The 57,308-nt window shown below is 62.7% G+C and carries 52 protein-coding genes, 1 tRNA gene and 1 riboswitch (1 of these 54 cut by a window edge); of the genes, 27 read left to right on the top strand and 26 right to left on the bottom strand.

Going from position 1 to position 57,308, the window contains the following annotated elements:
* Both AYJ54_RS34095 and AYJ54_RS50905 read left to right on the top strand, forming a co-directional pair.
* A protein-coding gene (locus AYJ54_RS34095; protein ID WP_245329199.1) for an arylsulfatase crosses the window boundary here: on the top strand, positions 1–1,404 show its 3' portion. Its footprint begins 228 nt before the window's first position; 1,404 of the gene's 1,632 nt are visible here — the last part of the coding sequence; the start codon falls outside the window, past its left edge; it ends in the stop codon at positions 1,402–1,404.
* 352 nt (positions 1,405–1,756) lie between these two features.
* On the top strand, positions 1,757–1,933 hold the full coding sequence (locus AYJ54_RS50905) for a hypothetical protein (RefSeq protein WP_161491926.1): 177 nt from the start codon (positions 1,757–1,759) through the stop codon (positions 1,931–1,933).
* Positions 1,934–2,002: 69 nt separating this feature from the next.
* Here the strand turns inward: AYJ54_RS50905 and AYJ54_RS34090 are convergent, their stop codons facing one another.
* From AYJ54_RS34090 to AYJ54_RS34080, 3 genes are all read right to left on the bottom strand, one after another.
* Positions 2,003–2,383, bottom strand: coding sequence for a hypothetical protein (locus AYJ54_RS34090; protein WP_063706070.1), 381 nt, complete (start codon positions 2,381–2,383; stop codon positions 2,003–2,005).
* 335 nt (positions 2,384–2,718) lie between these two features.
* On the bottom strand, positions 2,719–2,946 hold the full coding sequence (locus AYJ54_RS34085; RefSeq protein ID WP_161491925.1) for a hypothetical protein: 228 nt from the start codon (positions 2,944–2,946) through the stop codon (positions 2,719–2,721).
* A 263-nt stretch (positions 2,947–3,209) separates the two neighbouring features.
* Positions 3,210–6,407 (bottom strand): ABC transporter substrate-binding protein, encoded by a 3,198-nt coding sequence (locus AYJ54_RS34080; RefSeq protein WP_082905979.1) that lies wholly within the window; start codon positions 6,405–6,407, stop codon positions 3,210–3,212.
* Positions 6,408–6,966: 559 nt separating this feature from the next.
* Between AYJ54_RS34080 and AYJ54_RS34075 the strand changes: the two genes are divergently transcribed.
* Together AYJ54_RS34075 and AYJ54_RS34070 are read left to right on the top strand one after the other, a co-directional pair.
* Positions 6,967–8,616: an arylsulfatase gene (locus tag AYJ54_RS34075; RefSeq protein WP_082905987.1), complete on the top strand. Its 1,650-nt coding sequence runs from the start codon at positions 6,967–6,969 to the stop codon at positions 8,614–8,616.
* A 241-nt stretch (positions 8,617–8,857) separates the two neighbouring features.
* On the top strand, positions 8,858–11,209 hold the full coding sequence (locus tag AYJ54_RS34070; protein WP_082905978.1) for a multiheme c-type cytochrome: 2,352 nt from the start codon (positions 8,858–8,860) through the stop codon (positions 11,207–11,209).
* Positions 11,210–11,231: 22 nt separating this feature from the next.
* Here AYJ54_RS34070 and AYJ54_RS34065 read toward each other — a convergent pair whose 3' ends face one another.
* From AYJ54_RS34065 to AYJ54_RS34035, 7 genes are all read right to left on the bottom strand, one after another.
* Positions 11,232–12,035, bottom strand: a complete 804-nt coding sequence (locus AYJ54_RS34065; protein ID WP_063706061.1) for an LssY C-terminal domain-containing protein — start codon at positions 12,033–12,035, stop codon at positions 11,232–11,234.
* Positions 12,036–12,185: 150 nt separating this feature from the next.
* Positions 12,186–13,193, bottom strand: coding sequence for a SphA family protein (locus AYJ54_RS34060; protein ID WP_063706059.1), 1,008 nt, complete (start codon positions 13,191–13,193; stop codon positions 12,186–12,188).
* A 1,223-nt stretch (positions 13,194–14,416) separates the two neighbouring features.
* Positions 14,417–16,864 carry a DEAD/DEAH box helicase gene (locus AYJ54_RS34055; protein WP_245329194.1) on the bottom strand — a complete coding sequence of 816 codons (2,448 nt, stop codon included), beginning with the start codon at positions 16,862–16,864 and terminating at the stop codon, positions 14,417–14,419.
* A gap of 180 nt (positions 16,865–17,044) precedes the next feature.
* Positions 17,045–18,286 (bottom strand): type II toxin-antitoxin system HipA family toxin, encoded by a 1,242-nt coding sequence (locus tag AYJ54_RS34050; RefSeq protein ID WP_063706056.1) that lies wholly within the window; start codon positions 18,284–18,286, stop codon positions 17,045–17,047.
* Positions 18,286–18,537: a helix-turn-helix domain-containing protein gene (locus tag AYJ54_RS34045; RefSeq protein WP_063706055.1), complete on the bottom strand. Its 252-nt coding sequence runs from the start codon at positions 18,535–18,537 to the stop codon at positions 18,286–18,288. The genes AYJ54_RS34050 and AYJ54_RS34045 overlap by 1 nt, the downstream gene beginning before the upstream one ends.
* A 462-nt stretch (positions 18,538–18,999) precedes the next feature.
* Positions 19,000–19,848: a ParB/RepB/Spo0J family partition protein gene (locus AYJ54_RS34040; protein WP_063706053.1), complete on the bottom strand. Its 849-nt coding sequence runs from the start codon at positions 19,846–19,848 to the stop codon at positions 19,000–19,002.
* Positions 19,849–20,412: 564 nt separating this feature from the next.
* Positions 20,413–20,487 (bottom strand) — tRNA-Gln (locus tag AYJ54_RS34035).
* Between the two features lie 265 nt (positions 20,488–20,752).
* Between AYJ54_RS34035 and AYJ54_RS34030 the strand changes: the two genes are divergently transcribed.
* The gene (locus tag AYJ54_RS34030) at positions 20,753–22,531 is read left to right on the top strand and encodes an acyl-CoA dehydrogenase family protein (protein ID WP_063706051.1); all 1,779 of its coding nucleotides are present in this window, start codon (positions 20,753–20,755) and stop codon (positions 22,529–22,531) included.
* 44 nt (positions 22,532–22,575) lie between these two features.
* Here AYJ54_RS34030 and AYJ54_RS34025 read toward each other — a convergent pair whose 3' ends face one another.
* Positions 22,576–23,832 (bottom strand): MFS transporter, encoded by a 1,257-nt coding sequence (locus AYJ54_RS34025; protein ID WP_063706049.1) that lies wholly within the window; start codon positions 23,830–23,832, stop codon positions 22,576–22,578.
* 312 nt (positions 23,833–24,144) lie between these two features.
* Between AYJ54_RS34025 and AYJ54_RS34020 the strand changes: the two genes are divergently transcribed.
* The 8 genes from AYJ54_RS34020 (at position 24,145) to AYJ54_RS33985 (ending at position 33,475) form a co-directional block, all read left to right on the top strand.
* Positions 24,145–24,903 (top strand): enoyl-CoA hydratase-related protein, encoded by a 759-nt coding sequence (locus AYJ54_RS34020; RefSeq protein ID WP_063706047.1) that lies wholly within the window; start codon positions 24,145–24,147, stop codon positions 24,901–24,903.
* 183 nt (positions 24,904–25,086) lie between these two features.
* The gene (locus tag AYJ54_RS34015) at positions 25,087–26,754 is read left to right on the top strand and encodes a bifunctional metallophosphatase/5'-nucleotidase (RefSeq protein ID WP_063706045.1); all 1,668 of its coding nucleotides are present in this window, start codon (positions 25,087–25,089) and stop codon (positions 26,752–26,754) included.
* A 133-nt stretch (positions 26,755–26,887) separates the two neighbouring features.
* A complete protein-coding gene (locus AYJ54_RS34010; protein ID WP_063706043.1) occupies positions 26,888–27,817 on the top strand; it encodes a histone deacetylase family protein in 930 nt (309 codons plus the stop codon).
* Positions 27,818–27,892: 75 nt separating this feature from the next.
* Positions 27,893–28,144, top strand: a complete 252-nt coding sequence (locus tag AYJ54_RS34005; RefSeq protein WP_008132970.1) for an exodeoxyribonuclease VII small subunit — start codon at positions 27,893–27,895, stop codon at positions 28,142–28,144.
* A 603-nt stretch (positions 28,145–28,747) separates the two neighbouring features.
* The gene (gene dxs, locus AYJ54_RS34000) at positions 28,748–30,676 is read left to right on the top strand and encodes a 1-deoxy-D-xylulose-5-phosphate synthase (RefSeq protein ID WP_063706125.1); all 1,929 of its coding nucleotides are present in this window, start codon (positions 28,748–28,750) and stop codon (positions 30,674–30,676) included.
* Between the two features lie 243 nt (positions 30,677–30,919).
* Positions 30,920–31,474 carry a nucleoside 2-deoxyribosyltransferase gene (locus AYJ54_RS33995; protein WP_063706123.1) on the top strand — a complete coding sequence of 185 codons (555 nt, stop codon included), beginning with the start codon at positions 30,920–30,922 and terminating at the stop codon, positions 31,472–31,474.
* 26 nt (positions 31,475–31,500) lie between these two features.
* A complete protein-coding gene (locus AYJ54_RS33990) occupies positions 31,501–32,235 on the top strand; it encodes a TlyA family RNA methyltransferase (protein WP_063706041.1) in 735 nt (244 codons plus the stop codon).
* The gene (locus tag AYJ54_RS33985; protein ID WP_063706039.1) at positions 32,228–33,475 is read left to right on the top strand and encodes a class I SAM-dependent RNA methyltransferase; all 1,248 of its coding nucleotides are present in this window, start codon (positions 32,228–32,230) and stop codon (positions 33,473–33,475) included. The genes AYJ54_RS33990 and AYJ54_RS33985 overlap by 8 nt, the downstream gene beginning before the upstream one ends.
* 4 nt (positions 33,476–33,479) lie before the next feature.
* Here AYJ54_RS33985 and AYJ54_RS33980 read toward each other — a convergent pair whose 3' ends face one another.
* Complete coding sequence (locus tag AYJ54_RS33980) at positions 33,480–34,082, bottom strand: outer membrane beta-barrel protein (RefSeq protein WP_063706037.1); 603 nt, start codon at positions 34,080–34,082, stop codon at positions 33,480–33,482.
* Positions 34,083–34,382: 300 nt separating this feature from the next.
* On the opposite strand from AYJ54_RS33980, the gene AYJ54_RS33975 reads away from it, so the two are divergent.
* Complete coding sequence (locus tag AYJ54_RS33975; protein ID WP_063706121.1) at positions 34,383–35,441, top strand: class I SAM-dependent methyltransferase; 1,059 nt, start codon at positions 34,383–34,385, stop codon at positions 35,439–35,441.
* Between the two features lie 6 nt (positions 35,442–35,447).
* On the opposite strand, the gene AYJ54_RS33970 is transcribed toward AYJ54_RS33975, so the two are convergent.
* Complete coding sequence (locus AYJ54_RS33970) at positions 35,448–35,900, bottom strand: GNAT family N-acetyltransferase (protein WP_063706035.1); 453 nt, start codon at positions 35,898–35,900, stop codon at positions 35,448–35,450.
* A gap of 45 nt (positions 35,901–35,945) precedes the next feature.
* Complete coding sequence (locus AYJ54_RS33965; protein WP_063706034.1) at positions 35,946–36,143, bottom strand: VOC family protein; 198 nt, start codon at positions 36,141–36,143, stop codon at positions 35,946–35,948.
* 33 nt (positions 36,144–36,176) lie between these two features.
* On the opposite strand from AYJ54_RS33965, the gene AYJ54_RS33960 reads away from it, so the two are divergent.
* From AYJ54_RS33960 to AYJ54_RS33950, 3 genes are read left to right on the top strand one after another with little or no spacing between them, the layout of a single operon-like run.
* On the top strand, positions 36,177–36,815 hold the full coding sequence (locus tag AYJ54_RS33960) for a carboxymuconolactone decarboxylase family protein (RefSeq protein WP_063706032.1): 639 nt from the start codon (positions 36,177–36,179) through the stop codon (positions 36,813–36,815).
* 19 nt (positions 36,816–36,834) lie between these two features.
* Positions 36,835–37,665 (top strand): nucleotidyltransferase domain-containing protein, encoded by an 831-nt coding sequence (locus AYJ54_RS33955; protein ID WP_063706030.1) that lies wholly within the window; start codon positions 36,835–36,837, stop codon positions 37,663–37,665.
* A 59-nt stretch (positions 37,666–37,724) separates the two neighbouring features.
* Complete coding sequence (locus tag AYJ54_RS33950; protein ID WP_063706028.1) at positions 37,725–38,507, top strand: enoyl-CoA hydratase/isomerase family protein; 783 nt, start codon at positions 37,725–37,727, stop codon at positions 38,505–38,507.
* 15 nt (positions 38,508–38,522) lie between these two features.
* Here AYJ54_RS33950 and AYJ54_RS33945 read toward each other — a convergent pair whose 3' ends face one another.
* Positions 38,523–39,155 (bottom strand): hypothetical protein, encoded by a 633-nt coding sequence (locus AYJ54_RS33945; RefSeq protein WP_063706026.1) that lies wholly within the window; start codon positions 39,153–39,155, stop codon positions 38,523–38,525.
* A gap of 177 nt (positions 39,156–39,332) precedes the next feature.
* Positions 39,333–40,184: a DUF1194 domain-containing protein gene (locus tag AYJ54_RS33940; protein ID WP_063706024.1), complete on the bottom strand. Its 852-nt coding sequence runs from the start codon at positions 40,182–40,184 to the stop codon at positions 39,333–39,335.
* A gap of 251 nt (positions 40,185–40,435) precedes the next feature.
* A riboswitch (Fluoride riboswitch) is annotated at positions 40,436–40,513 on the top strand.
* An 89-nt stretch (positions 40,514–40,602) separates the two neighbouring features.
* On the opposite strand from AYJ54_RS33940, the gene AYJ54_RS33935 reads away from it, so the two are divergent.
* Genes AYJ54_RS33935 through clpS form a run of 5 tightly spaced genes read left to right on the top strand, consistent with a single transcriptional unit; the run spans position 40,603 to position 43,398 of the window.
* Positions 40,603–41,829, top strand: a complete 1,227-nt coding sequence (locus AYJ54_RS33935) for an MFS transporter (RefSeq protein WP_136624103.1) — start codon at positions 40,603–40,605, stop codon at positions 41,827–41,829.
* A 48-nt stretch (positions 41,830–41,877) separates the two neighbouring features.
* Positions 41,878–42,267, top strand: coding sequence for a fluoride efflux transporter CrcB (gene crcB / locus AYJ54_RS33930; RefSeq protein WP_063706020.1), 390 nt, complete (start codon positions 41,878–41,880; stop codon positions 42,265–42,267).
* 6 nt (positions 42,268–42,273) lie between these two features.
* Entirely contained in the window at positions 42,274–42,702 is a 429-nt protein-coding gene (gene crcB, locus AYJ54_RS33925; protein WP_063706018.1) for a fluoride efflux transporter CrcB, read from the top strand.
* 2 nt (positions 42,703–42,704) lie between these two features.
* On the top strand, positions 42,705–43,046 hold the full coding sequence (locus AYJ54_RS33920) for a DUF190 domain-containing protein (RefSeq protein ID WP_063706016.1): 342 nt from the start codon (positions 42,705–42,707) through the stop codon (positions 43,044–43,046).
* 46 nt (positions 43,047–43,092) lie between these two features.
* A complete protein-coding gene (clpS, locus tag AYJ54_RS33915) occupies positions 43,093–43,398 on the top strand; it encodes an ATP-dependent Clp protease adapter ClpS (protein ID WP_063706014.1) in 306 nt (101 codons plus the stop codon).
* Between the two features lie 70 nt (positions 43,399–43,468).
* Here clpS and AYJ54_RS33910 read toward each other — a convergent pair whose 3' ends face one another.
* From AYJ54_RS33910 to fabI, 6 genes are all read right to left on the bottom strand, one after another.
* Entirely contained in the window at positions 43,469–44,650 is a 1,182-nt protein-coding gene (locus tag AYJ54_RS33910; protein WP_063706012.1) for a radical SAM protein, read from the bottom strand.
* A 464-nt stretch (positions 44,651–45,114) separates the two neighbouring features.
* Positions 45,115–45,864: a hypothetical protein gene (locus AYJ54_RS33905; RefSeq protein ID WP_063706010.1), complete on the bottom strand. Its 750-nt coding sequence runs from the start codon at positions 45,862–45,864 to the stop codon at positions 45,115–45,117.
* A 129-nt stretch (positions 45,865–45,993) separates the two neighbouring features.
* Positions 45,994–47,184, bottom strand: coding sequence for an adenylate/guanylate cyclase domain-containing protein (locus AYJ54_RS33900; RefSeq protein WP_063706009.1), 1,191 nt, complete (start codon positions 47,182–47,184; stop codon positions 45,994–45,996).
* A 256-nt stretch (positions 47,185–47,440) separates the two neighbouring features.
* Entirely contained in the window at positions 47,441–48,529 is a 1,089-nt protein-coding gene (aroC, locus tag AYJ54_RS33895; RefSeq protein ID WP_063706007.1) for a chorismate synthase, read from the bottom strand.
* A gap of 219 nt (positions 48,530–48,748) precedes the next feature.
* Positions 48,749–49,348 carry a histidine phosphatase family protein gene (locus tag AYJ54_RS33890; protein WP_063706005.1) on the bottom strand — a complete coding sequence of 200 codons (600 nt, stop codon included), beginning with the start codon at positions 49,346–49,348 and terminating at the stop codon, positions 48,749–48,751.
* A gap of 12 nt (positions 49,349–49,360) precedes the next feature.
* Complete coding sequence (gene fabI, locus AYJ54_RS33885) at positions 49,361–50,176, bottom strand: enoyl-ACP reductase FabI (protein ID WP_063706004.1); 816 nt, start codon at positions 50,174–50,176, stop codon at positions 49,361–49,363.
* A gap of 169 nt (positions 50,177–50,345) precedes the next feature.
* Here fabI and AYJ54_RS33880 point away from each other — a divergent pair, with 169 nt between their 5' ends.
* The gene (locus AYJ54_RS33880; protein ID WP_063706002.1) at positions 50,346–50,834 is read left to right on the top strand and encodes a sigma-70 family RNA polymerase sigma factor; all 489 of its coding nucleotides are present in this window, start codon (positions 50,346–50,348) and stop codon (positions 50,832–50,834) included.
* A 106-nt stretch (positions 50,835–50,940) separates the two neighbouring features.
* The gene (locus AYJ54_RS33875; protein WP_063706000.1) at positions 50,941–51,711 is read left to right on the top strand and encodes an anti-sigma factor family protein; all 771 of its coding nucleotides are present in this window, start codon (positions 50,941–50,943) and stop codon (positions 51,709–51,711) included.
* A gap of 320 nt (positions 51,712–52,031) precedes the next feature.
* On the opposite strand, the gene AYJ54_RS33870 is transcribed toward AYJ54_RS33875, so the two are convergent.
* Positions 52,032–52,997, bottom strand: a complete 966-nt coding sequence (locus AYJ54_RS33870) for a DnaJ C-terminal domain-containing protein (protein ID WP_063705998.1) — start codon at positions 52,995–52,997, stop codon at positions 52,032–52,034.
* 115 nt (positions 52,998–53,112) lie between these two features.
* On the bottom strand, positions 53,113–53,523 hold the full coding sequence (locus AYJ54_RS33865; RefSeq protein ID WP_063705996.1) for an RT0821/Lpp0805 family surface protein: 411 nt from the start codon (positions 53,521–53,523) through the stop codon (positions 53,113–53,115).
* 113 nt (positions 53,524–53,636) lie between these two features.
* On the opposite strand from AYJ54_RS33865, the gene pdxH reads away from it, so the two are divergent.
* The 3 genes from pdxH to AYJ54_RS33850 are packed head-to-tail and all read left to right on the top strand — an operon-like array spanning position 53,637 to position 55,835.
* Positions 53,637–54,278, top strand: a complete 642-nt coding sequence (gene pdxH, locus AYJ54_RS33860; RefSeq protein WP_063705994.1) for a pyridoxamine 5'-phosphate oxidase — start codon at positions 53,637–53,639, stop codon at positions 54,276–54,278.
* A 14-nt stretch (positions 54,279–54,292) separates the two neighbouring features.
* The gene (locus tag AYJ54_RS33855) at positions 54,293–55,045 is read left to right on the top strand and encodes an SDR family NAD(P)-dependent oxidoreductase (RefSeq protein ID WP_136624101.1); all 753 of its coding nucleotides are present in this window, start codon (positions 54,293–54,295) and stop codon (positions 55,043–55,045) included.
* A gap of 19 nt (positions 55,046–55,064) precedes the next feature.
* The gene (locus AYJ54_RS33850; RefSeq protein WP_063705991.1) at positions 55,065–55,835 is read left to right on the top strand and encodes a class I SAM-dependent methyltransferase; all 771 of its coding nucleotides are present in this window, start codon (positions 55,065–55,067) and stop codon (positions 55,833–55,835) included.
* A gap of 150 nt (positions 55,836–55,985) precedes the next feature.
* Here AYJ54_RS33850 and AYJ54_RS33845 read toward each other — a convergent pair whose 3' ends face one another.
* Positions 55,986–56,198, bottom strand: a complete 213-nt coding sequence (locus AYJ54_RS33845) for a hypothetical protein (protein ID WP_063705989.1) — start codon at positions 56,196–56,198, stop codon at positions 55,986–55,988.
* Between the two features lie 322 nt (positions 56,199–56,520).
* The coding region (locus tag AYJ54_RS33840) for a magnesium transporter CorA family protein (protein ID WP_245329193.1) at positions 56,521–57,308 on the bottom strand (788 nt) is incomplete at its 5' end.

Genomic DNA, 57,308 nt, shown 5'->3' with positions numbered 1-57,308 from the left:
ATCCGCACGGGGCTAACGACCGTCGGTCAGGCAGGTGCCGACGTCGGCATACCGGACCAAGCCGTCACACTCGCAACCGTGCTCAAGTCACTCGGCTACGCCACCGGACAGTTCGGCAAGAACCACCTCGGCGATCTCAATAAATATCTGCCGACGGTGCACGGCTTCGACGAGTTCTTCGGGTACCTGTATCACCTCGACGCGATGTCTGACCCCTACTGGTACTCGTTCCCAGCCAACCAGGACTACTACAACAAGTACGGCCCGCGCAGCCTGATCCACAGCTATGCGACGGACAAGGACGACCCCACCGAGATGCCGCGCTGGGGCAAGATCGGCAAGCAAAGGATCGTCGATGAGGGGCCGCTGCCGCCGTTTCCGGATATGACGAACGTGCCGAATATGCACGATCTGCCGTTCCTGAAGCCGAAGTACGACATGACCACCTTCGACGAGTTGTTGGTGAAAGCTTCCAGCGACTTCATGGACAAGGCCAAGCGCGACGGAAAACCTTTCTTCGTCTGGCACAACACGACGCGCATGCACGTCTGGACGTTCCTGTCGAAGAAATACAGCGCGATGCAGAACAACGAGACGAACTACGGGCTCGAGGAAGCCGGCATGGCCCAGATGGACGACAGCGTCGGCGCTCTGCTCAAGCATATCGACGACATCGGTGAAACCAACAACACCATCGTCATCTTCACGACGGACAATGGCGCCGAGGTATTCACCTGGCCGGATGGCGGCATGACCCCGTTCAAGGCCACCAAAGGGACTAGCTATGAAGGCGGCTTCCGCGTGCCCGCTATCATTCGCTGGCCGGGCCGCATCAAGCCGGGTTCGGTCGAAAATGGAATCTTCTCAGGGCTCGATTGGTTCCCGACACTGACCGCTGCGGCAGGAAACCCGAACGTTACCGACCAGCTTCTCAAGGGCGTGACGCTGGAAGGCCGCACCTACAAGAACCACCTCGACGGCTACAATCAAATGGATCTTCTGACGGGCAAGGGCCCCTCCGCTCGCCATGAGATCTTCTATTTTGCCGGCCCGCATCTCGGCGCGCTTCGCCACGATGACTTCAAGTTCCAGTTCTTCCAGCAGCCCTACGGGTGGCCAGGCGAGAAGGACACGACCGATATGCCGACCGTCATCAATATCCGCCAGGACCCGTTTGAGCGGACGCCGATAACCCGCGGCGAAAGCCTCAATAATGCCGGCGGCGGCTACATGAATGATTTCATGGGCCGCGAATTTTGGCGGTTCGTGATTGTGCAGCAGGAGGTCGCCAGATTGGCGCAAACGGCCATCGAGTACCCTCCGATGCAGGCGCCAGCGAGTTTCAACCTTGAAGCCGTAAAAAGAGAAGTTGAGGAGAAGATCAAGGCACATCAGGGCCAGTAGTCGGCCCGATCCTTCAACGCACGGGCGCTCTCCAGAGAGCGCCCGCGACTCGCAGCGAACTGGCCGGGACGGACCGCTTTCTGCCTCGATTTCGGGAATTGCGCCTCCGCATGGTCAGCGTTGCGAACGGGACATCAACTTGGCCTGGCATTTGGCCGACTCTTGAGGCGAGTGTGATCGTTGCGAGCACGGCGGGTTGACTCCGCGAACAATCTTCCTCCGAGGCAAGCAGCTGCAGGCGATGTTTCGCCCGTGCTGACTTGATGCAAAGAATTCATCCGGAGTTGCATAGCCTGTCCGGGACGCTTCGGTCGGCTTTCGGCAATCCGTATCCAGCAATTGGGAGGCGATCGTGGATTCTTGGTTGCAGTATCACACCAACCGTCGCGTGCTACTTTCGGCTCTCTCGCTGTTGCCCGCGCTGTCCGGACCGCTGCGGATGGTCCCGGCGCTGGCGCAGACGACCCCATCGGGCGGCCTATTGCCTTCGTGGAACGACGGTGCCGCGAAGCAGGCGATCCTCGACTAGGCCTCGGCAAGACAGACCACGCTCGGATAGGCTACGGCACTAGATGGCCAACCTGTGCGAGAGTTGGCGCTAGTTCTTGTTTCGAGCCTTGCTGGCACCCTTCAAGACCGGCGTTGGTGTTATTGTCGACGGATCGGTCATCTGCATGCATGTCAACATATCAACGTAGCTGGCACTGTCCGGGATTGTGGTGGCTTCCCGCTCGCAGCGATCGCGAATGGAAGCGGAATAGTTCGACCAGACAGCAGCAATCTGCTCCCGTGCGGCATTCTCGTCGTGCAGGCAATTCGCGACAGATTGAGGAAGAGTGAGGTCCATGGCCTTGTCCGTGGCCGCCGTTTCCTTGCAGGACCGCTCGACGTCGAAAATCGGTACACGGTCTCCGACAGGTATCACCACTGGACTTCCGAGTTGGCTTGCCAGCGCTATTGAGAAGAATGCGGAGATCATGGGGGCTCCTTATGTTGCTACTGCAACACGGGTTGGAAGCGTCCAGCGAGTTCGCTCCAGGCTTCGACAAACCCAGATGCAACGCCAAATTCAGACCGAGACCAAGCGGGTATTCGTCACATCCGCGGAAATGAATGCGCTTCTCTGGTCAGCGATGTGCCGCGGCGGGCGGCGTCGCCTGCCGATGGATCAGGCCAAGTAAATTCCCGTTTCGTAGGGCTGACTATGCAGAATCGGAAATTCCGAGCTGTGATTTGGGAGGCGGCAATACCGATGGAACGTGGTCATTGGAAATGACTGTTTCCATTCGAGCAGTAGGGCCGCCTCGCTGGGGATCATCCGCCTTGGCACTTCAGCTTGGCGAGGTCGACGTTGACGCTGCATTGCTCGGCGATCGTCTTGACTGCTCGCGTGAAATCGGGGTCGCGCAGAAGGTCCTGGTAGCTCATTCCGCGGACGGCCGCCCTGGAGGGTTGCGACAGATTCATGGCCAGCGCGAGTGCGTTCAGCGCGATCAGCGAGCAAAGCGACGTGATCAAGATAGTCCTGGTTCCGTGTGGCATTATCGATCTCCCGATATTTCACACCGCAACTGAGAGCCGCGGGGCGGGATGCCGCCGACACAGAAACTCCTGATCCCGTTCATTGTCTGCTCCATTTGACTGCCAGAGCAGCCAACTCTGCCCCGGGAGCGGGGCGCGCGCTATGCAGATTCGGCAGGATTATCGACTTTTGGCAGCTGGCCGCAGGGCTCGTCCGGCTTTTTTGTCGAAGAGATCTATATCCAGACTTGGACGATAGACGGTTTCCACTGGCCGCTGGCAGTTCAGGCCTGCGTCGTTGCGGAGCACATCGCCAGTAGTGATCTGGCCACTGGGTCTTGCGGAAACACCCGCAATATTTCCTCATAGCGTAGGGCGGCTTGATCGACTTCCCCGCGCTCGAAATAATCCGAGGCCGTCCGGGTCATGTCACACAGCCTTTCAATCCCAGCGGCCGCGGCCAATTCAGGATCGCTGCTGTTTCTGATTCCGAGCAACTCATAAATCATGAACTCGTGCTGGCGACCCTTGACCTGCACTTTCCTGATGGGTCTTGCGAGGATCTCGGACCCGACAGCCGCGACGACCTTGTCGCTGATGCAGATCGTGGTGCCGAAGGTCTTGTTAATACCCTCGAGCCGCGAGGCGACGTTGACCCCGTCGCCCATCACCGTGTAGCTCAGCCGCGCGCTTGAGCCGACATTGCCGACCAGTACGTTCGCGCAATGTAGGCCGATGCGCAGGTGCAACGGCGGCCGCCCTTGCGGGCCCCATTCGGCGTTGAGCTGTTGCATCCGCCGTGCGGCCCGCAACGAGCCACAACAGCCGCGCATCACATGGTCGTCGCGATGGGCCGGCGCTCCCCAGAACGCCATGATGCCGTCGCCGATGAACTTGTCGACGGTGCCGGACTCTTCCGCGATCGCCTGCGAGACGCTTTCAAAATAAACCGACAATTGAGCGAGAAGGTCGTTTGGCGCCATCCGCTCCGCGAGACTGGAAAAATCCTGCAGATCGGCAAACAGCACCGTCATGTAACGCGGCTCAACGCCGAGCGTCAGCGGCGTTCCGGTCTTGATCAGCTCGCGAACCACGTCCAGCGGCACGAACGACGAGAATGAGCGCAGCGAGGTCTCGAACAGCGACAATGCCGTTTGCAGCTCCTTGATCTCCCGGATGTTCGATGACGGCAGCGCCGCGTGCGAGAAGGTGAGGTCCTCAACTGAACGCAATTCTCGCGATACGCCTTCGATCGGTCGAGCCAGCCGCCGCGCGAAGAAGTAGATCAGCAGCAGCTCCATGCCGGTCAGGGCGGCGATCAGAAAGATCATCTTTCGGTTGGTTCGCTTGAGGGTGCCGACAAAGTCGTCGGTCGGCGTCAGGGTGATGATCTCCCACGGCTGTCCGAAACTACCGGGGAAGCGGGTGAAGGACGCGCTGATCTCCTCGCCATTTTGCGGCGAGCGAAAGAAGAAGTCGTCGCTGTTGGTCTCACCCTGCAGCCGATGGGCTTGGCGCACGTTATCGTCGGCGATGGTGTCGAGTTTGGAGAGTTCCAGCCGGCCGTTCTCAAATCGCACGCCCTTGCTCGGGTCGGGATGGGCGATGATGGTACCCTTGGTGGGATTGGCGATGACCGTGGTGCTGTGGGGGCTCGCACGATGGCTGGTGAGAAACCGCGATAGCACGTCGAGAGTGATGTTGGCGGACGCACAGCCGATGAACGCTCCGTCCTTGACGATCGGAACTCGGACGGAGATGACCGGATATCCAGTATCTGGATTGACCGACGGTTCCTCTACAATGAGGGCGCGCGCGTCCTTCGCGGCCTGGTACCCCCGCAGAGTCCTGACATCCATGATCTGCTCGACATCGTAACTGCCGACCATATGCGGCCATGCATCAAAGAACGTGCGATGCCGAACCCGTCGCGGTGAACCCGAGAAGCTGTCGATATAGCTGGAATGCCAGTTCGCCGACGATGGGATCTTGGGATCGGAGCGCCTGCGGTCGTCGTCGATACGGGTCACGACGCGGTGATAGCCGTCTTCGAAGCTGACATAGGCCGCATCGATCTGCCGCGCAGAGGTAAGCGCCTGGTAGAGCAGATCTCGGCTCTCCTCCTTTCTAAAAACGTCCGGGCCCTCTGCGGCGACCGCCGCGAGCAGGCTGAGCGTGGCCGCAACCGGATTGATCAGATTTTCGGCGTCCTCGATGCTGGCCAGCTTGGTCTTGGCTACGACATCGTTCAGGGTCGCGTTGATCGCAGCGGCGTTCTGCCGATAGTTGTAGACCAGGATGAAGATCAGCACGGGAATGCTGAGAAGGACGAACAGCCCCGACATCACGGCGCTGAGCCGCATCGTGCGGAAGACGCGTGCATTCCGGCGGTAGAGGATCCAGCCTAGCGTGGACACAAGAATCGCCGCCAGCAGGCCCTGCAGCAGCAGCTCTTGCAGCCGCTCGCGCCATCCTGTGTCGTCGGACACGTAGATCAGCCCCTCGGGCAGCTTCGCCTCGCTCAACATGCCGAGGTCGACGTAAGCGTTGGCGATGGTCGTCCAGCGCTCGATACTCTGGTCGCCGATCGGGTTGAGATGTGGCCGGATCAGCGGTTCCGTCCGCGCCGCTTCGAACAGCAGAGCCTTCTGACTTTTTTGCGTCGGGTACTTGCGTCGGATCAAGTCGGCGATCTCGTCCTTGTGGGCGACCGCGTACTCCCAGCCTTTCAAGCTTGCGGCGCGAAAGGCGCGCACGCGCTCGGGATGCTCCGCCACCTGTCGCCTCGATGTGCAAAGATTGTCACCGTAAAAGTCGAGTCCGTAGGCGCGTGGCGAAAAGATCAGGTACGGCGTGCCATACTCTTCGAACAGGTAAGGCTCGTTGGTGCTGTACGCGATCATCGCGTCCGCCTTCCCGCTGAGCAGATCTCGCGGATTACCGTCGTGATCGACACGCGGCAGATTCGCATAGTCGACGCCTTCACGTTTCAGCAACGCAGCAATGGCGTCTTCGCCGGGAACATCCATCAGGCGCTGGCCCTTCAGTTCGGAAACTGAACGGATGCCGGCGCGGTGCGGTACCAGGATGACGGCTGCGGAATGCTGAAAGATCACGCCAAGGACGACGTTGTTCGCGCGCTCAGCCGGGTTCACCAGAATGCTCGTTGTGCAAACACCAAAATCAGCCTCGCCGGTCGCGACTGCGGCGCCCGCATTTATACTCGGACCGCCTTCGCGAAGTTCGACGTCAAGGCCGTGCTCGCGATAAAACCCCTTCTCGACTGCGGCGTAATAGCCTGCGAATTGAAATTGGTGCTTCCATTTGAGCTGAAGGGACGCCCGATCGAGCGCGCTGGCGGGTGCGACGAATAGCAAGGCGAGGCAAGCGAGAATGCCCACCTTGGACAAGCTGCGCGAGGTTAGGTGAAGATGCAATCGTCCCGCCGCGCGCTTACCCGTCGTTGCGTTTGCCGTGCGCATTGGCCTCCGCTCGTCAAATCCTCACAAGCCGAACCCCTCGCGTCGTTTTGCGCCTGCAACGACGGGCCATTCCAGGTGTTGGCGCGGACGAGGCGAGGCAGACGGTTTTGATCACGTTTTGCGTTCCCTCCATTCGACGGCCCGACCCGCGAGCCTTTAGCAAGAGAGAGAGATCGCGCGCTATGCGGATTCGGCTGATGCGAGACCACCGACGCTTGATTGGTGGCCGCGCGGGCTGGCCCCGGGGAGCGTTCGCGAGCCGCTCGAACGAAGACTGAAGCGGCCCGTTAGGGGCTCCGCCGGCTTTCGAGACATTAATGCGATGACTGTGGGCGGCTGAACAGCCTTTCTGCCGAAACTGCATAGCGTATTCAGGCCGATTCGACCCAATTTCTTGTCGAGGATCTGCATCATCGGAACCAGGCGCGCAAGCGTCCGGCGGGTGGTCTGTGGGCGGCAAGCGATTGCGAGGAGCGACGAGCGTGCTGGCCCGCCGCGCATTGGGTGAAGGCTGCGGCCCGGGCTCTGGCAGCCGAGATCGAGGAAAGCGATCATGAGCATGTTCAGAACAATCGGCGGCGCTCTTGTCGTGCTGTGTACGGCGGCGATCGCAAGCGTTCCGGCGTCAGCTCAACAAGGACAAAAACCAAACATCATCCTGATCGTGTCGGATGACTTCGGCTACGGAGACTCGGGGCCGTATGGCGGCGGCGAAAACCGCGGCATGCCCACGCCAAACCTCGATCGCCTTGCTGCGGAAGGCATGCAGTTCCTGTCTTTCTATGCGCAGCCGAGCTGCACGCCGGGCCGCGCCGCAATGCAGACCGGACGCATTCCCAATCGCAGCGGCATGACCACCGTGGCCTTCCAGGGTCAGGGCGGAGGCTTGCCAGCCGCCGAGTGGACGTTGGCCTCGGTGCTCAAAACCGGCGGATACAAGACGTTCTTCACTGGCAAATGGCATCTCGGCGAGGCCGATTACGCGCTTCCCAATGCGCAGGGCTACGACGAGATGAAATATGCCGGTCTCTATCATCTCAATGCCTACACGTATGGCGATCCAACCTGGTTTCCGGACATGGATCCCGAGCTACGGGCCATGTTTCAGCGCGTGACCAAGGGCGCGATGTCGGGCAACGCAGGGCAGCCGGCGAAAGAGGATTTCAAAGTCAACGGACAATATGTCGATACGCCCGTCGTCAACAACGGTCCAGGCGTCGTCGGAATCCCCTTCTTCGACGCGTACGTGGAGAAGGCCTCGCTCGACTATCTCGATCGAAATGCGCGTTCGACCCAGCCCTTCTTCATGAGCATCAACTTCATGAAGGTGCATCAACCGAATATGCCCGCGCCCGAATTCGAGCATAAGTCACTCTCGAAGAGCAAATATGCCGACTCGGTCGTCGAGAATGACACGCGGATCGGCCGGATAATGGACAAAATTCGTGCGCTCGGGCTCGACAAGAACACCTATGTGTTCTGGACCACGGATAACGGAGCCTGGCAGGATGTCTATCCTGACGCCGGTTACACGCCGTTCCGCGGCACCAAGGGCACGGTGCGCGAGGGAGGCAACCGCGTTCCAGCCTTCGCATGGGGTCCCAAAATCAAGCCCGGCTCGAAAAATTCCGAGATCGTGGGTGGCTTGGATTATATGGCCACTTTCGCAGCGATTGCTGGGGTCAAGCTGCCCGAAAACGACCGTGAGGGTAAGCCGATCATGTTTGATAGTTACGACCTTACACCGGTCCTGTTCGGCACGGGAAAATCGCCGCGCAGCGAGTGGTTCTATTTCACCGAAAACGAACTATCGCCCGGTGCGGCGCGGGTCGGCAACTACAAGGCCGTGTTCAATCTGCGCGGCGACGACGGCGCCTCCACCGGAGGGCTCGCAGTCGACACCAATCTTGGTTGGAAAGGTGCGCAGAAGTATGTGGCGACGGTCCCACAAGTGTTCGACCTCTGGCAGGATCCGCAGGAGCGCTACGACATTTTCATGAATAACTTCACCGAGCGAACCTGGACCATGGTCACCATCAGCGAGTCGATCAAGAAGCTGATGAAGACCTACGTGCAATATCCGCCCCGCAAGCTACAGAGCGAAAGCTACAGTGGTCCGTTGACGCTGACCGAATACGAGCGCTTCCAAACCGTTCGGGAGGCGCTTGCGAAGGGAGGCATCATGCTGCCGATAGCGACTGGAAACTGACTATCGGTGCGCCGCCGCCTCATAGGCCGGCGGCGCATTCCTTGAAGAGTCAATGCCGATATCACTTCAGGATCTTGGAATCGCTTCCTAGCAAAGCAGCGGGTAACAATTCGTGGCACGCAAGAAGATCAGAGCCGGCAAGAGCGATAGGCTATCGAAGGACGCCGCCACATCGAACCTGGCCGAAACCAGGAAAGATGCTCGGGGCAATGGTGCCCACACCCCGTTCCTCCACTCTTGGATGTCAAAGCCGCGGCTGGCCGCTTTGACGGTAGTAGCGGCCGCCCTCGCGATCGGTGGACTAGCCTTTGTGTTTGTAGCCGAGGGCGGTTTCGTCCTGCCCAAAGCTCTTCGCAGCAGCGGCGCGGCCCCTGCCCTGGCCTTTGTCGGCAGCGAAGCCTGCGCCGGGTGCCACCAGGCCGAAACCGCCTTGTGGAAAGAATCGCAGCACAAGCATGCTATGCAGCACGCTACGGCCGCTGCCGTGCTCGGCAACTTCGATGATGCCAGTTTCGACTATTTCAGCGTGCATTCGCGCTTTTTCAAGAAGGACGACAAGTTCTTCGTCGAGACCGACGGCCCCGACGGCAAGCTTGCGACCTTCGAGGTGAAATACACCTTCGGTCTTGATCCGTTGCAGCAATATCTGGTCGAATTCCCCGATGGCCGCATACAGGCGCTCTCAATCGCCTGGGACAGCCGGCCGAAGGATCAGGGCGGTCAACGCTGGTTTCATCTCTATCCCAATGAGGAGATCAAGCACGACGACGTGCTGCACTGGACCAAGCTCAATCAGAACTGGAATTTCATGTGCGCGGAGTGTCATTCAACCGGCGTGCAGAAGAACTACGACGCGGCCAATGACCGCTTCCACACGACGTGGACGGAAATCAGCGTCGGCTGCGAGGCGTGCCACGGCAAGGGCTCCCGCCACGTCGATTGGGCGCACAACCAGCGGAGCTGGTTTGGAAAAGATGATGACCCGCGCAAAGGACTGGCTGTCTTTTTGAACGAGCGCGACGGCGTCACTTGGCACCCCGATCCGAAGACCGGCAACCCGCAACGCAGCATCGCGGCTGCGGTCACACGCAGAGAGGTCGAGACCTGCGGGCTGTGCCACGCGCGACGCGGCGAATTCTCGGAAGATTGGGTGCCGGGACAACCCTTATCCGACACGCACGCTGTCGCTCTCCTTGCTCGCGGGCTTTACCATTCGGACGGGCAGATGCGCGATGAGGTGTACAATTACGGACCGTTCAAGCAGAGCAAGATGTTCGCGGCCGGAGTCACCTGCAGCGATTGCCATGAACCCCATACCGCGAAACTCCGCGCTCCAGGTGATGGCGTTTGCCTGCAATGCCACGCTCCTGACAAGTATGAAGTTGCCTCGCACAATCGCCACGAAGGCGTAACGCCGGCAGTGACCTGCGCGTCGTGTCACATGCCTGTCAGCACCTACATGGTGGTCGACAAGCGGCACGACCACAGCCTTCGAATTCCCAGGCCGGATCTCTCCGTGAAGCTTGGCACCCCCAATGCCTGCAACGATTGTCATGACGACAAATCCGCACAATGGGCGGCCGATGCGATCGAGCGCTGGCACGGGCCTGTCCGAAAAGGTTTTCAGAACTACGCCGAAGCATTCCAGGCGTCCTGGACCGACCGTGCCGACGCCGCCACGCTGCTGGCCGTGGTGGCGGCGAGTCCCACGGTGCCGGCAATCGCGCGTGCGAGCGCTCTTAGCGAACTTCATGCGCGGGTCTCGCCTGCGAACATAGAACTCGCCCGCAAGGGATTGGCCGATCCCGATCCAATAGTGCGGGTCGCAGCGCTTGACATGCTCGACGGCCTTCCGGGCGACCGGATCTGGCCGCTTGTCTCGCCGCTTCTTTCTGATCCAAGCCGCGGCGTTCGTATCAGGGCGGTGTCCGTTTTGGCCGCCGTGCCTCCTGCCAACCAGCCCGCCCCCGACCGCGCAGCATTTGAGCGGGCGGCGGCCGAGTTCGTTGCGGCCCAACACCTCAACGCGGACCGGCCCGAAGCCCGCTCGACGCTTGGAAACTTCTTTGCGCGGCGCGGACTGACAGCCGACGCAGAGAGCGAATATAAGGCAGCCCTGCGGCTCAGCCCCCAATACACGCCGGCGGCGATCAATCTCGCGGACCTGTATCGCCAACTCGGCCGGGATGGCGAGGGAGAAAGCGTCCTGAGAACAGCGATCACGTCCTCACTGCAAGATGGCGGCTTGCACCATGCTCTGGGGCTCGCCCTTATCAGGCAGAAACGACCGATCGACGCGCTCAACGAGTTCCGGACGGCAGGCGAGCTCGAACCTGACCGGTCGCGCTACGCCTACGTGTACGCCGTGGCGCTGCATTCGGCGGGCCGCGTCGGTGAATCAATTGAAGTCTTGAAGGCCAACCTGGCCCGGCATCCGGACGATCGCGACACCCTGTTGGCCCTCGTCACGTTCAGCCGCGATTCCGGGAATATCGGTGCTGCCCTCGAATACGCTGAACGGCTCTCTCGCCTCGTCCCGAATGACCATGAGTTGACCCGCCTCACCGACGACCTTCGCGCAAGGTTGAAGTGAATGGCCGAGGAGACTGTGGCGATCATTGGCTGACCGCGCTGCTGATGCGGTGCCAGACCTGATCCTTCAGGGCTATCAGCGGTGGTGGGGCTGTTGTCACCGGCGCTTCTGTTCGCCTGGCACCATCGACGACCAGCGTGGCGATGTGGATTTCTCCATCCGTATAGTACGGATCGCCTTCGCCGTTTCGGCCGAACAAAGTCGGGCCCGTTCCGGAGATCTGGAAGAAGTCTTGTACCATGCCTGCCTCCCGCAAATCCCGCATCAGCAGGTCACGTTCGGCATCGATGTCGGGGGCGATGTGATGGGTTACCTGACCCGTGTCGTGACTGAGACCGACACCGCGATCGAACGTGATTGAACCCAGCCATACCGGACGGCCAGCGCTTCCTTTTTCAAGGACCATCCAAAGCCGGACGTGATGCCGTTTATCAGCGCTCCTGCCATCCGGCTTCTCGTAGGCGAGCTCTTCCTTTTTTCCATCATAGTAAAGCGGGCTCACAGGCGCATCGTGGTATGGCCGATCAAGCACCACGCTGCCGACGATTTCAATGCTGGAGCGCAACGTAATTGGGTCGGCCGGGAACCAGCCTGCGGCATGCATGGCGCGCAGCACATCTTCCTTGCTGCCGACGAGTCCGACATTGAGCGCATCGCCCGGGATGCCGCTCGGGGTACGGGTTACCATGGGCAGGGAAGCGAGACCCGGTTCGCGCTCGTGATGGCTCCACAAAGCAGGCAGTATGACGTAGGCCAGCAACAGGTAGGCGATAAGCACGCCCACGGGAATAATCCACCATCGTCGCCTACCTGCAATCTGGTTCATGCGTTGCCGCCATCGACTTGATTGCGATAGCTTTGTTCTGCTGTGCGCCTTCACCCTCGTGGGAGATCCGCCAAGCGGCCTCGCCTTATTCAGGCCGCTCAGGTCAAACAGGTGCTCAATTCATCACAATGATGGGTGGCAGCGGCGTTTCTATTTCGTGAACCTGGGCCTTGAGGGCGTGGGCGGTGTTGGCGCCGCGGGCGAAAGATTGAACGTCAGCCATAGGTTCCAGCCCGCCGGTCGATGTTCATTGGCGAATTCGCCGTAGGCCTTCAGGTTGAGATACCCCTGCATGTCTCCGACCGGGAAAATGTAACCAACCTGCGGTCCGACGCCGACCACCCGCGACTGGAAGCAGCCGACGCGATCGCCGGAGCCGCTGTCGCAGCCGAGCTCCTGGTAGAGGTAGCCCACGAGGCCGACCTGCCACTGCTTGGTCAGGAATTGCGACGCACCCCAGTCGAGGTGCATGTCGACGCCGCTTTGATATTGGGTGGAGGGGTTGACGAAGTTGTATGTGAATCCCAGCACCGCCGAAAATTCATGCCCAGTCTTTGGGTCGAAATAGGTGTAGCCGCCCCCGGCGTCGATTGCCCAGTGCCCGATACCTAAATTTGCAAGGCGGGTTGACTGGTACGCCCCGGCCGGGAGGTCGGCGGTGATGTACGTCATGTAGTTGTTGACGCCGGAATTCCAGCGCAGCGCGAACTGCGGGATCAGGTCGCCGAATGCAATAATCGAACTGTCGATGCTGTCGAAGCGCGAGAAGGGGATAGTACCGCCCGGTGTCGCCAATGTCCCCATGAGCGATCCCGCCAGCGACGTGGAGTTGGAGCCGTAGGCCGCCAACAGGCTGGCAGAGGCCTGACCGCCTAGCACGGGCGTCGCAAAGGTGTAGGTCCCGGCCACAAGGCCAAGATTCACATTCGCATTGACGTTCGCATTCACGGTGGCCGTCAGATTAGCGGGAATACGACCAAGCGTGATCTCACGTGCCCGCGCCACGTCGCCGCCGGCGGAAACCGAGTCATGATAATAGATCGAAGTCATGGACCATCCCGGCGCCTGCTGAGGAACAGCTGCGAGGCTGCCAAAAAATCCGGGTATCCAAAAGCTGACGCCGCCTTCGTCAGCTCGCGCCGCGTCATTGGGGAGCATCAGTGAGGCGGCAATTGCCGCCGCGCCCAACCGCCAAACGAAACCAGCCGTCGATACCGATTTCCTGCCCATTATCTGCATCTGCCGATCCCCACCCTTCTACTGTCCTCCTGTCTCAACCGAAGAACAATCCGGCCGCGTGAGGACTCGGAAAACGAAGCAGACACTACCACAGCACGTCTATGCGGAATCGGCGCTTTCCCAGCTTATGCATCTTTAGCGGGAGACTGTGCCTTACATGCCACAATTTCCTGGTGTGCAGTCTTCTTGCCGTTTTTGCATAGCGCGTCTTGCCGACAAAGATCGCTTCGACCAAAGCGACAATTTTGCCGTTTTCGCATAGGTAGCCAAGATCGCTTCCCTCAACATCGGTAACAGAAGCAAAGCATCCTGGTTTGGTCCCGCGGACGCTTGCGCTCGGTCAGAACCAGCGGGCGAAACGAAGGTTATGATTTCTGAGCAGGAGGCGCAGACGTGACGTTGACTCCCATCAAAATGGTGCGCCATCACAGCTAGCCTACCGTCATGATCGTGTTTTTGGTCATGCTCGGCAGCGTGCCTTCGGCACTGGAGCGTTTCTGGTCTATCGCAGGGGCCGCGGGGGAATCACAAGGACTTGCTCGCAGCCAGACACGTAGTCGAGGCGTTGTCTGCGACAAGCGGGAGCGAGCGGTGCGGGACACGAAGCGATCCACCGCAACCCCACCCGCAATGCGTGACGAAGTTAGATCGCCCCTCTGGTGAGCCGAAAGCCCAGCCATACGTCTGTTCCGAATTTCGGCCGCGCGCCAATTGCGCACAAGTGCATCATTTCGACCGGTTGTCCGATTTGTTCGCCCCAATACCCTATTCTACGATGAGGGGCGTAACAGACCTGCCCGAGTAGCGTCCGCGGTATAGGTTGGGATGAACGCCACGGAGATAAGCCAATATGGTCGATGTGATGCACGACGCCGTTTAGTTCGATTTTCGACCGAGCTTCAAAAGGTCCATTTCCAAACGCGCCCCAACAATTTGGCGGGAATGGAGCTGCTTACATAACGAACTCAGCAGCTTGAGTGCTGGCTGGGGCGGGAGGGATCGAACCTCCGAATGGCGGAATCAAAATCCGTTTGATTATCCAACGATTTCAATGCGCATTGGAAGAAACGGTCAAAACACGCTTCAACAATCTCAATAGGTTGGCAGCCGTTTCCAAATATGGAGGCAGCCCTCCATCGAGGCTACCGTCCACGCAGACTCTCGGCTATCGCCGAAAGCACATCGGCCAGTTGCCTCGCCATTTCCGGTGGCGGCAGCGGAATCCTGAGGCTCGGCCCGCCGGTGCGCGGACCACGCTCGATCCATGGCTGTGCTTCGGAGCCGTTCGAGGCCGCGATGGCGCCAACGAACTGTGCCCCCATCTGCAGCAGCACCTGCCACGGATCAGGAGATGCCTCGCGCAACCCTTGCCCGGCTTCGCCGGCTTCCGCGACGTCCATCTCGCCAGCGCCGGCAACTGGATCTGCATCGACCGCGCCGACCGATTGTCCGCTGGTGGCGTCGTCGACTCTTCCAGCCTCCTCAGCAGGAGAGATAGCCTCGTCTACGCCCATACTTCCTGTGACACCTTCCACATCCTTCAGGAAGCGGTTGAGCCGCGACCCGCCAAGTGAAATCTCGCCATTGCCACCATCGAGGATTCCTTCCGACAACGAGCGTTTGAATGCCAGCACCGAAAGCATGCCCTCTTCGATCGAGCCTTTCGCGACGAAATTGACGACCTGAACCGGCCGCGCCTGGCCGAGCCGATGGACGCGTGCGATGCGTTGTTCGAGCACGGCCGGATTCCATGGCAGATCCATGTTCACCAGTGTCGACGCATGCTGCAGATTAAGGCCTGTGCTGCCGGCGTCAGTCGACAGGAATACGCGACAGGTGGGATCGTCGCGAAAGCGCTGAATCAACTCCGGCCGTTTGTCCGACGGCACGCTGCCATGGAAACTGACATAGCCGATCCCACGCGCCTCCAAGCGGCGGATGAGGATGTCGTGCGTCCGGGTCCATTGCGAAAAGACCACGGCCTTGGCCTCCGGCGTCACAAACAACTGCTCGAGCAGAGCGGCCAGTTCGTCGGCCTTGACGCCGTGGTCGGTCTGCAGGTCGAGCAGATAAGTGCTGTTGCAGGACATGCGCATGTTCTGAAGGGCGCAGGTCAGGCGCCGTTGATCCTTGTCCGAGAGAAACTTGGTCTTGCGCCAGCGCTGGACAATCCTGGCCACGATATCCGCGTTTTCCTGATGATAGAGCTTTTGCGGCTCGGTCATTGGTACCAGCACGTTTTGATCCGTCCGGCTGGGCAATTGCTGCAGCACCTCCGACTTTCGCCGGCGAATCATGATGGGCGCCAAAGTTTGGCCGATCTTCTCCAGCCTCGTATAACCGGTAACGCGGCCGGCCTCGTCCTTGACCTGATGTTCGTGCAAGAGCTTCCAGGTCGGGCCCAATCGGTGCTGATCGACGAATTGCACGATCGAGATCAGTTCTTCCAGCTTGTTCTCCAGGGGCGTTCCAGTCAAAACGATCGCATATGGGCTGTCGATGCGTTTCAAAGCTCGCGCTGCAACCGTGTTCCAGTTCTTTACACGCTGAGCTTCGTCGACGATGACCAGTTCAGGTGCCCAGGCAGCGATTAGGTCGAGATCGGGCTGCAGCTTCTCATAGTTCGTAATCTTGCAGAAGTCGTCCAGCCCGTAGTCGTTCTGCCGTTGGGCTCGCCCGCCAACCATGACGCGCGCCGCGCGCTTGCCTCGCCGCCCGGAAAAGCGAGCTATTTCGCTCTGCCATTGGTATTTGAGCGATGTCGGGCAAATCACCAGGACTCTCGATACGCCGAAGTGGCGGGCCAGTATTTCCGTCGCGGCGATCGCCTGGATCGTCTTGCCCAATCCCATGTCGTCGCCGATCAACGCCCGACCGGCCCTGACCGCGAACAGCGCGCCCTCGGCCTGGTAGGGATAGAGCTCCACCTTCAGGAGGCCCCGCAGCTTGGGGTCGGCGGCGCCGCGCGGGAACAATCGCTCGAGCTTCGACGCTCGCCGGTCGGCGTCCTGCCTTCCAGCGATGAAATCGAGAACATCGTCATAGGCGCGAAACTCGTGACCGCTCTTCGAGACCAAGGTCATGAAGCGCTCGAGCTCGCCCAGGCGGCCGTCCGAGAGGATTCCATCGCGCTTCATATCGAACAACCGATCGGCAGCCAGCCTCACCGCCGGCGGACAATCCGTCCCGGCACGGAAGTGCACGCGGCACTGGCCTGCGTTGCGCAAATAGAGCTCGGAGAACGCCGGCCGGTAGCGGCGTGCGAACGCGGCTTTCGCGCCTCGCTTTCTCTCCAATTGGGCGAGCGTGAACTCCAGGTGCTTGCAGGTTCCCAATTCATTCGTTGCGTAATCGGGGCATGAGCAGAAATTGCCTCCAGGTCCCAGGCCCCGTACCGCCACGCGGTAACTCGATTTCGAATTGGGATTGGTGACCAGAAACTCGGAGAAGAACGGCTCGCTGCCGAGATTTTTCAGCACGAAGGATTGCTCGCGGCCGAACTGGCGGCGCAAACCGCGCTGCCAGTCGGCCGGCGATAGATCAACAGGCGCGTGGGTGCGAGAAAGTTTGGCTTCTTTGTTCGGTTTCACGGAGGGCTCGCAGCTAGGGTGCATCGATTCCATCGACGCACCCCGCGTTCAGCTCCGACAGGGTTGTCTCGCGACGATGTTGATGGCTGATCCTAGCTCCTGGGCGATTGCGACACACCCCCAGCAAGACCAAAATCCACTGCGGATTGAACGCGCCACGATAGGCTTGGCTTTGGTTCGCTACGCGAGCGCGGCTCTCGAAAAGCCAAGACTCTCTCGAATGCCTGTCTGCCAAGCCGCGAGAAGTCTCCCTCCGATCTCACGATGAGTCGAATTCTCACTGAAATACTTCGCCACCTCCGGTGCCAACTTCGTCAGAACATCAGCGGTTTGGTCCATGATCTCGTTGATCGTCTGCACGGAAAGGTCGCATCGAGTTTGGCCGAGACGAATCAACGCTTTGCGGTCTGGCCAGTTGGTGGAACCGTTTAGCGTCAGCGCCATGCAATCCTTCGGCAGATAGGGCAGCGTGCTGACGAGATCGTAGGTCGGCGCAAGACGTGCGGGACCGGTCACATCTTCATAGATGACACCGAAGTTCTTCAGATGTGCGTCGCCGTTGCGGAGCGCACAGTTGAGCACGAACAGCTTGAACAGATCCTCGAGCGCACCCCGTCGTTCGGCGGGGTCGATGAAGTCCCGGACACGCTTGAACAGCCGCGTTTCATAGCCTCCGTTGTATTTCTCTGCAGAGGAAATCCCGTTCAGCACGCAGAAATCTTCGTAGCCCAGATAAACCCCATCCGGCCCGAGGTCAAAGCGCTCTATCAGGATGGCTGCACCGCTTTCCGAAAGCTGGAAATCCGGAACAGTCAATCCCATGGCCTTTGCGGCCGACAGGCAGAAATGTTCGTTGGCGGCCAGTTCGGGATATTCGTTCGGGTCCCAGAATTTTACGATGTGCGTAGCGCTGCGGAAGCTCTGGGATTGGCGATCGCCCATACCTTTTCCAGCGTCGTCGACGGCGCGGATCATCACCTTCGGCTGGACGCCCGAAAGCCCCGAATGGACCGCGAACTTCTCAAGAAGATAAGCGAACAGCTCGCCACCGCGCTTTGCACTGAGGATCTCGTCCATCGATTGGAATGGCACGTCCTCATTTAGCTCGGCATCGAGATCAGAGTAACGGATGCGCCCGATCTGGGTTCGTCCAACAACCGCCAGCAAATCGAAATCATCAAACGTTCCGGTCGCCTTGGCAAAACTTCGCACAAGGTACGCCCGGAGCGCCCCCTCCGGGAGATTCATGTCGAATATCGGCGCAAGACCGTGTTGCGTATTCCAAGATGCCGTTCGCACTGGCATCGTGATCGAGACTGCACGTTCGGCTGCCGCTTTCGGCTCGTAGACGAAAGCTGTCCCTCGCGGTCCATGGCGGTCCAAATGTCCAGCGGACTGCTGATCTGTCCAGACGCGGAGCATTAGCGAGCCTCCTCCGCTGCCAGATCCTCAAGTGTCGGGCGACCGCGATTAAGCTGCGTCAACCTCAGGTCGAGATCTAACGCATTCAAAATACGAAGCAGATGTTTGATGCCCATTTCCGCAAGGCGGGCATTCTCCAGCGCCTCCAGGCGTGCGCGGCTGATGCCGGCAGTTTGCGCCAGCTTGGTCTGCGACCATCCCTTGGATTTACGGGCCGCCTTAACACGCTCGCCGAGTTCGATAAGGTCCATACTTGCAGCCTATAATAGTCAATACGTCCATCTGATGGTAATTTGCCTACTATAAACTCCACTTCGACTCGCACAATGCCCTACATAGAAGTTCTTTTATCGAATATCGGCATTAATGCCTTTTTAAGTAGGCAAATCCTTGGTGAGTTGCGAGGGATAGGCATTGATTAAATGGAACAAATAGGGAACTTTTCGAAGCCCACCAAGCAACGTCGCCCGTGACGGACACTTTCGAAACTCTGTGCTGCCCTCACAGCGGCAACCGTTGTCGTCCGACAAGCGGCGCCGCATCGCATGGCGACCGCCGCAATGCCGAAAGCTCTCTATCGCCGAAGAAGGCCTGGCGGCCTCATTGCTCGTCGATCTGGGCGACTACTAACCTCCCAGCGCCTGACAGCTCCAGAAGACTCCGCAGCTCTCTAGACTAGTCCGCCAGGACATTCATTGATGCAACAAGGTCGATCAAGCAGCATCCTTGATGGATCCCGCCCCCAATCTGCGTGACAGAAACCTTTGGATTTTCTCAGCCATCATTTTGCTCGCCGTAGAAGGGAATATCTTGTCACGACCTGCGGCAACTTGATCCCATGCATCAGCGAACTTGAACTTGTCCATGGCGCGAAGCAGCTCCTCTCCAGCTTCTCGCCACCTGGGCGCCTCGTGTAGTACCTCACACAATGCCTCGACAATGGTCGATCGAACAAAGCCTGCATTCCCGTCCGCAGTCTGCGTGATGCACTGAAGCGCCGTGATGAGTGTGTCCCGCCCATATTTTGCAAGGCATCTGTTGAGCGCTGTGACCGCGTAGGTCTGTCCCTTCTTTACTTCAGACCGGATCAGATTCTTCCTCAGTATTTCGACCTCGGCGGCCAAACATATCTCAGCGAGTGCCAACGCATTCGGATCTTTGGCCGCCAACTTGGCATGATATAGCTGCTGAGCAGTTGTCTTTGTGATGTTACCGTTCACGGCTGCATAGGCGGCTGCCTGCTTTGCCCGATCTGCCTGGACAACCTGACACGGCACTTTCTCTTGACCACGAAGCATGGCAGCAGTCGTTCGATGCTGCCCGTCGACGATGGCGAAGTGCCCTCCTTCAACCGGCGCCACGATCACCGGAGCAAACTTTGACCAATCGAAATTCTCAGCAATTTGGTTGACGTTTACGGCGCCGCGGCGGCCGATTTCGCGTTGATATGTAACATCGACCATCAGCTTGCTCGTCTCGATCCATTCAAGAAATGGCGCGGGTCCCGGCGAGAATTCGGAAGTGGGAGGGTTAAAGCGCTGAGTACCCAGAGGTCTGAACATGGCGAGCTCCAGTTTCGAGAGGCACCAAGCCCCTCGCTATTGGCACTCCTGTTCGGCAGATTCGGAAGTGGCCTTCTACAATGATCACCGGAATGATCTGGGCATTTCGTCGGGCGCGTCAAAAATCTGTAGAATCCAACCGACTACCGGCACGATTCGGCAGTGCCGGTGTCGTGGCAATCCCGCACGACTGCTCATGAAGAAGTCTTTCTTTGAACTACCATGCGTATCGCCGCAGCCACTGAACGAACGCACGGACACACGATCACTCGCTTTTCCGAACTGCTTGTTGACCCCCGAGCTACACCACCACTGGGACACGACAGGTTGTCCGATTTGTGCGCCGTAATACTCTATTCTACCATGAGCGCATAACAGACCTGTCGGCGTGGCCTCCCCGCAGCATATGTTGCGGATGAAACCACGGGGACAAGCCAATATGGTCGATGTGATGCACGACGCCGCTAGTTCGATTCTGGACCGAGCATTGGACACTTCCAAACGCGCCAGAAAAACTTGGTGGGAATGGCGATACTCATATAGCGAACTCGCCAGCTTAAGCGCTGGCTGGGGCGGGAGGGATCGAACCTCCGAATGGCGGAATCAAAATCCGCTGCCTTACCGCTTGGCTACGCCCCAACGGCCTTCTCACGGGAACGGCTGTAGGCACAGGCTACCGCAGATTCCCGTTTGCCCCGCCGGTCTATAGAGAGAAGGCGAGCATTTCAACCGCCTCGGCGCGTAAATTCGCCCGCCGCGGGCGTGGTTTGCGCGGCCCTCTGATGCAGCGGCCCTGCCCGCGCCCGGCCTGGCCTCCCAGTCACGAAAGTTGGCCCTCCCGGCCATTGAGACCTCCGCGGTTTCGTGGGAATACGGCGCCAAACGCTGTCCACGGGAGTAAGCCATGACCTATCGCGCGCCGATCAATGACATGCTGCTTTCGCTCAACCACGGCGCGGGCCTCAAGGCCGCCGTGGAGGCCGGTCATTACGGCGATTTCGACGCCGATATCGCCGCTGCCGTGCTGGAGGAAGCCGGCAAGTTCGCAACCGACGTGCTGGCGCCGCTCAACCGCGTCGGCGACGAGCACGGCATCAAGCTCGATGACGGCAAGGTCACGACCGCGCCGGGCTGGCCCGACGCCTACAAGCGCTGGACCGACGGCGGCTGGAACGCGGTTTCAGGGCCTGAAGCCTTCGGCGGCCAGGGACTGCCGCTCGCGATCAACGCCGCCTGCACCGAGATCTGGAGCGCCTCCAACGTCGCCTTCGGCCTCTGCCCGCTACTCACGGCCTCGGCAATGGAGGCGCTGGAGGCGCATGGCAGCGAGGAGCTGAAGACGATCTATCTCGAGAAGCTCGTCACCGGCGAATGGACCGGCACGATGCAGCTCACCGAACCGCAGGCCGGCTCCGACGTTGGCGCGCTGCGCACCCGGGCCGAGCGGCAGGCCGACGGCACCTATCGCATCAAGGGGACGAAGATCTTCATCACCTATGGCGAGCACGACATGACCGACAACATCGTGCATTTCGTGCTCGCGCGCCTGCCGGATGCGCCGGCCGGCACCAAGGGCATTTCGCTCTTTCTTGTTCCCAAGTTCATGGTCAATGCCGACGGCTCGCTCGGGGCGCGCAACGATATCCATGCGAGCGGCGTCGAGCACAAGCTCGGCATGCATGCCTCCCCCACCTGCACCATGACCATGGGCGACCATGGCGGCGCCATCGGGTTCCTGATCGGCGAAGAGAATCAGGGCATGCGCTGCATGTTCACGATGATGAACCAGGCCCGCCTCGGCGTCGGCCTCGAAGGCGTCGGCGTCGCCGATCGCGCCTATCAGCAGGCGCTGGCCTATGCGCAGGAGCGCCGACAAGGCCGCGCCGTCGGCAAGAAGGGCGACGGCTCCGATGCCATTTTCGTCCATCCCGACGTCAAGCGGATGCTGATGCGGATGCGGGCGCAGACCGCCGCCGCGCGCACCATCTGCTACGCGACCGCGGTTGCAATCGACGTTTCGACGCGCGCCAGGGATCCGGGCGTGCGGGCCGAGGCCGCGGCGCGCGCGGCGCTGCTGACGCCGATCGCAAAGGCCTATTCCACCGATGTCGGCAACGAGGTCGCTTATCTCGGCGTGCAGGTGCATGGCGGCATGGGCTTCATCGAGGAGACCGGCGCCGCCCAGCACTATCGCGATGCGCGCATCACCGCGATCTACGAGGGCACCAACGGCATCCAGGCAATCGACCTCGTCACGCGCAAGCTCGCCGCCAACGGCGGCACCGCGGTCTGGGCGCTGCTCGGCGAGCTCTCAGGCATCATCAAGCAGGTCGAGGCCTCCAACGATCCCGCCTTCGGCACCACCGGCGTCAAATTGCGCGAGGCGCTGGACGCGCTCAAGCGCACCAGCAAGTGGCTGTTGGAGCGGCTGGCTGAGGCGCCGAACGACGCGCTTGCCGGCGCCACGCCCTACCTCCAGCAGTTTGGCGCCACGCTCGGCGGCTGCATGCTGGCCGCCGAGGCGCTCGCCGCCAAGGGCGACGGCAACACCGAGGCGCCGCGCTACGTCTCGCTCGCCCGCTTCTTCGCCGAAAACATCACGGTGCAGGCCCCTTCGCTCGAACGCACCGTGACGGAGAGCGCAGAGTCGGTCGCGGCGGCGGATGCGGTGTTGCTGGGGTAAGCAGGGTACTGCCCGCCACACATTGCCGGACCCCTCGCTTACTCTCAGCTCGCAGACATCCCTTCGCCTTCCCGCTGCGCCTCCCCGCGCGGCTTCGGCCGCCACAGCACGATCCCCGCGGCGACGAGATCGAGCACGACGCAGAGCGCGAAGGCCATCGTGTAGTCGCCGGTCAGGCTGCGCGCGAGGCCAACGATGCCGGGACCGAAGGCGCTGACGATGCCGCTGATCGAGGTGCCCAATCCCATCGCGGCCGCGAACGCGTCGCGTCCGATCTCGCGCTGGATGATCAGCGGCGGGAACGTGATCATGTTGCCGATCGAGAAGCCGTAGACGGCGCAGCAGGCGAGCAGCACCGTCGGGCTCGTGCTTTGCAGCAGGACGAACAGCGCCGCCGCCTGGCTCGTCATCGACGCCGCGCTTGCAAGCCGCGGATCGAGCCGGTCGACGAACAGGCCGAGCGACAGGCGCCCGACCACCGCCATGGTCGCCATGATGGTGACGGCGAGGCCCGCGGCGGAACGGCCGATGACCGGCTCGAGGAACGTCACCTGGTGGACGATAAAGCCCATCTGCGCGAGCAGCGCGATCGCGAAGGGCAGCACCATGGTCCAGAACGCTGGATTGCCGAGCAGCGCCTTGCGCGAATGGGTCGGGCGCGCCCCGCCGGCGGGCCCACCTCGCCCGGGTGCCGGCGACGTCTCGGCCGGCCAGCCGATGAAGGCCACGATCACCGGCAGAAGCAGCACCACCATCGCCATGGTCGTGGCCAGCATGGCGGAGCGGAAGCCAATGCTGCCAGTCAGCGACAGCAGCACGGGCACGAGCACGATGCCGCCGCAGGTCGCGCCGTTGAAGGCGAGACTGAGTGCGAGGCCGCGACGCCGCTCGAACCAGGAATTGAGCACGGTCGCGATCACCACGGTGCCCATGCCGGTCCAGCCGAGCGACATCAGCGCGTAGGCGAGATAGAGCTGCCAGGTTGCCGCCATCAGTGCCAATAGGACGGTCGATGCACCGAGCGCCGACAGGCCGCACAGGATCAGCGACCGCAGCCCGATCCGGGCCAGGAGATCATCGGTGAAGATGACGAGGACGGACGTCAGTAGAAACGAGAAGGTGCTGGCGGCCGACACCAGCGTGCCCGGCCAGCCATGCGCGCGCTGAAGCTCCGCGAGATAGACGCCCTGGCCGTAAAGGCCGAAGCCGAACATGAAGAAGGCCATCAGGAAACAGGCAAGCACGACGCGCCAGCCGCGATAATGCGGTGAGGATTCATCGATGCTCGTTGCGGCAATCATCAATCAATCGGCCAGATGGAACGAGACGGCCGATCGTGCCGCACAACCACCGGTTTTTCAAATGAAACATTGTAGCCGATTGTTGCAACGCGCAATCACACATATATTGGGCATATGGAGCAATGCGTATCCCGCGATGGGGGCGTGGCGTGCTCCCCCGCGCGAACGTGCCGCACGGGTGTCATGCGCCGAAGGCACGGGGATCACCGTCGAAAAGGCCAAGAGGCGGGATTGGCACGCCCGTGAGATGATGTAGGCTGAACCGGCGAGACTCGCCAATGGCACGCATCGCGGCGGCCGCAGGGGAACCTTATGGCGAACGGCAACATCATCGTGACCGAGGAACGCGCAACGCGCGTGATCACCCTGCGCCGGCCGAGCAAGAAGAACGCGATCACGCAGGACATGTATCGCGAGATGAGCTACGCGATCGACACCGCGCAGAACAATCCCGACATCCGCTGCATGATCATCACGGGCGGCTCCGGCGTGTTCACCGCCGGCGACGACATCGACGACTTCCTGACGGCGGACAGCTCAAGTCCTGAGATGCTGACAAATGGCGCAAAATTCCTCTATTCGCTCGCCCTCAACACGAAGCCCATCATCGCCGCGGTGGACGGTGTCGCGATCGGCGTGGGCACCTTGCTCCTCTTCCATTGCGACTATGTGCTTGCCTCGACGGCCGCCACGTTTTCCACGCCCTATATCCATCTCGGGCTCGTTCCGGTCGGCGCAGCCAGCCTCTTGATGCCGCAGACCATGGGCTACCAGCGCGCCTTTGCGATGCTGGTGATGGGACGGACCTTCACCGCCGCGGAGGCCGAGGCCGCGGGCTTCGTCAACACCGTGGTCTCGCCTGGGCACACCGAGGTCGAAGCGCGCAAGGTCGCACGCGAGATCTGCAGGCTGCCGGCCGAGGCCGTCGCCACCTCGCGCAAATTGCTGCGTGTGCCGCCGGAAGAGCTCACCCGCCGCATCGACCAGGAAGGCCATCTGTTCGGCGAGCGTCTGAAGTCGCCCGAGGCCGTGGCAGCGTTCAACGCCTTTGCGAACAGGAAGAGGCGGTGAAGGCGCGAGTCAGCTATCGAGGATCGTCATTCCGGGGCGCGCGGAGCGCGAACCCGGAATCCATTGAGCCGCAGCGCTAGTGGGTGAATGGATTCCGGGTTCGCGACTTCGTCGCGCCCCGGAATGACGGGTGTAGCAAGAAGCTTCGTGAAATCTTCGCGGGGAACGTCTAGTTTTGGTTCCATGCGACACGCGTTCCGACTCATTCCTGCTACCCTCGCACTGGCACTCGCCCCCACCCTGCCCGCTTCTGCCCAGAGCGCCACGCCCGTGGAGCTGCGCATCCTCGCGATCAACGATTTTCACGGCAACTTGAGGCCGCCGCCGGGCGGCATCCGCATCGGCGATCCCGAGGACAAGGCCAAGAAGGTGATGGTGGCCGCCGGTGGCGCCGAGTACATGGCGACGCTGGTCAAGCAATTGCGCGAGGGGCACAAGAACACGATCTTCGTCGCGGCGGGCGACCTGATCGGCGCAAGCCCGTTCCTGTCGGCGATGTTTCATGACGAGCCCTCGATCGAGTCGCTCTCGATGATGGGGCTTGCGATCACCTCGGTCGGCAATCACGAATTCGACGAAGGCAAAGCCGAGCTGTTACGGATGCAAAATGGCGGCTGCCATCCGGAGGATGGATGTCAGGGCCCGCATCCCTTCCTAGGTGCAAAATTCCATTACCTCGCGGCCTCGACTATCGAGACCGCGACCGGCAAGAGCGTGCTGCCGCCCTACGAGATCAGGGAGTTCGACGGCATCCCCGTCGCCTTCATCGGGCTGACATTGAAAGAGACCGCCGGCATCGTCTCGCCAAAAGGCATTGCCGGGCTCGAATTCCGCGACGAGGCCGAGACAGTGAACGCGCTCGTGCCGGAACTGAAGGCGCGTGGCGTCGAGGCGATCGTGGTGCTGATCCATCAGGGCGGCGACCCGAGCGGCGACTACAACGAATGCCCGGGCATTACCGGGCCGATCGTCGACATCGTGAAGAAATTCGACCGCGCCGTCGACGTCGTGGTGAGCGGCCACACGCATCGCGCCTACATTTGCCAAATCGGCGGCCGGCTCGTCACCAGCGGTGACAAATACGGCACGCTGGTCACGGCGATCGATCTCACGCTCGATCCGGCGACGCGTGACGTCGTCAGCGCCAAAGCCGAGAACGTGATCGTCGCGAATGCCTCGCTGGCAAAGGACTCGGAGCAGACCGCGTTGATCGACGCCTACGACAAGCTCTCGGCACCGATCGCCAATCGTCCGGCCGGATCGGTGACGCAGACGTTGTCGCGCGTGCCGAACGAGGCCGGCGAAAGCGCGCTCGGCGACGTCATCGCGGATGCGCAGTTGCTTGCGACCCGCGACGCGAAGGACGGCGGTGCCGTGATTGCCATCACCAATCCCGGCGGCATCCGCACCGACATCGTGCCGAAGGAGAACGGCGCAGTGTCCTTCGGCGACGTGTTCTCGAGCCAGCCGTTCCGCAACCGCCTCGTCACCATGACGCTCACCGGCAGCCAGCTCAAGGACCTGCTCGAGCAGCAATGGCTCGATCCGAAACGGCCGCGGATTCTCCAGGTCTCGAACGGGTTCAGCTACACCTGGGACGCGTCAAAGCCGTTCGGCGAGCGTGTGATCGCCGACAAGATGATGCTCGGCGGCAAGCCGATCGAGCCGGCGCTAGGCTACCGCGTCACCCTCAACGACTACCTCGCCGTCGGCGGCGACGGCTTCACGGTCGCCAAGCAGGGAACATCGCCGCAATATGGCGGCTATGATGCCGACGCGCTGTTTGCGTTCTTCCGCGCGCACGGGCCGATCGGTCCACTGCCGCCCACCCGTATCCTGCGCGTGAATTGATCCGGATCAAACGGGCCGGAACGGGACCACCGTTTGCCATTCCCGGCCAAACGCATAGATTGGGTTTTGCATTGCGTTTTGGCGCCGGATGCGCCAAGCGACATCGAGAGCCCGTATTCGTGAGCACGACCTGATGAGCACGCTCCTCCTTTCCCACAAGGCCTGCCTCGACCACGTCACGCCGCCGGGACATCCAGAGCGGCCGGATCGCCTGCGCGCGGTGGAGGAAGCGCTGTCGCACGAGCGTTTCCAGTACCTGGTGCGCGACCAGGCGCCGGAGGGCGATCTCGATCTCGTCACGCTCTGCCACAACGAGCACTACGTCACCGAGCTGCGCCACATCGCGCCGACCAGCGGCCAGGTCTATATCGATGGCGACACCTCGATGTCCCCTGGCACCTGGGAAGCGGTCATGCGCGGCGTCGGCGCTGCGGTCGCGGCAACCGAAGCGGTGATGGCGGGCGAGCACCGGAACGCCTTCGTCGCGGTGCGCCCGCCCGGCCATCACGCCGAGATCGGCAAGCCGATGGGCTTCTGCTTCTTCGACAATGTCGCGATCGCCGCGCGCCACGCGCAGCGCAAATACGGCATCAAGCGCGCCGCCATCGTCGATTTCGACGTGCATCACGGCAACGGCACACAGGATATCTTCTGGTCGGATCCGACCGTGATGTACTGCTCGACCCACCAGATGCCGCTGTTTCCGGGCACCGGCGCCCGCTCCGAGCGCGGCGACCACGACACCATCGTCAACGCCCCGCTTGCCTCCGAGGACGGTGGCCCCGAATTCCGCGCGGCGTTCGAGAACCTGATCCTGCCGCAACTGACCAAGTTCAGCCCCGAGCTCGTCATCATCTCGGCGGGCTTCGATGCGCATTATCGCGATCCGCTGGCTTCGCTGAACCTGCGCGCGGAGGACTATTCCTGGGTGACGCGGAAGCTGATGGACCTTGCCGACAAGACCGCCGAGGGCCGAATTGTTTCGGTGCTCGAGGGTGGCTATGATCTGCAAGGACTGAAAGAATCTGTTACGGCGCATGTCGGCGCCCTGATGGGCGCGTGAAGACACACGCCACATTACGCCCGCAAAACTCTGCTTTCTCGGCAAGTAAGGCGAATCGGGCAATCGGAAATGGATATGGCCGAAAATACCCAAGTCGACGTCTCCAGACTCACCTTCGAGCGCGCGATCGAGGAACTCGAAACGATCGTGAAGCGGCTCGAGGACGGCAAAGTGCCGCTCGAGGAATCGGTGACGATCTACGAACGCGGCGAGGCCCTGAAGCGCCGCTGCGAGGAACTTCTGCGCCAGGCGGAGGCGCGCGTCGACAAGATCACCACGGACGCCAGCGGCCAGGCCACCGGCACCGCACCACTCGACGTGCAGTAAGTCCACCCTTCTGCCCGGTTTGTGACGGCCATGCCACACCGCCGTCTGAATTCCGTTCATAGCAGGGCGACCTCCTGCATTATTTTCATGGTCAGGCGCGGTTCCGCGAGAGTCCCTGATTCAGAGACGACCTTCCTGCGCGACCAATCGAGGGCTCCGGAGGCCAAAAAGGGCTCTGATTCCATCAAAAAACCCTGCAGCGGAGCCCGGCAGATTGGAACCGCTAGGCCGGAGCCAAGGTTAACCAAGCCGGCCTGCCGGTTACGGCTGCATACCTCAAATCGGTCAGGCGGGTTGGCTTTGGCCCAAGCTTTGGTGTAAAGCTGCGCGGACTGTGGCTTTTTGCAAGCCTTTCCTAAGCACAGGTTGCTGGCGGCAAGCGCTTCAAATCGCTAAAGAATTGGCTGGGACGGACGAAGCCGATCTAAGTGACAGGGATCACAGAGACTGAACCGGAGCGCACCTAAGCTCACTTAAGCTTGAAGAAGGGGCCTTGCCCCGCGCAGGTGGCTCCGACGGTTGAGGGACTCGCGCTGCGCCGAATTTGTGCAAACCCATCGCGCGCCGGAATGACCTTCCGGCGCTGACAAATTGGAAATCGCCGTGAACGCATACAGTAAAACGCCGCTTCTCGACACCATCCGGACGCCGGAAGACCTGCGCAAGCTCAAGATCGAGCAGGTCCGTCAGGTCGCCGATGAGCTGCGGCAGGAGACCATCGACGCCGTTTCCGTGACCGGCGGTCACTTCGGCGCGGGCCTCGGCGTCGTCGAGCTCACCACCGCGATCCACTACATCTTCGATACGCCCCGCGACCGGCTGATCTGGGACGTCGGCCACCAGGCCTATCCGCACAAGATCCTCACCGGCCGGCGTGACCGCATCCGCACGCTGCGCACCGGCGGCGGCCTGTCCGGTTTCACCAAGCGCAGCGAGAGCGACTACGATCCGTTCGGCGCCGCGCACTCCTCGACCTCGATCTCGGCCGGCCTCGGCATGGCGGTGGCGCGCGACCTCTCGGGCGGAACCAACAACGTCATAGCGGTGATCGGTGACGGCGCGATGTCAGCGGGCATGGCCTATGAAGCCATGAACAATGCGGGCGCGATGAATTCGCGCCTGATCGTCATCCTCAACGACAACGACATGTCGATCGCCCCGCCGGTCGGCGCCATGAGCGCCTATCTGTCGCGGCTCTATTCCGGCAAGACCTACCGCACGCTGCGCGAGGCGGCCAAGCAGATCAACAAGCGCCTGCCGAAGATCCTCGCAAACCGCGCCAACCGCGTCGAGGAATATTCCCGCGGCTTCATGATGGACGGCGGCACGCTGTTCGAGGAGCTCGGCTTCTATTATGTCGGACCGATCGACGGTCACAACCTCGATCACCTCCTGCCCGTGCTGAAGAACGTGCGCGACATGGAGACCGGCCCGATCCTGGTCCACGTCGTGACGCAGAAGGGCAAGGGCTACGGCCCGGCGGAAGCCTCCGCGGACAAGTACCATGCCGTCGTCAAGTTCGACGTCGCCACCGGCACGCAGGTCAAGGCCAAGCCCAATGCGCCGGCCTATCAGAACGTGTTCGGCCAGAGCCTCGTCAAGGAGGCGCAGAAGGACGACAAGATCGTCGCCATCACCGCGGCAATGCCGTCGGGTACCGGCGTCGACATCTTCAACAAGGCCTTTCCCGACCGCACCTTCGACGTCGGCATCGCCGAGCAGCATGCGGTGACCTTCGCCGCGGGTCTTGCGACGGAAGGCTACAAGCCGTTCTGCGCGATCTACTCGACCTTCCTCCAGCGCGGCTACGACCAGGTCGTGCATGACGTCGCGATCCAGAACCTGCCCGTGCGTTTCGCCATCGACCGCGCCGGCCTCGTCGGCGCCGACGGCGCGACGCATGCCGGCTCGTTCGACAACGCCTATCTCGGCTGTCTGCCGAACATGGTGATCATGGCGGCGTCTGATGAGGCCGAAATGGTGCACATGGTCGCGACCCAGGTCGCGATCAACGACCGCCCGAGCGCACTGCGCTATCCGCGCGGCGAGGGCCGCGGCGTCGAGATGCCTGACGTCGGCGTTCCCCTCGAGGTCGGCAAGGGCCGCGTCATCCGCCAGGGCAACAAGATTGCCCTTCTCTCCTTCGGCACGCGTCTGGCCGAATGCGAGAAGGCGGCCGACGAGCTCGCCGCTCATGGCCTGTCCACCACGATCGCGGATGCCCGCTTCATGAAACCGCTCGACACCGACCTGGTGCTCAAGCTCGCGCGCGATCATGAGATCCTGATCACGATCGAAGAAGGCGCGGTCGGCGGCTTCGGCTCGCATGTCGCGCAGTTCCTGACCGATCAGGGCGTGCTCGACACCGGCCTGGTCAAGTTCCGCTCGATGGTGTTGCCCGACGTGTTCCTCGACCACGACACGCCGGCCGCGATGTACGGCCGCGCCGGTCTCGACGCCAAGGGCATCGTCGCCAAGGTGTTCGAAGCGCTCGGCAAGGACGTCAAGACCGAGACGGTCAAGCTCGCCTGATTGTTGCGCGGGCACTGAACTCCACCTCTCCCGTAGGGAGAGGCATGGCCGCCTTCGGCGGCCGTCCCCGAGAACGCCGAGGCGAAGCCTCGGCTATGTCGCGCAAACGATCCGGGTGTGGGGTTCAGGTCCCACGAGAGAGCGTAACCCCTCACCCGCGCCTTCGGCGCGACCTCTCCCTTCGGGAGAGGTTTCGCACTGCCGATGCCGCGGCAACTCGATGCTTCTGCGATCGGTGTTTCCATGAAAATCTATCTGGCAGGCCCCGACGTGTTCCTGCCGGATGCGCATGAGATCGGCCGGCAGAAGGTCGCGATCTGTGCTCGCTTTGGACTCACCGGCCTCTATCCACTCGACAACAAGATCGACGTCACCGCCGCTGACGCCTCGCGGCAGATCTTTTGCGGCAACGAGGCGATGATGGACGAGGCCGATGCCATCATCGCAAACCTCACGCCGTTTCGCGGCGCCGGGGCTGATCCCGGCACCGTCTACGAGCTCGGCTACATGGCCGGCCGCGGCAAGTTTTGCCTCGCCTATTCCAACGATCCCGCCGTCTATGCCGACCGCGTCGGCCGCTTCATCGACGTCACGTCCGAGAACGGGCGGCTGGTCGATGCGCAGGGCCTGACCGTCGAGGACTTTGGCCTGGTCGACAATCTCATGATGATCCATGCGCTGGAGCTGCATGGCTGCCCGCTGGTGACGCCGGCGCAAATGCCGGTCGACGTCTGGCACGATCTTGCCGCGTTCGAGGCTTGCGTCCGGATGGCGGCCGCGCGACTTATCGCTACATAAAGCGCTAGTCCTTTCCGGAGAGCGTGATGTCCCCTCCCCGCAAGCGCGCGGATGTTCTTTTGGTCGAGCGCGGCCTGTTCGAGAGCCGGGCGCGGGCGCGCGCGGCGATCGAGGCCGGTCTCGTCACGGCCGACGACAGGCCGGTCACGAAGCCGTCCGAGACCATCGCCGAGGACGCGGTGATCCAGGCCGAGCCGGCGCATCCCTATGTTTCGCGTGGCGGCGTCAAACTTGCGGGCGCGCTGGAGCGGTATCCCATCGAGATCGAGGACCATATCTGCCTCGATGTCGGCGCCTCCACCGGCGGCTTCACCGAGGTGCTGCTCGCCAACGGCGCCAGCCTCGTCTTCGCCGTCGACGTCGGCACCGGCCAGTTGCATCCATCGCTGCGCGGCCATCCGAAAATCGTGTCGATGGAGGAGACCGACATCCGCAGCTATGACGGCAAGCGGCTACCGGCGCGGCCTGACATCGTCGTCATCGATGTCAGCTTCATCTCGCTGAAGACGGTGCTGCCCGTGGCGCTGTCGCTGGCGGCAGCGCCGATGAGCCTGCTCGCGCTGATCAAGCCGCAATTCGAGGCTGACAGAAAACATAACAAGCGCGGCATCATCCGCGACGCCGCCGTGCACAAGGACATCTGCGACGACATCGCGGCCTTCGCAGCCTCGCTCGGCTGCACCGACATCGAGGTGTTTCCTTCATCGATCAAGGGCGGCGACGGCAATATCGAATTCTTCCTGGGCGCGCGCCGTGGTTGAACGATTGACGATCGATCACGTCGGCCATCGCGGCGACGGCGTCTCGCTCGACGCGCGCGAGGCGATCTATGTGCCCTATGCGCTCGGCGGCGAAACCGTCGAGGTCGAGCACGTCGCGGGCCATCATCCCGATCGCCGCAAGCTGCTCGCGGTCGATGTCGCGAGTCCCGAGCGCATCGCACCGTTCTGCCCGCATTTCGGGGTCTGCGGCGGCTGCGCGATCCAGCATTGGGCGGCCGAGCCCTATCACGCCTGGAAGCGCGGCATCGTGGTCGAAACGCTGGCGCAAGCTGGCATCGAGTGCGAGGTGGCGCCGCTGGTCGATGCCCATGGCGCCGGCCGCCGTCGCGTCACGCTGCACGGCCGGTTCGGCACGCACGACGTCCTCAAGGTGGGCTTTGCCGCCGCAAGCTCGCACGACGTCATCCCGATCCATCGCTGTCCCATCCTCGATCCCGCGCTCGAGGGCGCGCTCGATGCCGCCTGGGCGCTCGCCGAGCCGCTGAAGTCAAAGATCCCGGTGACGAAGCCGCTCGACATCCAGGTCACGGCCACCAAGCACGGCCTCGATGTCGACGTGCGCGGCTCCGGCCCGCTGCCCACGCCGATGATCACGGCGCTGTCGCGCGTCGCCGAGCAACACCGCCTGGCGCGGCTGTCGCGGCACGGCGAACTCGTGCTGCAACGCCTGCCGCCGACGGTGCAAATGGGCCGCGCCGAGGTGACGCTGCCGCCGGGCTCGTTCTTGCAGGCAACGGTCGCGGGCGAGGAGACGCTTGCCGCGCTCGTCGCCGCGCGCGTCGGCAAGGCCAAGGAGGTTGCCGATCTCTTCTGCGGCGTCGGCCCGTTCGCGCTCCGGCTTGCGGAAAAGGCGCGCATCGCAGCGTACGACAGCGACGCCGGGGCGATCGCCGCGCTCGCGAAAGCCGCGCGCACGCCGGGGCTGAAGCCGATCAGGTGCGAGCCGCGCGACCTGTTCCGGCGCCCGCTGGTGCCGCAGGAGCTGCGCGACTTCGACGCCGTCGTGTTCGATCCGCCGCGCCAGGGCGCACAGGCGCAGGCCTTGAAGCTCGCCTCGGCGAAGGTACCCGTGGTGGTCGCGGTGTCCTGCAACGTCGCGACCTTCGCCCGCGACGCGCGGCTGCTCATCGACGGCGGCTATCGGCTGGAAGCAGTGGTCCCGGTTGACCAGTTCCGCCACACGCCGCACGTCGAACTGGTGGCGCGGTTTACGCGGTAATCTCTTAACGGCGAAGGCCGCCGAAAACCGGCGATTCGCCGGGGAGCATGGACGAATTGATGTCGCTGTCCATGCGTCCCGATTGCTGCTCGGTGTAACCGACTCCGAACGACAGGCTGAGGTTGGAGGTGGGCTTGAATTCGACGCCCGCGAACGCGCCGTAGCCGGGTGCGGTGCTGGAGGTGAGCGGCGCCAGCGAGCTACCAAGGCCGTTAGTGTATTTCAGCGTGTCGAGGCCGGCAAAGAACGTGACGGGCATGCCACCTGCAGTCTTGTAGTTGTAACCGAACTGCGTGCCCTCATAAGAGAGCGCACTGAAATTGCCGGATGTTCCAGCCTGGCTGAGGCCGCTCCAACCAAGATTGCCGCGTTCGCTTCCGACAAAGAAACCGTTCGAAAAATTATAGCGCCCGCCTGTATCGCCGGCATTGAAGCTTGGAAAATTGCTGTAGGTATCGGAGCTCTGGCCCGCACTGCCACTGAGGCCGAAAGGCCCGCCCGGTATCCAATACCGCAGGGGCGCAACTTGCGCATGAACCGGTGCTCCGCCCAGGCAAAGCATGGCGAACAGAGTTGCGAGACCGCATGAACCTGCGAGGCTGGACATTCAGGCTACCGTCAAAACGTTCGTAACTTATACGCTCCGGATATCGCGAATGCCAGCGAAGCGACGCCGGTCATCGCTTCCTCCAGTTCCCAAAAAACGTCTTCGTGGCGATTTCGAGAGCACTTTAGGCAATCGGGTGCGGTCGTTTGTCCCGACGCGTTGAACCTGCCGCGCGCCGGCTTGACCCACATAGAGGGCCCGCGGCCTTCTGAACCGTCCCTCTCCCGTGGGAAGAGCGGCCAAGCCGCGGTCCAGCCAGCGCAATATTTTGTGAATTCCCGACATTGCATGGAGGCTGTCATGGAGGTCAATTCCGACAGGTTGAATGCCTTTATGGGCAAGATGGTCACCGAGTTCGGCGCGGCGATGAATGCATCGCTGGTCCTGCTCGGGGACAAGCTCGGTCTCTACCGTACCCTCGCCACCAAGGGACCGATGAACTCTTCAGAGCTCGCGAGCGCCACCGGAGCGACGGAGCGCTACATCCGCGAATGGCTGGCGAGCCAGGCGGCATCCGGTTACATCGAATATGATTCCGCTTCGGGCAAGTTCTCGATGCAGCCGGAGCAGGCGATGGCGCTTGCCGACGAGGACAGCCCGGTTTTCCTTGGCGCGTTCGGCAGCGTGATTGCCTCGACGTTTCTGGACGAGCCGAAGATTACGGACGCATTCAAGTCCGGCAAGGGCGTCGGCTGGAACCGGCGCAGCGAGTGCCTGTTCTGCGGCACTGCCCGCTTCTTCCGCACCGGCTACAAGCATCATCTGGTGCAGGAGTGGCTGCCCGCGCTCGAGGGCGTCGTGGAGAAACTCAAGCGCGGCGCCAAGGTCGCCGATGTCGGCTGCGGGCACGGCGTCTCGACACGGCTGATGGCGGAAGCCTTCCCGAATTCCCGCTTCTACGGCTTCGACTATCACGAGGGCTCGGTCGAGGCGGCGCGAAACGCTGCCGCCGAAGCGAAGCTGGGCGATCGGGTCAGCTTCGCCGTTCACTCGGCCAAAACCTATCCGGCCGAAGGATATGATCTCGTCTGCTTCTTCGATTGCCTGCACGACATGGGCGATCCGGTCGGCGCCATCAGTCACGTGCGCGAGACCATGGCGAATGACGGCACCTGCATGCTGGTCGAGCCGTTCGCAGGCGACCGCCTCGAGGACAACCTCAACCCGGTTGGGCGCGTCTTTTACGCGGCGTCGACCATGATCTGCACGCCGGCATCGCTCGATCAGGAGGTCGGCCTGGCGCTGGGTGCTCAAGCCGGCGAGGCAAGACTGCGCAAGGTCGCGCGCGAGGGTGGCTTGACGCGCTTCCGTCGTGCCGCCGAAACGCCCTTCAACCTGATCCTGGAGGCACGGGCCTGAGCTCCATCATGCCGGGCGCGCGGGCCTGTGCGCGACATAGCCGACCCGCAAGCCCGGCACGAAGCCGCAAGCCCCGTAGAAGCGATGCACGCGCGGATCCTTGCGACCGCTCTGCATCAACACGTGGTGGCAGTCCTTCGCCCAGGCTTCCTGAAGCGCGGCGGCGACGACGACGCGTCCATGGCCGCGCCCCTGATACTCGGGATGGGTCACGACATTCTCGAGAAAGCCGTGGCGCCGGCCGCCGCGCAGGAGGTTCGGCGCGGTGATGAGCATGCAGGTGGCGACGATCCTGCTCTCGGCCTCCGAGACGAACACGGCGAGATTGTCGCGCGCCAGGATCTCCGCCCATATCTCCGCGGCTCTTGCCGGCTCCGCGGCGGCGCTGACGTCTGAGGCACGAAACAAGTCGAGCAGCGCGGGAAGATCACTCTCTTGACCCAGCCTGGCGATTGGCATGCGGCACTTTCCTCAGGTTGAGCCGGTCACGCGCCGCCGGCGATGTCAGCTCGAAGCGTCCGTCCCCATCCCGAATGTAAGCTGATTCCCGTCGACGTCGACGACGTCGAAATCGCGCATGCCGTAATCGCGGTCCTGCGGCTGCTTGATCAGCCTGGCTCCGCGCCGCGACAACTCGGCATAGAGCTGGTCGACGTCGGCCTTGCACGGCTCGCGTCGCAACGTAAGCTGGCGATCGATCAAGGCGGCGAGAGTCCGCCAAATGGGAGGAATGTCATGAAATATCTCGGACCGGCGCTCGTTCTTTTGCTTGCTGTCACGACGTCGGGGCTTGGCCACGCCGCGGACACCACGCGCTTCGCGCCGCTCAAGCCGGACGAGCTTTCGCCGCCACAGAAGGAATGGGCCGATGCGATCGCGACGCCGCCGCGCAATGCCAAGTTCACCAACCCGCCCTACCGCGCCTACATCCGCAACCCCGAACTGGCGCCGCGGCTCTCTGCGATGTCGGACTATCTGCGCTGGAACAGCTCGCTGCCGGCACGGCTCAGCGAGTTCGCCATCCTGATCACGGCGCGGCAGTGGACAGCGCAATATGAGTGGTTCGCGCATTATCCGCTCGCCATGAAGGCCGGGCTCGATCCGCAGGTCGCAAAGGACATCGCGAGCGGGGTGCGGCCGCAGGCGATGAAGGACGACGAAGCGGCCCTCTACGACCTCGCGATGGCGCTCTATCGCGACAAGAAGGTGTCGGACGAGATCTACCGCACCGCGCAGCAAAAGTTCGGCGAGCGCGGCATCATGGATATCATCGGCCTGATCGGCTATTATGACCTGGTCTCGATGACGCTGATCACGATGCAGGCGGAAGCGCCGAACGACAGCGTGCCGCCGCTGCCGCCGCTCGCAAAATAGGGACGCGATACACCGATCCATGCCGCACGACCCGCTCCTGACCCGCCTGACATCGGCCTTGGCCGATGTGCCCGGCGTCGCGGCCATCGTGCTCGGGGGCTCGCGCGCGCGAGGGACGTCGCACGAAAACTCCGACTACGACATCGGGCTGTATTTCTCCGACAACACCAAGCTCGACACCGATCGCCTGCAACAGGCAGTGCGGCAGCTCGCCGACGATCCCGAGGCGACGACGGTCACCTCGGTCGGCGAATGGGGCCCGTGGGTCGTCGGCGGCGCGTGGCTGACGATTGAGGGGCAGAAGGTCGACCTGCTCTACCGGAATATCGATGCGGTCCGGCGAACAATCGAGGCTTGCCGGGCGGGACAGATCACCATGGACTATCAACCCGGACATCCGCACGGGTTCTGCTCGGCGATCTGGATGGGCGAGATCGCCTGTTGTCAGGCACTGCGCGACGAGCGCGCGGTGATAGCGGACCTGAAGTCGATCGCGCGGCCCTATCCAATGCCCCTGCGCGACGCGCTGATCCGGCGCTTTCGATGGGAAATCCTGTTCAGCATCGAGAATGCCGAGCTTGCCGCGCTGCGCGAGGATCAGATCCATGTCGCCGGCTGCGCCTACCGCGCACTCGCCTGCGTCACGCAGGTCCTGTTTGCGCTCAACGGAGAATATCTTATCAACGAGAAGGCGGCCTTGCAGCAGGCCGCGGAGTTTCCGCTGACGATTCCGGACCTGATGGAGCAGACCTCGGCAATCTGGCGACGCATCGGAAACCACGCGTTCGGGACGGCGCTCACAAACCTGCGGGGAATCGAACGGTCGTTGGCGGCACTCGAACCGCGTTGATGGGCCAGAGTGGACGGACAATGTTCCTTCTGAAGCGGGCTTCGAAACAGGGGACAGCAATGACATCAGAGAGACCGGACAATCCCGTGAGCTACGAGCTCGTCGACAAAATTGCCCGTATCACGCTGCGCCGCCCGCCCGTCAATGCGCTGAGCCTCGAGGTCATCCGCGCGGTGGTTGCCGCCCTTCGCCGTGCCGCCGACGATCCCGCGGCTCGCGTGGTCGTGCTGGCGAGTGCTCTCGCCAAGCGCTTTTCGGCCGGCCTCGATCTCGACATCCTGCTCGGCAAATCCGGCGCCCAGATCCGCGAGTTCCTCCAGGCGCTCTATATCGACCTTTACGACGCTCAGTACTGTCTCGGAAAGCCGTCGATTGCCGCGGTGGGCGGCGCGGCACGCGGCGGCGGCATGACCATGGCGGTGTCGTGTGACGTCGTGCTGGCGAGTGAGAGCGCAACGCTCGGCTATCCGGAGATCGATGTCGGCGTCATTCCCGCGATCCACTACGCGCATCTGCCGCGCATCGTCGGGCGCCACCGCGCCTTCGAGCTCCTGTTTACCGGCCGCGTCTTCAGCGCGGAGGAAGCGCGCGAGCTTGGCGTGGTGAACCGCGTCGTCCCCGATGCCGAGCTCGACGCCGAGGTGCTGAAGCTCGCAGGACAATTCGCCGCAAAATCGGCCGCGGTGCTGCGGATGGGCCGCGCCGCGTTCATGCGCCAGATCGACCTGGACTATCGGCGCAGCATTGCCAGCGCGGTCGACGATTTCTGCAATGTGGCAACCTCGGACGAGGCTCAGGAGGGCTTGAGAGCCTTCGTCGAAAAGCGCGAGCCCAGATGGTAAGGAGGGAAAGCCGCCTCAGGCGGTCCTGTCCACCGAGGATGACGAATCGGCCGGCGGATACTTCGTCACGGGCACCGTGAAGGACTTGCTGCCGACCTGATAGATGACCTTGCCGTTCTTGCCGTCATCCGTCGCGATCTGCGACTGGCCGAACATGATGACGTTCCTGTAGACGAGGCCGGTGCCCTGGCGGGTGATGCCGTCGGTGGTGACGCTGACCTGGGCTTCCTTGCCGTTGATGGAGAGCACGCGAAAGCTCGCGCTCTTGCCGTTGTCGACCGAATAGCCGCCCCAGCTTCCAATGAGACGGTTGTCGTCCGCCGCTTGCGCCTGCTTTTCCATGTACGCACTCGCCTTGCCGCCGCCCTCGGAGAACAGCAGCACGGCGCTCTTGCCATTCTTGGTGCCGATCGTGACCGAGCCGAAGGTGATGGTCGCGCCGTCCACCTCGCCGATGCCGCGCTCGGTGTGTCCGTTATGGGTGTATTCGACCTGGGCCCGGGCGCCGCGGATATTCACCACCTTGAAGCCGACGGCCTGGTTGTTTCCGGCCCAATTGCCCTTCCATTCACCGAGCAGATTGCTCTGGTGATAGGCCCGCTCCATGGCGGGCGAGATCTGGCTGGTGCTTTGAGTGACGATGGCCATTGGATTGCTCGGCGGACGAAGCTGACAAAGCTGCTTTGGTTCGCGCACGCAGCAGCAATGTCGAGACACGTCCGGAAACAACCAGACACAATCGGATTAGGGCCGCGCCCTGGTTAACGAGGGGTTAAATTCAACCACCGGGCGAGATGAGGCAAATGGTCTCATCCGAGGTGTACTTCAGCGCCCCCAGCGGTCCTGCCAGATCTTCTCGCCGATCAGGCAGTTCACGCGCGGCTCCTTGTCCGCGACGCGCGTCACTGGGCGCTCGGGTGTTTTGCCGGCGACCTCCATCAAGAGCTTGGTGCGGATCGCCTCCTTGAACTTTTCGCGGTCCTTGATCGCGATCACGAAGGAGCCGGGGCCGCCGACGACGCAGTCCTCGTAGTAATAGTCGAGATTGTCGATATCCATGGTCGAATAGGACGGCTCCTTGACCATGATCGGCAGGCCATTGATGACGATGCCCTTCTCGAGCGCCGCATCGCGCGCCACCGTGACCGGGCCGCCATTGTTGTTGGGTCCGTCGCCGGAGATGTCAATCACGCGGCGAAGCCCGCGATAGGGATCCTCCTCGAACAGCGGCACCGCGAAGCCGATCGCGCCGGAGATCGAGGTGCGCGAGGCGCGCCGGATCGGCGTCTTCATGATCTCGGCGGCGACCGCGTCCGCCGTCTCGGGCCCGTCGATCAGCCGCCATGGAATGATGATCTTCTGGTCGTTGGAGGCGGCCCATTCGAAATAGGTCACCGAGATCCGGCCGTTGGGGCCCAGCTTGAGTGCCTGCAAGAACTCCTTCGACTCGATCGCCTGCGCGTAACCTTCGCGCTGGATCGCGAGTTCGTCCATGTCCATCGAGTAGGAGACGTCGACCGCGAGGATCAGTTCGACATCGACCGACTGCGCGTCTTTGTCGGCGGCCGCTTGTCGCTGCGGTTGATATTTGGATCCCGGCGCCGCGACGCTCGCGACATCACCCCCGGCAAGCACGCCGGCAACCAGCACAGCCCCGATCGAGAACAGCAAGCGCATAGCGCCCTCCCGTCGTACGACGCGATGGTGACATGCAATCGCGCTGCCGCAAAGCGCGAAGATCGTCCGGGCTTCACATTCGAGTTAGGAATTTGCACTGTTGCGCAAAGCTGCCGCAGCTCTGCCACGGTCGCGCCGCGAGACGCGCGCGGTCACACACGCTGTCATTCAGGGCGGCTCGAAGAGTCGAACCCGGAATGACGAACGCGGCCCCTACCCTTGTGCAGCGCGATTTCCATGCTAGGCTTGCACACACAGATGGGGATGGAGTCCCCCGATAACCGCCCGGCGGCCAACGACCGTAGTGGGCTGATGACTCCTGCTCGAGGTGGGGCAATGCGAAGCCCTGCCTTCGGCGGGAGCATGGACAAACCCGCCGATGGCGGGTTTTTTGTTGTCTGATGACGGAAGGCAAGACGTGACGACGACGACGCCACATCCAGCACCCGACTGGGTCCCGAAGGGGGTCTGGATCCTCGGCTTCGTTTCGATGCTGATGGATATCTCCTCCGAGATGATCCACGCGCTCTTGCCGGTCTATCTCGTCACCGTGCTTGGCGCTTCCACGCTCACCGTCGGCTTCATCGAGGGCATCGCAGAGGCGACGGCCTCGATCACAAAGATCTTCTCGGGCGCGCTGTCGGACTGGCTCGGCCGGCGCAAGCTGCTCGCGGCGCTCGGCTATGGACTTGCCGCCTGCACCAAGCCGCTGTTCCCGCTGGCGCCCAGCGCCGGATGGCTGGTCGCGGCGCGCTTCATCGACCGCGTCGGCAAGGGCATTCGCGGTGCGCCACGCGATGCCCTGATCGCCGATCTCGCGCCGCCGGGCCTGCGCGGCGCAAGCTTCGGCCTGCGCCAGTCGCTCGACACGATCGGCGCCTTCGTCGGGCCGCTCGCGGCGATCGGACTGATGTGGTGGACCGCGGACAATTTTGCCGCGGTATTCTGGGTGGCCGTGGTGCCGGCCTTCCTGTCCTTCGGACTGATCGCGCTCGCGGTAAACGAGCCTGAGCCGGACGCAAGCCGGCAGCCAGCGAAAAATCCGCTCAACCTCGCCGCCATGCGGCAGCTTGGCGGCGTCTACTGGCGCGTGGTCGCGGTCGGCGTCGTCTTCACGCTCGCGCGCTTCAGCGAGGCCTTCCTGATCCTGCGGGCCCAGAGCATCGGGCTCAACGCGATGTGGGTACCGGCGGTGCTGGTGCTGATGAACATCACTTACGCGCTCTCGGCCTATCCGGCCGGCGTGCTGTCGGACCGGATCAACCGGACCGGCCTGCTTGCGCTTGGTCTCGTGTTCCTCGCCGCCGCCGATCTCGCACTCGCCTTGCTGCCAAGCCTGGCGGGCCTCGCGCTCGGCGTCGTGCTGTGGGGCCTGCATATGGGGCTGACCCAAGGGCTGTTCGCGGCGCTCGTCGCCGACGCCGCCCCGCCACACTTACGCGGCACCGCGTTCGGCTATTTCAACCTGTTCACCGGGCTTGCGATGCTGGCGGCGAGCATCATCGCGGGCGCGCTGTGGGACGCTTACGGACCGGCCGGAACATTCCTCGCGGGGCTCGGCTTCGCCCTGGTCTCGCTCGCAGGCCTGCTCGCGATCGGCAACGGCATCACGACACCGGCCACGACATCAAAGGGGCAATCATGAAGACGACAAAGGGGCAATCATGAAGACGACGACAAATGAGAGGCGGACGTGCTGAGCGGATTGACCGCGATCGTGATCGGCAGCGTGCTTGGCGGCTGCGCGCGCTATTTCGTCTCCGGCGCGATCGCGCGACGGCTGGGCGAGACATTTCCCTGGGGCACCATGACCATCAACGTCACCGGTGCCTTCCTGATTGGCATCTTCGGCGCGCTGGCGACGCATTCCGGCTCGGTCTTCGCATCGCCCACCCCATGGCTGTTCGCCGTCACCGGCTTCCTCGGCTGCTACACCACCGTGTCCTCCTTCAGCCTGCAAACGCTGACGCTGGCGCGCAACGGCGAGCAGCTCCCCGCGCTCGGCAACATCGTGTTCTCGGTCGGCCTGTGCCTTACCGCGGTCAGTTGCGGCTTCTTCCTTGCGGATCGGCTTGGAGGTTAGCTGCACATGACCATTCCCTCCTCGGCCGACCGGTGGCGCAGCGCGATGCTCTATGCCTGGGTTGCCGCCGGCAGCATCATCGGCGGCCTGGCGCGCTACCTCGTCGGTATTGCGCTCGACACCGGACCGGGCTTCCCCTTCGCGACACTGTTCATCAACGCCACGGGATCGCTGATCATCGGCTTCTATGCGACGCTGACCGGACCTGACGGCCGCGTGCTGGCGCGGCCCGAACACCGGCAATTCGTCATGACCGGGTTCTGCGGCGGCTACACCACCTTCTCGACCTTCAGCCTGGAGACCTTCCGCCTGTTCCACGCCAGCCTGAAAGGCACGGCACTGGCCTATATTACGGCGTCCCTCATCTGCTGGCTGGTCTCGGTCTGGCTCGGCCATATGATGGCGAGCCGCTACAATCGCTTGAAAAGGAGCTGATCATGCAAATTCCCCGTCAGGCAGTTTTGCTCCGGATCTTCATCGGCGAGAGCGATCATTTCGACGGCAAGCCGCTTTATGAAGCTATCGTGATGACGGCGCGCGAGCGGCACCTCGCCGGCGCCACCGTGCTGCGCGGACCGATGGGGTTCGGCAAGTCGAGCCGGCTGCACACCTCGAAAATCCTGCGGCTGTCCGAGGATCTTCCGCTTCTGATCGAGATCGTCGACAGCGAGGACAACATCAACGCATTCCTGCCCATCCTGGACGGCATGATGTCGAGTGGCCTGATCACCTTGGAGAAGGTGCAGGTCCTGCAATATGGTGAGAAGGCCGCGAGCTGAACGCAAGCGGCTGGAACCCGTGTGCCCCGCCGTTTCAGGAGGCGGAATGAACGACACCGTCACCACGCCGAGAACCAGAACCAAGACCAAGGTCGAGCGGCCGCGGCTGCACAAGGTCATCCTCATCAACGATGACTACACGCCGCGCGAATTCGTTACCATGGTGCTGAAGGCCGAATTCCGCATGACCGAGGACCAAGCCTACAAGGTCATGATCACCGCGCATAAGCTGGGCGCCTGCGTGGTCGCGGTGTTCACCAAGGACGTCGCCGAGACCAAGGCGACCCGCGCCACCGATGCCGGCCGCGCCAAGGGCTATCCGCTGCTGTTCACGACGGAGCCGGAGGAATAGGCCTTAGGCGTTTTGCCGACTTTGCATTCCCGCCAGAGATCATCAACAATGCTGCAAAACCGGCGCGAGCCTAGACGCCAGCCAGCGTGTCGCGCACGTTGACGCGCCCCCCGTCCGGCTTGCTGACATAGAGATGGCTCTCCAGTACGGATTGCATGTTCTCAAACATCGAATAGAGATCGTCGCAATAGACTGAAGGATTGTCGTAACCGTTTTTCCTGGAGAAACGGTGCGGAAGATAGCCTCCCCCGCAGGCGTTCATGAACTTGCACTGGCGACACTTCGCACAAAGATTGATTGAAGCATCGCGTGCGGCTTTCCAGCGAGGCTCATTCCTGACCTCATCGATCGCATGATCGAAGATGTTGAAGTGGGTGTTCGTGAAGCCGTCGCCCGCAATCCGCAGCACATCGTGGGCCTCCACGGTGCCATCGGTCATCACGGTGCAAAGCTCGACGGGTTTGTGGCCCACGCCCTCGGTCGGCGAATTGTTGCCAAGCAGGGCGGTGATCATGTCAGAGATGATGCGGATATTGGTCGTCGGCGTCGTGCGATTTGCTTCCAGCCACAGGTCGAACAGCCCCTTGTAGAATGCGCCAATGGATGGCGGCCTCTCATCCACCGTCGCATCGGGGATCATGATGTCGTAGTTGGAGATTCCACACGCGGCAAAGAAATCGGCGTATTGCTGCGGCGCGTAAGCGGGATTGCAGACGGCCAGGGCAATAACGCCAATGTTGCGCGATACCAGCATACGAGCGGCACGTTCCACGGCAGCATGGGTGCCCGTACCCTGAAATGTCCTGCGGTGGAGATCGTGAATATGTGCCGGCCCGTCCAGGCTGATCGCAACCGAAATGTTGCGGGCCTCGAAGCAATCGAGCCATTCGTCATCGATCAACACGCCATTGGTCGTGACCGCGATGGGTATGTCGCAACCCGTGCGTGATGAAATGGCCTCGCAAGCCTCGGCAAAGCGGTGGAAGTTCTCGACGCCCCACAGCAACGGCTCGCCACCGTGCAGAATGATGGGAAAATCGACCAGGGAGTATCTGACAGCGTGCTCCTCGATGCGCTGCAGCAACCGATGCTGCACATCAGGGCTCATCAGCTTCGGCTTGCTATAAACGGACGCGTCCCGAAACCAGTAACAATAAGAGCAGTCGATGTTGCATCTGGTCGCAACCTTGACCAGCATCTGCGTGATCGGCTGATCCAGGAAGGCGACACAATCTGAACCGTCAGCCGACATGCCGATACCGAGACGGGCTGGAGGAAACTTATCTAGTACCCTCGAACAAATCCCCCTCGGCGGAACGCACCCACGCCCGGAGCATATCCCGCCCTGCGAAAGGCGCCTGCATTGGGCCCTTTGGCAAAACCGCCTCGTCTGAACGCGGCCTGGGTCGCCACGGGTTCGTCGGAGACAACGCCTTGCTCCGCACCCTGTCCCCGCAGATCGTTCAGCAATGCGTCGATACCCTGATGATCGCTCTGAATTGTTGCGCCTGGCCCGTGCAGTTGTATGAGACTCGCCAAAACCTTCAGCGTCGTAATCGGCATGGTGATGCTCCTCTTTTCGCGACGCAGTGCAGGGATCGAACGACAGGCCGGCATGTCGAGCCGGCTGAGCAACGACAAAGACTATACCTTTTCTATTGCAGCGGCAACGTGGTCGGGCTCGGGCCACTGGACTTCAACGCCTGTGGCCAATGATCAGAAGCCCACATGCTCGTTCATGTAGAAGGTGTTGAGAATGGAGATCCGGGGCTGATCGGTCTTGATCGGCGGGCGGCCGTGCCAGCTCATCCTTGTCAGCGAGTGATAGGCCTTCAGGACCACGAACGCATACCCAACATTGGGCAGGAAGGGGATGGTTTTCACGGGCTCAAGGCAGTAGGAGCCAACATGAAACAGGCCTTTGAGGGAAGCTCGATAGAGCGTCGTGCCGAGAGCTTCCTGGCTGGTGTCCGCCGGGCAATAAAGCTGCATCGTCACAACCTTCTTGCGGGTGTCCGGATGCGGCTTGATCCGGTAGCCGTCCCTGTCGCGGTAGACCACCGGCTTTGCCACCAGTTGCAGATCGTCGGCGCCGGGCACCTTGTCGCCGCGGGCACGAATTTCCAGCCCGTCACGGAGCCTGTTGCGGATCGCCCGCTCGACCCTGTCGGAGGTCAACATGGTCGACACCGCAGCCCAGGCGGGCCGCAATGCCGGTTCGATCTTTTCTAGATTCTCGCCATAGAGGCGCAGCGCCAGACGCGTTCCCGTATCCGTGATCGGATCGTATCCCTCGCCGGGAACACTCCGTACCAGCTCCCGATAAAAACCCGCGGGAAAGAAATTGCGGAAGACAATATGGGGGAAGGGAAATGAGAAATGATCGGCCGTCTCGATGCTCGCGACCGCGTGCGCGGTGAGCTCGTCCGCCAGATCAGAAGATGCCGTCTTCGCAGGTGCTTCCATAAAGACACCTCAGAACACGCTAGTGTTTAGCCTGTTCAATTCTCGCTTTGCGGCCGAAGCAAGGCATGAGCGGCGGAAAATGAGGGGGCATGAGATTGATGGCGCTAGCTGCCTCTATACGAGCAGCCCCTAGGCCATCACCACCGGCGCCTCTTCGGCGAGCCCGTACACGCGCTGCGCCTGCGAGAACCCCGCGATCGGAAACTCGCCGAGCTCGCGCCAGCTCTGGCGACAGGAGTTTGCAAAGCCTTCGGAGGCCACGACGGTCCGCCCGACCCGGCCAGCGATCTTCTCCAGCCGTGCCGCGAGATTGACGGCGGGGCCGATGCAGGTGAAGTCGAGCCGGTTGCCGCCGCCGATGTTGCCGTAAAGGATGCTGCCGACATGCAGCGCGACGCCGAAGCGGAAGCGCTCGACCACTTCGCCGACCGGGATCGCCAGTGCATCGACGCTGGCGCGGGACGCGCGCGCAGCTTCCAGCACGCGCGAACAGACGTGGGCGGTGTCACCGACATATTGGTCGATCGGGAACACCGCCAGCAGGCCGTCACCCATGAATTTCAGGACTTCGCCGCCGTGCTCCCGGATCGAGGCGACCTGGCAGTCGAAATAGTGATTGAGGATCTCGACCACGGTCTCAGCCGGTAGCCGGTCCGACAGTGCGGTGAAGCCGCGTAGATCAGAGAGCCAGATCACGGCTTGCATGGTGTCGGTGTGGCCGCGGCGGATCTGGCCGCCGAGGATGCGCGCGCCGGCGCGATTGCCGACATAGGTGTCGAGCAGCATCGCGGCGGTGCGGCGCAGGCTGACGATCTCGCTGACGCGCGCGAGCGGCGCCATGATGGCCCGGATCGTCGCGATGTCGTCATCGCTGAAGCCGCCGGGATGTCGTGTGGTCCAGCTCGTCGCGTGGATTGATCCATCGAGAAACGGCATCGGCATCGCGACGTAGTCCGTCACGCCTTCGGCGCGCATGTCGTCGAGGAACGGAAACCGCTTGCTGTCGGGATCGTCGGTGCGTCCCCTGACCTCCAGCCCTTGCTCGAACACGATCCGAAGCGGGCTCTGGGCGAATTCAGGCGTGTCCAGGATCTCGAAATCGACGGTGCCGACCTCGACCTCCTTGCCCTGCCGCCAGATGAAGTTGCGGCCGAAGATTTCCGGATGCAGCGTACGGATGAAGATGCCGAACCGCCAGAGCGGCAAGCCGGCTTCGACCAGATGTTCGCAGACATCGGCGATCATCTCGGCCGGCCCTCCCGACGACCTGGCGCCGTCGATCAGCCAGTTGATGATCCGCTGCAGCTTGGAGGTTTCCATGCCCGCATTTGCGGACCAAGTTGTGGCGCCGTCAAGCTGCGCAGAGGACCAGTGTTGCGACCTTCAAGCGCCAATCACGATGTGCTCACCTCTCCCCAGCGGGGAGAGGTCGGATTGCGAAGCAATCCGGGTGAGGGGCCGCAGTGCACAGTGAGATTGTAACCCCTCACCCGGATCGCATCTTTGATGCGATCCGACCTCTCCCTCCGGGAGAGGTGAACCACCTTCCTCGGCTCATACCAATTCAGTTATCGCCTTAACGCCCGACCTGCCCGCGATCGCGCAGGAAATGATCGGCCAGCACACAGGCCATCATCGCCTCGCCGACGGGAACGGCGCGGATGCCGACGCAGGGGTCGTGGCGGCCCTTGGTCATGATCTCGGTGTCTGCGCCCTTGCGATCGACCGTCAGGCGCGGCTGGAGAATCGACGAGGTCGGCTTCACCGCGAAGCGCACCACCACCGGCTGTCCCGTGGAGATACCGCCCAGAACGCCGCCTGCGTGGTTGGACAGAAAGCGCGTGCCGTCATTGCCGGTGCGCATCTCGTCGGCGTTCTCCTCGCCGGTGAGCTCGGCCGCGCCAAAACCGGCGCCGATCTCGACGCCCTTCACCGCGTTGATGGTCATCATCGCGGCCGCCAGATCGGAATCGAGCTTTGCGTAGATCGGCGCGCCCAGTCCCGCCGGCACGCCTTCAGCGACGACCTCGATGACCGCGCCGATCGAGGAGCCGCTCTTGCGGATGCCGTCGAGATAGGTCTCGAAGAAAGCGGCCTTGTCCCTATCGGGACAGAAGAACGGATTCTTGGCGACCTCGTCCCAGTCCCACTTGTCGCGGTCGATCTTGTGCGGGCCGATCTGCACCAGCGCGCCGCGCACCGTTACACCGGGCAGCACCTTTCGCGCGATTGCGCCGGCGGCGACCCGCATCGCCGTCTCGCGCGCCGAGGAGCGCCCGCCGCCACGATAGTCGCGCAGGCCGTATTTGGCCTCGTAGGTGAAGTCGGCGTGGCCGGGGCGGAACTTGTCCTTGATCTCGGAATAGTCCTTCGAGCGCTGGTCGGTGTTCTCGATCAGAAGTCCGATCGGCGTGCCCGTCGTCACCTGCACTCCGGTCTCCGGATGCGCCATCACGCCGGACAGGATCTTGACCTGGTCCGGCTCCTGGCGCTGGGTCGTGAAGCGCGACTGACCCGGCCGGCGGCGATCGAGATCGCGCTGGATGTCGGCCTCGGCGAGCGGGATCAGCGGCGGACAACCGTCAACCACGCAGCCGATCGCTACCCCGTGGCTCTCGCCAAAGGTGGTGACGCGGAACATGTGGCCGAAGGTGTTGAAGGACATCGCTGCTTTGGCTCTTAAGTCAGTGCTGACTTAACGCGCTCTGAAATGGGGGTCAAATACCTCCACGGTCGTCATGGCCGGGCATAGCCGTCCGAAGGACGGCGTCGCTTCCGCTCGCCTATGTCCCGGCCATCCACGTTCTTCGCTGCCGCCAGCGAGAAAGTACGCGGATGCCCGGGACGAGCCCGGGCATGACGGCGGAGGACGTGGCGCCGGTAGTTAACTATACTTCTCCAGTCGCCCGTCGCGGAACACGTAGACGGTGCCCTGCTCGATATAGAGCTCCGCGGCGCTGGCGGGGGTCTCGATGCCGAGGGCGACCATCAGCGCCCGGGCGGTGCCGCCATGGGCGACCGCGACGGTGTCGACCAGAAGCGACTCGTACCAGTCGAGCATGCGCAGCTGCACTGCCGCATAGGTCTCGCCGTCTTTCGGGGCAACCGTCCATTTGTCGGCGAGGCGGCGGGCATAGACATCGGGATCGGAGGCTTCGCTCTCGGCGAGCGTCAGCCCTTCCCAGCTGCCGTAGCCGATCTCGCGCAGGCGATCGTCCAGCGAATAGTCGGCGACCGGCAATTCTAGCTTGCCGCGCACGAGCTCCATGGTGGAGCGCGCGCGGCCGAGCGGGCTCGACACGTAGGGCAGCGCGGCCTTGTTGCGGCCGTCGCGCTTCAACAGACCGGCCAGGATGCCGGCCGCCTGCACCGCTTGGGCGCGGCCGCGTGCATTCAGCGGAATGTCCCTGGCGCCCTGCAGCCGCCCGAGCAAATTCCACTCGGTCTCGCCGTGGCGAAGATAGTAGATCGTGGGCACGGGCATGCGTTTGGCGGGTTAGTCCTTCCCGCCCAGCGAGATGTCCGGCGCGTCCGGCCGCTTCATGCCCAGCACGTGATAGCCGGAATCGACGTGATGCACCTCGCCGGTGACGCCGCGCGACAGGTCAGAGAGGAAATACAGCGCGCTGCCGCCGACGTCTTCGGTCGACACGTTGCGCCGCATCGGCGCGTTGTACTCGTTCCACTTCAGGATATAGCGGAAATCGCCGATGCCGGAGGCGGCGAGCGTCTTGATCGGCCCCGCCGAGATCGCGTTGACGCGGATGTTCTTCTCGCCGAGATCGGCGGCGAGGTAGCGCACGCTGGCCTCCAGCGCCGCCTTGGCCACGCCCATCACGTTGTAGTGCGGCATCCACTTCTCGGCGCCGTAATAGGACAGCGTGACGATCGAGCCGCCGTCGGTCATCAGCTTCTCGGCGCGCTGCGTGACCGCGGTGAGCGAGTAGCAGGAGATCAGCATCGACTTGGTGAAGTTCTCCTGCGTGGTGTCGACATAGCGGCCCTCGAGCTGCTCGCCATAGGCGATCGCGTGCACCAGGAAGTCGATCTTGCCCCACTTCTCCTTCAGCACGGCGAACGCGGCGTCGATGGTCGCCGCGTCGGTGACGTCGCAATGACCGAGCACGAGACCGCCGATTTCGGCGGCGAGCGGCTCGACACGCTTCTTCAGCGCATCGCCCTGGTAGGTGAAGGCGAGCTCGGCGCCGGCCGCGTGGCATGCCTTGGCGATGCCCCAGGCGATCGAGCGATTGTTGGCAACGCCGAGGATCACCCCGCGCTTGCCCTGCATCAGACCTGAATTCTGCGCCATTTCTTGTCGTCCCATCGAGCGGGTTGATATCTGGAGGTACACCAGCCCTCCGGCGCGGTACAGTCCTAATACGCGGCGTTAACGCTGTTTCGAGGGCCGGAATAGCCGTTCCGTTCGGGTGTTATGATGATCGAGGCGCTCGCGCCGAACGGCAGGATTTCAATACGGCATGAGTGCATTTCGCCAGAGTGTGGAGGCCATGATCCCGGCGTTGCGCCGCTACGCCCGCGCGCTAACGCGCGATGCGGATGCGGCCGACGATCTGGTGCAGGATACATTGGTGCGGGCGCTGCGTTCGGAGCGGCTGTTCCTCGGAGGCGATGTCAGGAGCTGGCTCTACACCATCCTGACCAACCTCAACAAGAATCGCAGACGCTCACTGGCGCGGCGGCCGCAGTTCATGCAGCTGACGGAGAACAACCCGGATGCCAGCGGAACGGAAGCCGAAGGACGCGATATCGAGAAGGCGCTGGCGACACTCGTCGAGGAGCAGCGCTCGGTGCTCCTGCTGGTGATGCTGGAGGGCCTGAGCTACCGCGAGGTCGCCGACATCCAGGGCGTGCCGATCGGTACCGTAATGTCCCGCCTGGCGCGAGCCCGCGCTCACGTTAAAGCATCGCTGGAAGGCGAGCGCCCGGCGCTCAGGCGGGTGAAATGATGGCGGATTTGATGCATCGCGCGTGTCGCGTCCTCTGCGTGCAGAGGGACAAAGCGCAGGCAAGCCGCGAACGATATTTTGGGCCGCAGAGCCAGAGACGACCGATATGAACGACCGCAAGATTTCCGTGACCGAAGATGAACTGCACGCCTACGTCGACGGCGAGTTGCCAGCGGAGCGCCGCGCCGACGTCGAGGCCTGGCTCGCCGCCAACCCCGAGGACGACGAGCGCGTGCAATCCTGGCGCGCCATGGCCCAGATGCTGCACGCCCGCTACGACGCCGTCGCCCACGAGCCGGTGCCGGTGCGGCTGGAGCTCGAGCGGCTGGAGCGCCGTCCGAGGCAATGGCTGTATGGCGCCGCCGCGGCTGCCCTGGTTGCTTTCGTCGCCGGCGGCACGGCCGGCTGGATCGCGCATGGCGCCGCCAACGCGCCCTCGACGTTCCAGAGCTTCACGGAGGACGCGCTCGACGCCCACCGCCTCTATGTCGTCGAGGTGCGCCATCCCGTCGAGGTCCCCGGCAACGAGCGCGACCATCTCCAGGCCTGGCTGACCAAGCGCTGCGGCTGGACTGTGTTCGCGCCGAATCTGGAGGCGAGCGGGCTCAAGCTGGTCGGCGGCAGGCTGCTGCCGGGGCCGAATGGCCCGGCGTCGTTCCTGATGTATGAGGGCGCCTCGGGCGAGCGGTTCACGATCTATTCCGCCAAGACCGAGAGCGGCGCGACTCAGATGCGCTACGCCAAAATGGACAAGGACAGCGCGCTGTTCTGGGCCGATCGCGGCGTCGGCTATGTCGTCAGCGGCGGCAGCGACCGTGACCGGCTGACCAAGGTGGCGCAGGCCGTCTACGACCAAGCCGAGAAAAACGGATCCTAAACACCTGCGCGAGCACGGTGCCTCGATTCCGACATTGAAAATTTGGAATCAAGACATGCGTGCGTCTCATTATCGCACCGGATGATCACGCGAAAATGAGTAGCGTTCGATCCGCCGATCGACGCGGCGGCCTCGATTGGGGTTTTTGGTACCGCGCTGGTCCCCCTCTCGAGGCCGCACCTATTTATCGGCTGCCCCGCCGGACAGCCGATACGTCGACCACATCAGCGTCGAAGCGCTGCCGCGCTTCAGGCGTATGTCGAGCATCATCCTATCGGGAAGAGAATGCTCCGGTTGTCCAAGCAGCCTCGGCTCGCGCCCTAGCCGAGCCCGCTACGCGGATTATAGGGATGTTGGTCCCGCCACTTCTCCATCAATGCCTCAAGCTCGGCGTCGTTCCCATCCGGTAGCATAATCCTGATGGTGACGAAGAGGTCCCCGGTTCCGCCGGCTTTCGGCAGGCCTTTCCCCTTGAGACGGAAGGTCCGGCCGCTGGAGGTGTTCCTGGGGACCGACAGTTCCACGGCATTGCCGAGGGTAGGCACGCGGACCTTGCCGCCGAGCACCGCCTCATAGAGCGTGACCGGCAGATCGATTCGCAAATCGGAGCCCTCGACCTTGAAGTAAGGGTGCGGGGCGATGCTGATGGTGATCAGGAGGTCGCCCGGCGGATGGCCCTGTGCCGTCTCGCCCTGCCCCCTCAACCGGATCTGCTGGCCCTCGGTGACGCCGGCCGGAATCTTGACGTTGAGTTCCTTGCCGTTCGGCAGCCGGACGCGTTTGTCGCCGCCCTTGACCGCCTCTTCCAGCGAGACGGTCATGGCAACGTTCAGGTCGAGATCGAGCCCGATCCCGCCAGTGTCGAATTCGAACTGGGCACTGCCGCCGGCCCCGGGCCGCGCACCGCGCATCCCGCCGCCGAACATGCTGTTGAGGATGTCCTCGAACGCGCCTGCGCCCGCGCCGGCCCCACCGCCGCCGCTGCGGAACGTATAGCTCTCGAAGCCGCCGGGACCCGCCCGCCCGCGCGGACCACCGCCGCCCGGAAAGCCCTGGAAGCGCGGCTTGCCCTCGGCGTCGATCTCGCCGCGATCGAACTGCTTGCGCTTGTCCTCGTCGCCGATGATCTCGTTGGCCGAGTTGATCTCGGCGAAGCGCTCGGCGGCCTTCGGGTCGCCTTTGTTGCTGTCTGGATGGTGCTTCTTGGCAAGCTTGCGATAGGCGCTCTTGATCGCGGCAGCATTGGCGCTCCGCGGCACCCCCAAGACCTCATAGGGGTCGCGCATCCGTCACGTCTCCTTCAAGGAAGAAATCGGAAATGTTCAAAGGGCTCCCCGGCCCGACCCGTACTTCATGTGGGGGGCGAGTGGTATTTTTGCAACTAGTCTAACAGGGCTAAGCCTAGCTCCGCCACGGCTTTAGCGTATGAATCTCCCAGCGGCCATGGCTGCTTTGGCAACCGGCCCCCTGGAGCCAACTTTCGGTGTTGCCGTTGACGTAGCTTGCCAGGAAATCGCGGCACTTGCGGCCGTCCTCCGCAGCGTAGGACTGCGCGATGGGCGTCACCGAGCCGCGGGCCCCGGTCTGCGGATTCTCCCAATGCTGGCTGGAGTCCTTGTCGCCTTTGCTCAGCACGTCGGAGGCGGCATTGCGGGCAAAGGCGAGGTCGGTCTCGGTCGGTGCGGCGTCCTTTGCCAACCGCGCGATCGAGCCGGTGAAGTCGCCCTCGTCGGCCTTGGCAAACGGACCGTTGCTGCCGTTCCGAGAGAAACTGCAACCGCCGGCGCCCAGGCCGATCAGAATCATCGTCATGATGAGGCCGGACGGCCGGATCGCCGATAGGCCAACGCGTTGCCATGCCCTATATAGGGCGGAAGCGGACAACAACGCGCTTTGGGCCGCGGGACGCAACTCGGACTCCAGACATGACCGACACGACCTCGATGAAACACCAGACACCCTTAACATCCGGTGATTTCACCGCCGCCGACGAGCCGTTCGCGCTGTTCGAGGCCTGGCTGAACGAAGCGATCAAGAGCGAGCCCAACGATCCGAACGCCATGGCGCTCGCAACCGTCGATCCCGACGGCCTGCCCGACGTGCGCATGGTGCTGATGAAGGGCTTCGATTCCGAGGGATTCGTCTTCTACAGCCATATCGCGAGCCAGAAGGGCCGCGAACTCGCCGCAAATCCTAAGGCGGCGTTACTTTTTCACTGGAAGTCGCTGCGCCGTCAGGTCCGCATCCGCGGCAACGTGACGCCGGTGACTGATGCCGAAGCCGACGCCTATTTCGCGACCCGCCCCAAGCAGGCGCAGATCGGCGCCTGGGCCAGCAAGCAGTCGCAGCCGCTCGAAAGCCGCTTCGCCTTCGAGCAGGCGATCGCCAAGGTCGCCGCCAAATACGTCATCGGCGAGGTACCGCGGCCGCCAGGCTGGAGCGGCTGGCGTATCACGCCCTTGCGCATCGAGTTCTGGCACGATCGCCCATTCCGTCTGCACGACCGCATCGAATTTCGTCGTGACGATGTCGGCCAGCCGTGGTCCAAGACGCGGATGTATCCCTGAACTGAAAGATGTCCATGGCGCATCCATCCAACATTCCGCGACGTACGCTGCTCCTCACCGGCGCAAGCCGCGGCATCGGCCACGCCACCGTGATCCGCTTCTCCTCGGCAGGCTGGCGCGTCATCACCTGCTCGCGGCATCCGTTTCCGGAAGACTGCCCGTGGGACGCAGGCCCTGAGGACCACATCCAGGTCGATCTCGGCGATCCCGAGGACACCTCTCGCGCGATTTCCGAGATCCGCCGCCGTCTCGAAGGCGGCACGCTCCACGCCCTGGTCAACAACGCCGCGATTTCGCCGAAAGGCCCGGGCGGCAGCCGCCTCGGCTCGGTCGACACCGATCTCGACACCTGGAAGCACGTGTTTCACGTCAACTTCTTCGCGCCGATCATGATCGCGCGCGGGCTGATCGAGGAACTGAAGGCGGCCAAGGGATCGGTGGTGAACGTCACCTCGATCGCGGGCTCGCGCGTCCATCCCTTCGCGGGCGCGGCCTACGCCACCTCGAAGGCCGCGCTCGCGGCGCTGACGCGGGAGATGGCCTCCGACTTCGGCCGCGTCGGCGTGCGCGTCAACGCGATCGCGCCCGGCGAGATTGACACATCGATCCTGTCGCCGGGTACCGAGAGGATCGTCGACCAGCAAATTCCGATGCACCGGCTCGGCACGCCGGACGAGGTCGCCAAGATCATCTACGTGCTGTGCACGGACACCTCGTCCTACGTCAACGGCGCCGAGATTCACATCAACGGCGGCCAGCACGTTTAAGACGGACAAGGGCGGAACGATGGGTCGGTTCGCTACCACGGCGTCGCTCTACGAACACCTGCGGCCGCCCTACCCGCCAGAATACTTTCGCAGCGTCGCACAGAAGCTCGCCCTCTCCAAAGAATGTGCGCTGATCGACCTGGGTACCGGGCCCGGGCTGCTGGCGCTCGGCTTCGCCCCCTATGTCGGCCGCATCGTCGGCGTCGACCCGGAGCCGGAGATGCTCGACGCAGCACGGCGCGCGGCGGTGCGCGCGGGGTGGGACCTCGCGTTGATCGAAAGCACGGCTGAAACGCTTCCGCCCGACATCGACGCCTTCGACGTCGTGACGATCGGGCGTGCCCTGCACTGGATGGATCGTGCGCCCGCGCTCGCGCTGTTCGAGCGCCTGGTTCCGCACGGCGGCGCGATCGTCGTCTGCGCGTCGTTCTCGACCGCCGATGGCCGCAATCCGTGGCTCGATGACTACAATGCAGCCCGCCGCAACTGGTCGCCAGCCGGCCTCTGGGAAGAGTCCGGCCGCGGCGCGCGAACACATCGCGACCTGCCGACCTTCTTCCGCGACAGCGCGTTCCACCCCGTGGACGTGGTCAGGGTCGAGACGAGCCATGAGATCAACGTGGGTGACCTCGCGCGACGTGTCCTCACCTTCTCCTCGTCATCGCCCGAAGCATTGGGCGACAACATCGAGGCGATGCTGCGCGATGTCGAGCAGCGCCTTGCGCCCTTCAGCCGCAACGGCGTCATCACCGAGACGCTGGTATCCGTAGCAGAGATCGTGCGGCGTTGAGGCGCGCACAGGCGCGAGGCCCAAGCCTGGTCCTTCGGGACATACCGACAATCATTTGCCAGTCAATCCGCCACCTGGGGCGGAAGCAAGGCGATCCAGAAAAGCCGCCGCAAGACCTGGATCGCCTTTACCCCTCCGTTCTTCCGTTCCTCAATCGACCCGAATCCGACGCGACGTCTCGCGCAGCCGCGGAGCGGCCCTGTTGAACGCAGTCGAGCAGTCGTCGTCGTTCTCGCCATCGAGCAGCGGAGCACCACAGTGCCGGCACAGACGTGCCGACATCGCCTTGCCGCTCGCCAGGACCTGACGATAGCTCGCCAGATCGATGACGTTGCGGGGCGACGTTATGCGTTTTTCAACCATGGCTGTTCCTCGCGGCTAATCCGCTGCTTATCGCAGACAAGTTTCGCCCAAACGTTCAGCCCACTGCTCAAATTTTACCGGAGGAATTGGGGCAGAGAGCACGCATCACTCCGCGGCCAGAATCCCGATCTATTCTGCGACACCATCCGCCGCCTCTCTGCGGACGGCGTAAGGTCTCGGTAGCTATTTCGCTAAAGCCCGATGATCGTCATCGCGCTTTAGGTTGTTGTTTGAGCATGATCTCCGCGCAAACGCGTCCCGCGTTTGTCGCGAGTGAGAACCGCTGCACACTTCTCCGGATCATGCTCACATCTAGAGCCATTTAGAGCCATTTCTTGAACTTGAAGATCCAGTACGGAACGATCGCCGCGACCAGCATCATCACCAGCGCCATCGGATAGCCGTGCACCCATTCGAGCTCCGGCATCACCTTGAAGTTCATGCCGTAGATCGAGGCGATCAGCGTCGGCGGCATCAGGACAACGGCCATGACCGAAAACAGCTTGATGATGTTGTTCTGTTCCAGATTGACGACGCCGAGCATGGCGTCGAGCACGAAGGTGATCTTGTTGGAGAGATAGGAGGCGTGGTCGGTTAGCGAGGCCACGTCGCGCTGCATGGTCTTGAGCTGCTCGCGCATGTCCTTCGACCATTTCACGCCCTCCACCACCGCAGAGAGGAAGGTGACGACGCGGCCGATCGACACCAGGCTCTCGCGAACCTTCGAGGTCAGATCCCCCTTGCGGCCGATCGAGATCAGGATCTGGGAGTATTGCTTGGCATGGCCGTGCCGCTCGCTCTCGGGCTCGAAGATGTCATGCGAGACCTGGTCGATCTCGGCGCCGCAGCGCTCCAGAATATCGGCGCAACGATCGATCACGGCGTCCAGGAGTTCCATCAGCACCATCTCACCGGTGATGGTCGGGGTGCAGGAACGGGCGAGCTTGGCCTCGACCAGCGCGAACGGCTTGGGCAGGTCGTAGCGGACCGTCACCAGGCGGTGGTCGCCGAGGATGAAGGTCACCGCCGTGGTTCGGGGCATGTCGGTATCGGAGTGGCACATCAGAGTCGCGGTCATGTAGCGCGCGCTGTTCTCGATATAGAGGCGGC

It is taken from the genome of Bradyrhizobium centrolobii, assembly GCF_001641635.1.
Taxonomy (GTDB): domain Bacteria; phylum Pseudomonadota; class Alphaproteobacteria; order Rhizobiales; family Xanthobacteraceae; genus Bradyrhizobium; species Bradyrhizobium centrolobii.
Note: the sequence above shows the minus strand (reverse complement) of the source record. Positions and strands in the feature narration are given on the sequence as shown.

Bases quoted from the DNA above. Each gene is read 5' to 3' on its own strand.
- AYJ54_RS34005 (WP_008132970.1), top strand. From the start codon at position 27,893: ATGGCCGAAAATACCCAAGTCGACGTCTCCAGACTCACCTTCGAGCGC.
- AYJ54_RS33890 (WP_063706005.1), bottom strand. From the start codon at position 49,348: ATGCCCGTGCCCACGATCTACTATCTTCGCCACGGCGAGACCGAGTGG.
- AYJ54_RS33875 (WP_063706000.1), top strand. From the start codon at position 50,941: ATGAACGACCGCAAGATTTCCGTGACCGAAGATGAACTGCACGCCTAC.
- AYJ54_RS33950 (WP_063706028.1), top strand. From the start codon at position 37,725: ATGACATCAGAGAGACCGGACAATCCCGTGAGCTACGAGCTCGTCGAC.
- AYJ54_RS33955 (WP_063706030.1), top strand. From the start codon at position 36,835: ATGCCGCACGACCCGCTCCTGACCCGCCTGACATCGGCCTTGGCCGAT.
- AYJ54_RS34030 (WP_063706051.1), top strand. From the start codon at position 20,753: ATGACCTATCGCGCGCCGATCAATGACATGCTGCTTTCGCTCAACCAC.
- AYJ54_RS33945 (WP_063706026.1), bottom strand. From the start codon at position 39,155: ATGGCCATCGTCACTCAAAGCACCAGCCAGATCTCGCCCGCCATGGAG.
- AYJ54_RS33855 (WP_136624101.1), top strand. From the start codon at position 54,293: ATGGCGCATCCATCCAACATTCCGCGACGTACGCTGCTCCTCACCGGC.
- fabI (WP_063706004.1), bottom strand. From the start codon at position 50,176: ATGGCGCAGAATTCAGGTCTGATGCAGGGCAAGCGCGGGGTGATCCTC.
- AYJ54_RS33850 (WP_063705991.1), top strand. From the start codon at position 55,065: ATGGGTCGGTTCGCTACCACGGCGTCGCTCTACGAACACCTGCGGCCG.
- AYJ54_RS33990 (WP_063706041.1), top strand. From the start codon at position 31,501: ATGTCCCCTCCCCGCAAGCGCGCGGATGTTCTTTTGGTCGAGCGCGGC.
- AYJ54_RS34090 (WP_063706070.1), bottom strand. From the start codon at position 2,383: ATGATCTCCGCATTCTTCTCAATAGCGCTGGCAAGCCAACTCGGAAGT.
- AYJ54_RS33845 (WP_063705989.1), bottom strand. From the start codon at position 56,198: ATGGTTGAAAAACGCATAACGTCGCCCCGCAACGTCATCGATCTGGCG.
- AYJ54_RS34060 (WP_063706059.1), bottom strand. From the start codon at position 13,193: ATGCTCCCCAATGACGCGGCGCGAGCTGACGAAGGCGGCGTCAGCTTT.
- AYJ54_RS34025 (WP_063706049.1), bottom strand. From the start codon at position 23,832: ATGATTGCCGCAACGAGCATCGATGAATCCTCACCGCATTATCGCGGC.
- AYJ54_RS34040 (WP_063706053.1), bottom strand. From the start codon at position 19,848: ATGTTCAGACCTCTGGGTACTCAGCGCTTTAACCCTCCCACTTCCGAA.
- AYJ54_RS33975 (WP_063706121.1), top strand. From the start codon at position 34,383: ATGGAGGTCAATTCCGACAGGTTGAATGCCTTTATGGGCAAGATGGTC.
- AYJ54_RS34015 (WP_063706045.1), top strand. From the start codon at position 25,087: ATGCGACACGCGTTCCGACTCATTCCTGCTACCCTCGCACTGGCACTC.
- AYJ54_RS33910 (WP_063706012.1), bottom strand. From the start codon at position 44,650: ATGTCGGCTGACGGTTCAGATTGTGTCGCCTTCCTGGATCAGCCGATC.
- aroC (WP_063706007.1), bottom strand. From the start codon at position 48,529: ATGTCCTTCAACACCTTCGGCCACATGTTCCGCGTCACCACCTTTGGC.
- clpS (WP_063706014.1), top strand. From the start codon at position 43,093: ATGAACGACACCGTCACCACGCCGAGAACCAGAACCAAGACCAAGGTC.
- AYJ54_RS33920 (WP_063706016.1), top strand. From the start codon at position 42,705: ATGCAAATTCCCCGTCAGGCAGTTTTGCTCCGGATCTTCATCGGCGAG.
- AYJ54_RS33900 (WP_063706009.1), bottom strand. From the start codon at position 47,184: ATGGAAACCTCCAAGCTGCAGCGGATCATCAACTGGCTGATCGACGGC.
- AYJ54_RS34070 (WP_082905978.1), top strand. From the start codon at position 8,858: ATGTCAAAGCCGCGGCTGGCCGCTTTGACGGTAGTAGCGGCCGCCCTC.
- AYJ54_RS34010 (WP_063706043.1), top strand. From the start codon at position 26,888: ATGAGCACGCTCCTCCTTTCCCACAAGGCCTGCCTCGACCACGTCACG.
- AYJ54_RS34065 (WP_063706061.1), bottom strand. From the start codon at position 12,035: ATGAACCAGATTGCAGGTAGGCGACGATGGTGGATTATTCCCGTGGGC.
- AYJ54_RS33865 (WP_063705996.1), bottom strand. From the start codon at position 53,523: ATGACGATGATTCTGATCGGCCTGGGCGCCGGCGGTTGCAGTTTCTCT.
- AYJ54_RS33870 (WP_063705998.1), bottom strand. From the start codon at position 52,997: ATGCGCGACCCCTATGAGGTCTTGGGGGTGCCGCGGAGCGCCAATGCT.
- AYJ54_RS34075 (WP_082905987.1), top strand. From the start codon at position 6,967: ATGTTCAGAACAATCGGCGGCGCTCTTGTCGTGCTGTGTACGGCGGCG.
- AYJ54_RS33960 (WP_063706032.1), top strand. From the start codon at position 36,177: ATGAAATATCTCGGACCGGCGCTCGTTCTTTTGCTTGCTGTCACGACG.
- AYJ54_RS34050 (WP_063706056.1), bottom strand. From the start codon at position 18,286: ATGCTCCGCGTCTGGACAGATCAGCAGTCCGCTGGACATTTGGACCGC.
- AYJ54_RS33880 (WP_063706002.1), top strand. From the start codon at position 50,346: ATGAGTGCATTTCGCCAGAGTGTGGAGGCCATGATCCCGGCGTTGCGC.
- AYJ54_RS34085 (WP_161491925.1), bottom strand. From the start codon at position 2,946: ATGCCACACGGAACCAGGACTATCTTGATCACGTCGCTTTGCTCGCTG.
- AYJ54_RS34020 (WP_063706047.1), top strand. From the start codon at position 24,145: ATGGCGAACGGCAACATCATCGTGACCGAGGAACGCGCAACGCGCGTG.
- crcB (WP_063706018.1), top strand. From the start codon at position 42,274: ATGACCATTCCCTCCTCGGCCGACCGGTGGCGCAGCGCGATGCTCTAT.
- AYJ54_RS33905 (WP_063706010.1), bottom strand. From the start codon at position 45,864: ATGGAAGCACCTGCGAAGACGGCATCTTCTGATCTGGCGGACGAGCTC.
- pdxH (WP_063705994.1), top strand. From the start codon at position 53,637: ATGACCGACACGACCTCGATGAAACACCAGACACCCTTAACATCCGGT.
- AYJ54_RS34045 (WP_063706055.1), bottom strand. From the start codon at position 18,537: ATGGACCTTATCGAACTCGGCGAGCGTGTTAAGGCGGCCCGTAAATCC.
- AYJ54_RS33995 (WP_063706123.1), top strand. From the start codon at position 30,920: ATGAAAATCTATCTGGCAGGCCCCGACGTGTTCCTGCCGGATGCGCAT.
- AYJ54_RS33980 (WP_063706037.1), bottom strand. From the start codon at position 34,082: ATGTCCAGCCTCGCAGGTTCATGCGGTCTCGCAACTCTGTTCGCCATG.
- AYJ54_RS34080 (WP_082905979.1), bottom strand. From the start codon at position 6,407: ATGCGCACGGCAAACGCAACGACGGGTAAGCGCGCGGCGGGACGATTG.
- AYJ54_RS33940 (WP_063706024.1), bottom strand. From the start codon at position 40,184: ATGCGCTTGCTGTTCTCGATCGGGGCTGTGCTGGTTGCCGGCGTGCTT.
- AYJ54_RS33970 (WP_063706035.1), bottom strand. From the start codon at position 35,900: ATGCCAATCGCCAGGCTGGGTCAAGAGAGTGATCTTCCCGCGCTGCTC.